59 protein-coding genes are annotated in these 57,671 nt (G+C 59.1%); 8 read left to right on the forward strand and 51 right to left on the reverse strand.

Annotated elements, in window-relative coordinates; genetic code table 11:
* Positions 1-422: 422 nt before the first annotated feature.
* The 4 genes from NR187_RS22360 to NR187_RS22375 all read right to left on the reverse strand — a co-directional run bounded on the left by NR187_RS22360 (position 423) and on the right by NR187_RS22375 (position 4,036).
* The gene (locus NR187_RS22360; protein ID WP_256807630.1) at positions 423-1,652 is read right to left on the reverse strand and encodes a hypothetical protein; all 1,230 of its coding nucleotides are present in this window, start codon (positions 1,650-1,652) and stop codon (positions 423-425) included.
* An 88-nt stretch (positions 1,653-1,740) separates the two neighbouring features.
* Complete coding sequence (locus NR187_RS22365; protein ID WP_256807633.1) at positions 1,741-2,232, reverse strand: hypothetical protein; 492 nt, start codon at positions 2,230-2,232, stop codon at positions 1,741-1,743.
* Between the two features lie 59 nt (positions 2,233-2,291).
* Positions 2,292-3,800, reverse strand: a complete 1,509-nt coding sequence (locus NR187_RS22370; protein WP_256807635.1) for a hypothetical protein — start codon at positions 3,798-3,800, stop codon at positions 2,292-2,294.
* Between the two features lie 14 nt (positions 3,801-3,814).
* Positions 3,815-4,036 (reverse strand): hypothetical protein, encoded by a 222-nt coding sequence (locus NR187_RS22375; protein ID WP_256807636.1) that lies wholly within the window; start codon positions 4,034-4,036, stop codon positions 3,815-3,817.
* Positions 4,037-4,159: 123 nt separating this feature from the next.
* Here NR187_RS22375 and NR187_RS22380 point away from each other — a divergent pair, with 123 nt between their 5' ends.
* Positions 4,160-5,071: a hypothetical protein gene (locus tag NR187_RS22380; protein ID WP_256807637.1), complete on the forward strand. Its 912-nt coding sequence runs from the start codon at positions 4,160-4,162 to the stop codon at positions 5,069-5,071.
* Between the two features lie 472 nt (positions 5,072-5,543).
* On the opposite strand, the gene NR187_RS22385 is transcribed toward NR187_RS22380, so the two are convergent.
* The 4 genes from NR187_RS22385 to NR187_RS22400 all read right to left on the reverse strand — a co-directional run bounded on the left by NR187_RS22385 (position 5,544) and on the right by NR187_RS22400 (position 9,769).
* A complete protein-coding gene (locus NR187_RS22385) occupies positions 5,544-7,718 on the reverse strand; it encodes an AAA family ATPase (RefSeq protein WP_256807638.1) in 2,175 nt (724 codons plus the stop codon).
* 612 nt (positions 7,719-8,330) lie between these two features.
* The gene (locus NR187_RS22390; protein ID WP_256807640.1) at positions 8,331-8,900 is read right to left on the reverse strand and encodes a hypothetical protein; all 570 of its coding nucleotides are present in this window, start codon (positions 8,898-8,900) and stop codon (positions 8,331-8,333) included.
* Positions 8,897-9,271, reverse strand: coding sequence for a hypothetical protein (locus NR187_RS22395; RefSeq protein WP_256807642.1), 375 nt, complete (start codon positions 9,269-9,271; stop codon positions 8,897-8,899). The genes NR187_RS22390 and NR187_RS22395 overlap by 4 nt, the downstream gene beginning before the upstream one ends.
* Before the next feature lie 27 nt (positions 9,272-9,298).
* The gene (locus tag NR187_RS22400; protein WP_256807643.1) at positions 9,299-9,769 is read right to left on the reverse strand and encodes a hypothetical protein; all 471 of its coding nucleotides are present in this window, start codon (positions 9,767-9,769) and stop codon (positions 9,299-9,301) included.
* Positions 9,770-10,094: 325 nt separating this feature from the next.
* On the opposite strand from NR187_RS22400, the gene NR187_RS22405 reads away from it, so the two are divergent.
* Positions 10,095-10,346 carry a helix-turn-helix transcriptional regulator gene (locus NR187_RS22405; protein WP_256807644.1) on the forward strand — a complete coding sequence of 84 codons (252 nt, stop codon included), beginning with the start codon at positions 10,095-10,097 and terminating at the stop codon, positions 10,344-10,346.
* A gap of 7 nt (positions 10,347-10,353) precedes the next feature.
* Here the strand turns inward: NR187_RS22405 and NR187_RS22410 are convergent, their stop codons facing one another.
* The 33 genes from NR187_RS22410 to NR187_RS22565 all read right to left on the reverse strand — a co-directional run bounded on the left by NR187_RS22410 (position 10,354) and on the right by NR187_RS22565 (position 40,454).
* Positions 10,354-10,614: a helix-turn-helix domain-containing protein gene (locus tag NR187_RS22410; protein WP_256807645.1), complete on the reverse strand. Its 261-nt coding sequence runs from the start codon at positions 10,612-10,614 to the stop codon at positions 10,354-10,356.
* Positions 10,615-10,692: 78 nt separating this feature from the next.
* On the reverse strand, positions 10,693-11,073 hold the full coding sequence (locus NR187_RS22415) for a hypothetical protein (RefSeq protein ID WP_256807646.1): 381 nt from the start codon (positions 11,071-11,073) through the stop codon (positions 10,693-10,695).
* A 714-nt stretch (positions 11,074-11,787) separates the two neighbouring features.
* The gene (locus NR187_RS35000; protein WP_372703272.1) at positions 11,788-11,940 is read right to left on the reverse strand and encodes a cupin domain-containing protein; all 153 of its coding nucleotides are present in this window, start codon (positions 11,938-11,940) and stop codon (positions 11,788-11,790) included.
* A gap of 44 nt (positions 11,941-11,984) precedes the next feature.
* Positions 11,985-12,986: a proline racemase family protein gene (locus NR187_RS22420; RefSeq protein ID WP_256807647.1), complete on the reverse strand. Its 1,002-nt coding sequence runs from the start codon at positions 12,984-12,986 to the stop codon at positions 11,985-11,987.
* Between the two features lie 269 nt (positions 12,987-13,255).
* Positions 13,256-14,638, reverse strand: coding sequence for an aminotransferase (locus NR187_RS22425; protein WP_256807648.1), 1,383 nt, complete (start codon positions 14,636-14,638; stop codon positions 13,256-13,258).
* 272 nt (positions 14,639-14,910) lie between these two features.
* Entirely contained in the window at positions 14,911-15,720 is an 810-nt protein-coding gene (locus NR187_RS22430) for an MBL fold metallo-hydrolase (RefSeq protein ID WP_256807649.1), read from the reverse strand.
* Between the two features lie 229 nt (positions 15,721-15,949).
* Positions 15,950-16,411 (reverse strand): RidA family protein, encoded by a 462-nt coding sequence (locus NR187_RS22435; protein WP_256807650.1) that lies wholly within the window; start codon positions 16,409-16,411, stop codon positions 15,950-15,952.
* Positions 16,412-16,525: 114 nt separating this feature from the next.
* On the reverse strand, positions 16,526-17,416 hold the full coding sequence (locus NR187_RS22440; protein ID WP_256807651.1) for a transporter substrate-binding domain-containing protein: 891 nt from the start codon (positions 17,414-17,416) through the stop codon (positions 16,526-16,528).
* Positions 17,400-18,092, reverse strand: coding sequence for a glutamate/aspartate ABC transporter permease GltK (gene gltK, locus NR187_RS22445; RefSeq protein WP_256807652.1), 693 nt, complete (start codon positions 18,090-18,092; stop codon positions 17,400-17,402). Before gltK ends, NR187_RS22440 begins: the two co-directional genes overlap by 17 nt.
* Positions 18,089-18,838, reverse strand: a complete 750-nt coding sequence (locus NR187_RS22450; protein WP_256807653.1) for an amino acid ABC transporter permease — start codon at positions 18,836-18,838, stop codon at positions 18,089-18,091. Before NR187_RS22450 ends, gltK begins: the two co-directional genes overlap by 4 nt.
* Before the next feature lie 38 nt (positions 18,839-18,876).
* Entirely contained in the window at positions 18,877-19,611 is a 735-nt protein-coding gene (locus tag NR187_RS22455; protein ID WP_256807654.1) for an amino acid ABC transporter ATP-binding protein, read from the reverse strand.
* Between the two features lie 76 nt (positions 19,612-19,687).
* On the reverse strand, positions 19,688-20,392 hold the full coding sequence (locus tag NR187_RS22460; RefSeq protein ID WP_256807655.1) for a ribonuclease activity regulator RraA: 705 nt from the start codon (positions 20,390-20,392) through the stop codon (positions 19,688-19,690).
* A 319-nt stretch (positions 20,393-20,711) separates the two neighbouring features.
* Entirely contained in the window at positions 20,712-21,689 is a 978-nt protein-coding gene (locus tag NR187_RS22465) for a dihydrodipicolinate synthase family protein (RefSeq protein ID WP_256807656.1), read from the reverse strand.
* A gap of 38 nt (positions 21,690-21,727) precedes the next feature.
* Positions 21,728-22,555 (reverse strand): PhzF family phenazine biosynthesis protein, encoded by an 828-nt coding sequence (locus tag NR187_RS22470; RefSeq protein WP_256807657.1) that lies wholly within the window; start codon positions 22,553-22,555, stop codon positions 21,728-21,730.
* A gap of 35 nt (positions 22,556-22,590) precedes the next feature.
* Positions 22,591-23,910, reverse strand: a complete 1,320-nt coding sequence (locus NR187_RS22475) for an MmgE/PrpD family protein (protein WP_256807658.1) — start codon at positions 23,908-23,910, stop codon at positions 22,591-22,593.
* A gap of 140 nt (positions 23,911-24,050) precedes the next feature.
* Positions 24,051-24,779 carry an amino acid ABC transporter ATP-binding protein gene (locus NR187_RS22480; RefSeq protein ID WP_256807659.1) on the reverse strand — a complete coding sequence of 243 codons (729 nt, stop codon included), beginning with the start codon at positions 24,777-24,779 and terminating at the stop codon, positions 24,051-24,053.
* Positions 24,776-25,513, reverse strand: a complete 738-nt coding sequence (locus tag NR187_RS22485) for an amino acid ABC transporter permease (protein ID WP_256807660.1) — start codon at positions 25,511-25,513, stop codon at positions 24,776-24,778. The genes NR187_RS22480 and NR187_RS22485 overlap by 4 nt, the downstream gene beginning before the upstream one ends.
* Positions 25,514-25,523: 10 nt before the next feature.
* On the reverse strand, positions 25,524-26,213 hold the full coding sequence (locus NR187_RS22490; protein WP_256807661.1) for an amino acid ABC transporter permease: 690 nt from the start codon (positions 26,211-26,213) through the stop codon (positions 25,524-25,526).
* Positions 26,214-26,251: 38 nt separating this feature from the next.
* The gene (locus NR187_RS22495) at positions 26,252-27,061 is read right to left on the reverse strand and encodes a transporter substrate-binding domain-containing protein (RefSeq protein ID WP_256807662.1); all 810 of its coding nucleotides are present in this window, start codon (positions 27,059-27,061) and stop codon (positions 26,252-26,254) included.
* Between the two features lie 230 nt (positions 27,062-27,291).
* Positions 27,292-28,077 (reverse strand): SDR family oxidoreductase, encoded by a 786-nt coding sequence (locus tag NR187_RS22500; protein WP_256807663.1) that lies wholly within the window; start codon positions 28,075-28,077, stop codon positions 27,292-27,294.
* 299 nt (positions 28,078-28,376) lie between these two features.
* The gene (locus NR187_RS22505) at positions 28,377-29,579 is read right to left on the reverse strand and encodes a pyridoxal phosphate-dependent aminotransferase (protein ID WP_256807664.1); all 1,203 of its coding nucleotides are present in this window, start codon (positions 29,577-29,579) and stop codon (positions 28,377-28,379) included.
* Between the two features lie 163 nt (positions 29,580-29,742).
* A complete protein-coding gene (locus NR187_RS22510) occupies positions 29,743-30,663 on the reverse strand; it encodes a LysR family transcriptional regulator (protein WP_256807665.1) in 921 nt (306 codons plus the stop codon).
* Positions 30,664-30,783: 120 nt separating this feature from the next.
* A complete protein-coding gene (locus NR187_RS22515; RefSeq protein ID WP_256807666.1) occupies positions 30,784-31,275 on the reverse strand; it encodes a RidA family protein in 492 nt (163 codons plus the stop codon).
* On the reverse strand, positions 31,272-32,093 hold the full coding sequence (locus NR187_RS22520) for a transporter substrate-binding domain-containing protein (protein WP_256807667.1): 822 nt from the start codon (positions 32,091-32,093) through the stop codon (positions 31,272-31,274). The genes NR187_RS22515 and NR187_RS22520 overlap by 4 nt, the downstream gene beginning before the upstream one ends.
* A 116-nt stretch (positions 32,094-32,209) precedes the next feature.
* Positions 32,210-33,664, reverse strand: a complete 1,455-nt coding sequence (locus NR187_RS22525; protein ID WP_256807668.1) for an aldehyde dehydrogenase family protein — start codon at positions 33,662-33,664, stop codon at positions 32,210-32,212.
* A gap of 39 nt (positions 33,665-33,703) precedes the next feature.
* Positions 33,704-34,423 carry an ABC transporter ATP-binding protein gene (locus NR187_RS22530; RefSeq protein ID WP_256807669.1) on the reverse strand — a complete coding sequence of 240 codons (720 nt, stop codon included), beginning with the start codon at positions 34,421-34,423 and terminating at the stop codon, positions 33,704-33,706.
* Positions 34,420-35,175, reverse strand: a complete 756-nt coding sequence (locus NR187_RS22535; RefSeq protein ID WP_256807844.1) for an ABC transporter ATP-binding protein — start codon at positions 35,173-35,175, stop codon at positions 34,420-34,422. The genes NR187_RS22530 and NR187_RS22535 overlap by 4 nt, the downstream gene beginning before the upstream one ends.
* Positions 35,172-36,110: a branched-chain amino acid ABC transporter permease gene (locus NR187_RS22540; protein ID WP_256807671.1), complete on the reverse strand. Its 939-nt coding sequence runs from the start codon at positions 36,108-36,110 to the stop codon at positions 35,172-35,174. Before NR187_RS22540 ends, NR187_RS22535 begins: the two co-directional genes overlap by 4 nt.
* A complete protein-coding gene (locus NR187_RS22545) occupies positions 36,107-36,973 on the reverse strand; it encodes a branched-chain amino acid ABC transporter permease (protein WP_256807672.1) in 867 nt (288 codons plus the stop codon). Before NR187_RS22545 ends, NR187_RS22540 begins: the two co-directional genes overlap by 4 nt.
* A gap of 18 nt (positions 36,974-36,991) precedes the next feature.
* Positions 36,992-38,188, reverse strand: coding sequence for an amino acid ABC transporter substrate-binding protein (locus NR187_RS22550; protein ID WP_256807673.1), 1,197 nt, complete (start codon positions 38,186-38,188; stop codon positions 36,992-36,994).
* Between the two features lie 120 nt (positions 38,189-38,308).
* A complete protein-coding gene (locus tag NR187_RS22555) occupies positions 38,309-39,211 on the reverse strand; it encodes a LysR family transcriptional regulator (protein WP_372703252.1) in 903 nt (300 codons plus the stop codon).
* Between the two features lie 4 nt (positions 39,212-39,215).
* A complete protein-coding gene (locus NR187_RS22560; protein WP_256807675.1) occupies positions 39,216-40,055 on the reverse strand; it encodes a fumarylacetoacetate hydrolase family protein in 840 nt (279 codons plus the stop codon).
* 15 nt (positions 40,056-40,070) lie between these two features.
* Positions 40,071-40,454, reverse strand: coding sequence for a RidA family protein (locus tag NR187_RS22565; RefSeq protein ID WP_256807676.1), 384 nt, complete (start codon positions 40,452-40,454; stop codon positions 40,071-40,073).
* 173 nt (positions 40,455-40,627) lie between these two features.
* Here NR187_RS22565 and NR187_RS22570 point away from each other — a divergent pair, with 173 nt between their 5' ends.
* A complete protein-coding gene (locus NR187_RS22570; RefSeq protein WP_256807845.1) occupies positions 40,628-41,401 on the forward strand; it encodes an AraC family transcriptional regulator in 774 nt (257 codons plus the stop codon).
* A gap of 129 nt (positions 41,402-41,530) precedes the next feature.
* The gene (locus tag NR187_RS22575) at positions 41,531-42,691 is read left to right on the forward strand and encodes a pyridoxal phosphate-dependent aminotransferase (RefSeq protein ID WP_256807678.1); all 1,161 of its coding nucleotides are present in this window, start codon (positions 41,531-41,533) and stop codon (positions 42,689-42,691) included.
* Positions 42,692-42,844: 153 nt separating this feature from the next.
* On the opposite strand, the gene NR187_RS22580 is transcribed toward NR187_RS22575, so the two are convergent.
* The 8 genes from NR187_RS22580 to NR187_RS22615 all read right to left on the reverse strand — a co-directional run bounded on the left by NR187_RS22580 (position 42,845) and on the right by NR187_RS22615 (position 50,147).
* Positions 42,845-43,720, reverse strand: a complete 876-nt coding sequence (locus tag NR187_RS22580; RefSeq protein WP_256807679.1) for a PhzF family phenazine biosynthesis protein — start codon at positions 43,718-43,720, stop codon at positions 42,845-42,847.
* Between the two features lie 274 nt (positions 43,721-43,994).
* Positions 43,995-44,393 (reverse strand): RidA family protein, encoded by a 399-nt coding sequence (locus NR187_RS22585; protein ID WP_256807680.1) that lies wholly within the window; start codon positions 44,391-44,393, stop codon positions 43,995-43,997.
* A 27-nt stretch (positions 44,394-44,420) separates the two neighbouring features.
* Entirely contained in the window at positions 44,421-45,092 is a 672-nt protein-coding gene (locus NR187_RS22590; protein WP_256807681.1) for an amino acid ABC transporter permease, read from the reverse strand.
* Positions 45,093-45,118: 26 nt separating this feature from the next.
* A complete protein-coding gene (locus NR187_RS22595; RefSeq protein WP_256807683.1) occupies positions 45,119-45,922 on the reverse strand; it encodes an ABC transporter substrate-binding protein in 804 nt (267 codons plus the stop codon).
* 23 nt (positions 45,923-45,945) lie between these two features.
* Positions 45,946-46,686, reverse strand: a complete 741-nt coding sequence (locus NR187_RS22600; protein WP_256807846.1) for an amino acid ABC transporter ATP-binding protein — start codon at positions 46,684-46,686, stop codon at positions 45,946-45,948.
* Between the two features lie 162 nt (positions 46,687-46,848).
* The gene (locus NR187_RS22605; RefSeq protein ID WP_256807684.1) at positions 46,849-47,583 is read right to left on the reverse strand and encodes an aspartate/glutamate racemase family protein; all 735 of its coding nucleotides are present in this window, start codon (positions 47,581-47,583) and stop codon (positions 46,849-46,851) included.
* Positions 47,584-47,641: 58 nt separating this feature from the next.
* Positions 47,642-48,955, reverse strand: coding sequence for an MFS transporter (locus tag NR187_RS22610; protein ID WP_256807685.1), 1,314 nt, complete (start codon positions 48,953-48,955; stop codon positions 47,642-47,644).
* Positions 48,956-49,235: 280 nt separating this feature from the next.
* Positions 49,236-50,147, reverse strand: coding sequence for a LysR family transcriptional regulator (locus NR187_RS22615; protein WP_256807686.1), 912 nt, complete (start codon positions 50,145-50,147; stop codon positions 49,236-49,238).
* Between the two features lie 128 nt (positions 50,148-50,275).
* Between NR187_RS22615 and NR187_RS22620 the strand changes: the two genes are divergently transcribed.
* From NR187_RS22620 to NR187_RS22635, 4 genes are read left to right on the forward strand one after another with little or no spacing between them, the layout of a single operon-like run.
* Positions 50,276-50,794, forward strand: a complete 519-nt coding sequence (locus tag NR187_RS22620; RefSeq protein ID WP_256807687.1) for a hypothetical protein — start codon at positions 50,276-50,278, stop codon at positions 50,792-50,794.
* The gene (locus NR187_RS22625; protein WP_256807688.1) at positions 50,760-51,989 is read left to right on the forward strand and encodes an efflux RND transporter periplasmic adaptor subunit; all 1,230 of its coding nucleotides are present in this window, start codon (positions 50,760-50,762) and stop codon (positions 51,987-51,989) included. The genes NR187_RS22620 and NR187_RS22625 overlap by 35 nt, the downstream gene beginning before the upstream one ends.
* A complete protein-coding gene (locus tag NR187_RS22630) occupies positions 51,986-55,105 on the forward strand; it encodes an efflux RND transporter permease subunit (RefSeq protein WP_256807690.1) in 3,120 nt (1,039 codons plus the stop codon). The genes NR187_RS22625 and NR187_RS22630 overlap by 4 nt, the downstream gene beginning before the upstream one ends.
* A complete protein-coding gene (locus NR187_RS22635; protein ID WP_256807691.1) occupies positions 55,102-55,905 on the forward strand; it encodes a hypothetical protein in 804 nt (267 codons plus the stop codon). The genes NR187_RS22630 and NR187_RS22635 overlap by 4 nt, the downstream gene beginning before the upstream one ends.
* Positions 55,906-56,063: 158 nt before the next feature.
* Here the strand turns inward: NR187_RS22635 and NR187_RS22640 are convergent, their stop codons facing one another.
* Positions 56,064-56,312 carry a hypothetical protein gene (locus tag NR187_RS22640; RefSeq protein WP_256807692.1) on the reverse strand — a complete coding sequence of 83 codons (249 nt, stop codon included), beginning with the start codon at positions 56,310-56,312 and terminating at the stop codon, positions 56,064-56,066.
* A 181-nt stretch (positions 56,313-56,493) separates the two neighbouring features.
* Entirely contained in the window at positions 56,494-56,817 is a 324-nt protein-coding gene (locus tag NR187_RS22645) for a hypothetical protein (RefSeq protein ID WP_256807694.1), read from the reverse strand.
* Positions 56,818-57,671 lie beyond the last annotated feature (854 nt).

Genomic DNA, 57,671 nt, shown 5'->3' on the forward strand with positions numbered 1-57,671 from the left:
CGCAGACTCGCAGATCACCCCATCATCCGGTAGGTGGCCGCTGAACAGCGCTTACGCTTTGACGAGCGCGGCGCCGATGAGGCAACACGCTGGCCCCTACATTGCTCGCTGCATGGGCGATCGGTATTACCGCGGGTCGCAAAGACGCGCGTAAAATATACATTGGATAGTTGGCGATCCGGCAGCTCAACCTTCTAAAAGGTCGCGTCGTTGCCATCTTGTCGCTGGACTAAAACTCTTCGTCGCAACGAACGATCTGATTTTCACGTGCCGATTTCCAGTGTTGGCAGTCGCCACCTAAGCTGGTCGGCTCTCCATCAGAGGCGGGCTTCTGTATGCAGATCACCGGCGGGACACCACGCTAAGGCCGGCCGCCGCGGGCTTCGGTTGACTCCCGCGATGGCTCACGCCCTTGGAACCCATCACCAAATCGAGGCCCCTCGCACTTCTTCGCTTGCAATCGCAAGCGGGCGGCTCGCCCGCAGTCGGAGATTGATGCGGAACGTCCGGAGCGCCTTCTCTCCCCCTACGTACCCGTGGCTTACCTTCATTCTGACAAAGAAGGGCAGATCGGCTTCATCGGGCGTTCTTTTATGCTCGCGCTCCACAATAGCCCAGATTCCGGCTGATACCGGCCTCGCGGCTGCGGTTGCGGCGTCCACCGTCAATCCGGCAGCAAGCGCAAGGCTTAAATATCGAAACCTTTGGTAAGTTACATGAAGCAGACTTGAGGCTCGACTGGCGTTGATCTTGTCGGCTTGCACCATCGCGTCCACATCCAAGAAGTACCTGCGAACCATCACAAGACGCTGAACCCGCAAGGTCTCCGTGTCGGTCGACCAAGTGATGTTCGAAAGAGCGTTAATGATATCGCGATCTCTCTCGGTCAGTTCGGCCGAAGGAGCCTTGGCGCGCAGGTGTTTCCAAATGTACATAGAGAAGGTCTTGCGAGCGCCGGGAAATCCTGCTGCGACCACTCTGCAGAAGAGCTCGATTCCTGTATCGGTTGGCCACTCTGCGTGAGCTTCCCTAACCTTGAACCACCAATCGTCCGGCACCGACACAGTCGTCCGCCCGAGAAGCTGATCGGCAGATAGTCCATACCGCCGGCCGACTCTCACGAGCCTCAAATCTTCGCGGGCCACATTCAGCAAATCGGCTGCCTTCCGCGGCGCGAGGACCTTCCGGGCAATCATGTCTTCGATGTGCTCAATATGGCTATCGACACGATTGAAAATAACGCGAGATCGCTCGGCCGGGTCAGACGGCAAGTCTGTTCGTTCGATCGTCTTGATCGTCGCGCGGTCCACCGCCGTGGGCTGTACCTTCGTCGGCTTGGGCTTGTACAACCTGATTGGCGCCTTATGTTCGGCGACGTAGTGAAAATGGATATATGCTCTGACAGCACGCTCTCTCGTCTGCAGCAGACGCGCCAAGAGCGGAGCGCTTAATACACGTTTCTGCATGAGTGCACGAATTTCGTCGCCATGTTCATCCCAAATCTGGGATCTCAGGATACGGCAATCATGCTTCGCTCTCGGCCATTGGACCGCAAGCAACTTGGCTACGAGCGGCTCCGTCACGGGCATGGTCTGCGCCTTGATGGTTATCTGCAGTGGCACAACGAAATCCTTGCCTGCCAGCCACTTCATGGCCGCGGCCTCGTCGTGTATCTGCCGATCAAGCATCTTGAAAGGATTCGTGGCCTTCACTAATCGTTTAATCCGTTCTTTTGGAATTTCAGGGAGAAAAGTTATGGTTGTCTCCGAGCGGCTTTCCGATTCCGCGATACCGTCTTGAAGCGACCTCGTCGTCACCCTTAGCCAGTTGGCGAACGCAGAAATTCTTCAGCAATCGCGGAATCGTCGCCCGGCAACCTAGTCTCTTCCGGAGCCGCTTGAAGCCGTGGCCAATATCATTGTGGTGACACTGAGCTCCACTCTTACTGACGAACAGAAACTCGCTCTGCCATCCTTTTTCCCGAGCAATCCGATTACGCTCCCTGATGTAGCGGCTCACGACAAACACCACCTGCGGCGTAAGATACACTGTCTGCCATTGGTGATGGCGCCAGATGCGCACCACGTCCTGGTCGCCGGGTCTCCAGTTCACCAAACGAATGCTCCGGGCATGGCCCGGCAAAATGTGACAGCTTGCAACAAGAGCAGTCACGGCGCAAAAGCGAAATGCACTCATGTCATCCGACGAGTGCCAAAAGGATGGCTGCATCATAGCTAGAACATCCTGCACCTGCAGGACGAGGGAACCACTTCTATCGGCTGAGGACCGGCTCATGCTTCTGATCCGAGCTCCGTCACAGCAAACGATGATGAGTGGGACTGGCTCTTCCCGATCGGGCTTTCACTTCGCGCCGATTTCTCGGACGCCCGCTTGGCTTTCGTCGCCTCGGCCAGGGCGATCCTAGCCGCGATCGCGCGGTTCGTGTTTTCCATCCACTTCTCACTGCTCTTCGGCGACGTCTTTTCGAGCGCCGCCAAAGAAAGATCGAGGTCGACCGAGGTCGTCGTTTTGGGTTTCATCCAGATGAACTGAAGGTGCTCGTACTCCTTCTCCAGCGTTGTCGGCAGGGTCGACATGGTCGTCGCCAACACGCGGATGTCCAGTCCCGCATGAGTCAGAAACGTAACGCCGGTATGCTTCAGATCATGCGCTCGAGTCCACGGGAGCCCTGCCCTGCACTTCACTTCGTCGAACCGCGACTTCATGCGCGTAATTTCGCCACCGGTCGTATCGTGAAGTGCATGAATCCAGCCTTTCTCCATGTCCTCGCGCTCCCACTTTTTGACTTCTTCTTTGAGGTCGCCCAAGAGATAGGCTGGCGTAGCCCGCTTGTGTGTGCTGGTCGTGCCGTTTGCCTTGCGGTAGATGATCCCCTCTGCTGCGTTGATCGAGCCGCCCTCGAGATCCATACCCCACTTCAACGGCAGAATGGTCTTGTCGCGCGTTCCGCTATAGAAGTAGATCAGGATGTATCGACGGACGACGAAGAGATTTGGGTCGGGGTCCCAGATCCACTCACGCGTCCTCTCATCGCGCCTCCATCCCTCGGCCGCCTTCAAGAGATCCATCAATTGGTCGTAGGTCAGGAATATCTCGGATTTGCGCTTAAACCGCGTCGGGATCTCGTACGACTTTCTCCGGTCCGGAGCGTACGTCAGTTTGTTGTAGTAGTACTCGATGGCGGTCAGTTGCATATGAAGCTTTTCGACCGCGCTGTTGTGCAACGTTTTGCGCTTACCTTCGTCGGTAACGCCTTCCAGGAGCTTATTGATGTACACGTTGCCCGAATCCCAGAGCACATCGCCCAACCTGCTCGCGGGAAAGCCTGCCTCAAGCTGATCCGCCCACAGCCGGCGTGTCCGGCTTAGTATGGGCGACGCCTTAGAGGCGTGGTCGTTGATCCATTTCATGTTGATCGTTCGCAGATCGACGTCCTCGCAGGAAATCTCGTCCCGATCGCGAGCAGCGCGATCTTGCTTAAAATCATCCAGGGCGACGTCTGCAGCGAGTTCGGCGTCTGCCGCAATCATCCCAGGCTGCAACACCACGCCGGTCGTCTTGATTCTATCACCGTCGTATTTGATCTTGATCGCGCCTGACTTGATAATGAGCCTGGGCCCCAAAAACTTTCGACCAGCCTTAGAGCTTTTGCCATTTTCTTCATTGCGCTTGCGAGCAGCAATCAAACCTTCAAGCGTGGGCCCGGTGGCCCCCAACACTTCACCTTTCTCGCGAAGGACCCGCTGAATCTGCTGCGTAAGTTTGGAGGATCGCGACATGAGCACCGTTCTCCTCAGGAATCGCTGATGCGGCGACACATCGAGAAAAAGCGGAGCCCCGAGCTCATACGATGCCCCATAGGAGTGCGCCAGCCGGCGATCCGTGTGGTGTGAGCCGCACGCAAGGTTTTGCCCCTCGTAGTCGTCGACAAATAAAGAGAGAGGAAGCGGCGTGTGTTGGGATCGGCTGCTTTGAGCAATCCCATGATCTCGTCGGTGGAAAGACTCTTACTCATCGTTAATCTCCTATTTACCTGCGCCCTCCAGATTGGAGGGCAGTGTCAGTGCTGGTCGCACACTCTGGCGCTTTATAGCAGTTAGTATTGACACTAGTCATTGAACGGCGAAGGATAGGGTTAATGACTCCTGAACGGCTCCACGCGCTTGAGAACGCAATCCTGGAAGCGCGTACGTCACGCGCTCCTTGGTACGTTCACGCCAAATTTCTCATCTCGGCTCTTGATGCGGCTGACGATCAGGACGAAGAAGCCGAACTATTGGCAGCTTCTAGGCGGGCGTCGGGCCTCTCTATTCAAATTCTAAAGCGCTACATTTCTGTGCTGCGACGAACACGCGACGCTGCTGCTGTCGCCGCACTAAAAGTCGAAAACCTCCTCTCGCCTGTCTTCAATGCGCAGGAAGTTGCGATCCGCCTCTTTGAGCGCGCTCCCGAACAAGGCCTACAGTCCCTTAAAGATCTCGCGGAACGTCGCGTGACGCTTGTAACATTGCGTGAACGTCTGGCTGATGCTCCGTCCATCGGTTCTCCAGGCGAGAGATCAAGGCTAGTGATGCAACAGGCAAAGAGCTTGAAGCGCGACCTCATGGAAAGCGCTCTGTCGGCATCGGCGGAGCTAATTTGGGGTAGCGGCGCCAAAGCGCAGCTCAGAGTTCGTTTATTGTACTTCGGCATAAAGGGCCTTGAAGTCATCGGCGCGGACGGATCGATCGTGGCAGGCGTTGATCTGCTGACGCCCGATATCCGCCAGAACCGCGATTACCTGGCCAATTCGATTTCGCGGCCGCTTACGATTGCTCCGTTCTTCCAAAAATTCTATCTCGCCTTCGCTCCGGTAGCTTCTGAGGACATCGTCGGTCGTTCGATCGACCTCCTAAAGTGGTTACAGTACGACTGGATCGGTGTGTTGACCGTCGACCGAGACGGGAGGGTTACTGTCGCTCGCGAACCGAGCGGCGATCCAACACCCAACCTCGTAAATCGATATGAGGCCCTTAAGCGCAAATTCGCAGCAACTAGACGTCCAGGATGAGCACACTGAAGACGTGTCCTCCCGGTCCTTGTCGCAGCGCTCGCTCAGCATCAAGATTTCTCCGATGATTCGTTGGCCTGCCTCGTGACAATTGCTTCAATTCGAGCACGCAGCGGCGTACGTGGCTTCGGTGCCGCCGGCTTGATCTCCGATCGTGGTTTATAATCAGAGCAGAGCACACGAAGACTACGGTTTGTCATTTCTTCGATCGAGCGCTTTGTGGTCAGAAACTTCCCTGCGATCTCTGCGACCGCGAGTTGACCATTGCGGTGTGCGGTCCGAAGTGAAGCTACACCCAATGGTCCATCTGGCCAGAAGAGTGATGCCGCTTCCCGCAAGCTCATCAATTCGTTATCCTCCCATTCAGCAGGATCTGGCCGACTAACGATACGCGGCGTAGATGCAACCGCATTTCTCTCGTGGGTTCGCTTTCTCATTTCATGACCAATGATCGCGCGAGTAGGACGCTAGTTTAACTCTTGCCCGCATTCGAGCCTGAATGCACATCTACGTTCTCCTCCAGTGATCGGGAGAGCTTGAACAATACTTCCGCGGCCTCGTCACCACTCACGCGACCACGCGTCAAAAGGCGCCGCGCGATAATCTCAATTGCGGGACGTCTGAGTTCGAGCAATAGTCTAGTCGCGGCAGATGCTGCCGCGAGTTCGCGAGCAACCGCGTGACGTACTTCCGCAAACAACAACAACGCTTGAGTATCGTCACGCGCACCGAAGTAGGTGATGTGGTCTTCCCCGACCAGCCCGAGCGAACCGACCACGGCTGCGGCGAGTGAGGTCGCATGCTCGAGATCGGATCCTCGCTCCCCGCCGGCGGCGTGAGAAGCAGCGCCGAGCAGCAGTTCCTCCCCTAACATTCCGGCCAAACGGACCTGCAGATGCTTCCTATAATCGTCCAGAATACCCGCAACTGGCGCAGGCCGGGCACGCCATGTCATACCGCCACGTGATCCAACCCGCACGGCACTTGCAAAAATATCTTGGGGCCCAAAATGGATAATGTCCGCGATAAGGTGAGCGGCCTCGTGGACGCAAACCCTCCAGCGCTCCTCGAGCGGCAATTGATCTTCTCCCGCTAGTGCCTTGCGCAGGTCACAAATTCTGAGCGCTCTGCCTCCATCCTGACGGGCGGCGCGGCGAGCGTCCTTGACCACGCGCTCCACGTCAGCGCCCACCATGCCGATAGCTGCCTCTGCAATGGAGGACACGTCTTCTTCTTGTAGGTCATTTTGAAGTCGAACCCTGAACATCTGCTCGAGTTCAGTCGGGCCGGGCCGACGAATGCTGACAACCTTCTCCAAACGGCCCGCACGCAGCAACGCCGGCTCACACCGACCAATCTCGTTGCTGGCACCGATGACAAAGACGCCGTCTCGCCCTTTAATACCATCAACCTCTGCGAGTAATGCATTAACCACCTCAACCACATAGTCACGCCACCTGTGTGTGACTCCGGCGCGCTCGGGAAAAGAATCAATCTCATCGATAAAGATGCATGATGGAATATTTGCGCGAGCCTCCTCGAAGTCTTGCCGCATGCAACGGAGCAAATGACCGAGGTGCGCCTCACCTGAGCTTTGCCATTTGGCCAGTGTCGCTGAGACCAAGTGCAGCCCTGCCTCATGGCAGAACACAGACGCAAGTGTGGTCTTGCCGCAGCCGCTCGGGCCAGTGAGGGCAATTCCCGACGAGACCTGAGACCAAGGAATGCGTCCCTCTTTCCACGCCTTGATATCGGCGATTGCACCTTGGGCCCAAGCGCGTGCTTCACCAAGGCCGTGCAGATCCGCGAGCGTCAGGTCGCGCGATGCGCGCATGCTTTCCTTTCCGGCACTTAAGCGCTTGAGCTCGGCGATACATTGCGCCGCCGCTCGATCGAACCGCACCGCGATCACTAGATCGTCCAAGGTGATCCGTTCGGCGAGGTTGGCATCGACGGGCTCACGGACCAGCTTCCCGGTCACAACTCGAATCACACGTACGATCGTCTCCGCATCGAGCTTGGGAAATTCGATCTTGGCGGTGGCCGCGCGGCCTAGGACCTCCGGCAAATGGCTCCGAGCCATGGGGGACATTGCAATGAGTGGCCGTGCTGCGCGGATGGCGTTGAGCGCGATGTTCGCGTTCTGATCTTTGTCCGTTGCTCTTGGTAATTCCTTCACAAACAACTCGACCACATCTAGCTGTGAGCGCGCAGTCTGTGCGTGGACAATCTTGCGCCGATCGCTCTCGGGGAACAGGATGCGGCCCCAAACGTGCTTCAACTGGTCGAGCATTCCGCGGTCGGCCACATCGATCAGGATAATCGGCGATGCCTCGTGAATAGAGCGCAGCAGCTCAGGATGTTCGTCAAAAATGCGAGCGAACAGTAACGATGCCGCTACCTCGTCAGGTGGCACGCAAAATGCTGGCCAGACGCCTCGTGCCGCTGAACCGCCTCTCTGGGTAGCTTCTCGCAGCGGCACCCATCGATCGGTCTGATGATCGTTCAGATCCGGGTCGATCGGCTTTATCGAATCTTCCGCTGCAGCTTTCGAGGCCGCTAGGTCGCTCCGGAAACGCCTAGATGAGCGCCAAAGCCGCCGATAGATGACTGTTTCAAGCGGACCCATCAGGTTCGGTTGGTTCATGACGCCCTCCGCCGAGCTTTGGGCGCCAGAGGCAGGCGCGATCCGCTGGCGCTCATCCGTGCAAGCCTTGAATGGTGCAGCGACCAAGACGCGGCCAGAAGCGTCCGCTTGCCATGCGCAAGCGAGGACCTTCTCAAGGTAGCCGAGAGGACGCTTCCCGCCGCGGCATTGTCGAACGCGCAAGCGAGCAGAATGGTCATCACGGTGTCCACCAGGCGGCAGACAGACGGAGACGACCAAAGATGCAAGGCTATTCGGATTGCTGCGGCCGCATCACCCCCGATTGCGGCGCGCCATTCCGGAGAGGTGGACGACAGTGAACCGAGCCAGCTCTCAATTTCCGCGCGTCTGCAGGCATCGAATGAATGAGCTGGCCGAGTTCGCCAGTACGATAGCACCCTGTACTCTGTTCGGTCGTCTTCTGCGTTCCGGTGTTCTGGAGGGACTCTGGATTGCATTTTCAATACCTCACCGTTCGCGCCGACCAGCGCGCTATAGCCTCATTGATTTTAGGGAACTCGGCTCCTGGCTTACAAAGCCGGGCCGTGCCATGGCTCGCCGGGCCACGCCCCGCCCTGCGTCTGGTGGCAAACCACCAGACGGGTCATTTGCTTAGGTGACGTCTTCGACCAGGAAGCGTCCAAATTCCGGCCTATGGTCACCGAGTCCGTATGGGCCGGCGATTCTGAAATACTCGACGACCTCGGCACGGTTCAACATCGAGGGAAGATAGGTGGCCCGGACCTCTGCACTCCATCCGGAAAAGCAAGGACGGGTACGAGGTGTAAGCGCGTCGTGGACGCGCACGATCTCCCGGTGCTGAAACTTTTGATCCGCCCAGAGTTCAGACACGGACGCTGGGCCGTCGTAGCTCAGGATTGCGGGTCCGTCAGGTCGAAAGCCAGCCTTCGCAACCGGACCTTTTCTGCGCTGTTTTGCGCCGTCGACGAAAACGCGCTTCAGGGTGTGCGGAGGGAGACAAGGCCTGCCATTGAACAACCAAAGGGATCCGTGCCACTCAAGTTCGGCAATTCTTTTGTGATCGGCATCAGTTTTGGCCCTCTTGGAGGTGATCGCCGAGATCGCCTTCACAGTTGGGTGCAGCGGATCGGCTAAGATGCTGCTATGCATGAGCATCGGCCCGACACCCACAAGACGCAGCGCTATACGATCTACGCTCATTGTTCCGCTCCTGGTATTGATGGATCGAAAAGTGCAGAGGTTTCGAACTTGAAGTAGTCTTGAACTCGAGCTGGGCTGAGTTCGGCGTAACGACGTGCGCGCAACATCGACGTGACACCCTTGTGGCAGTCGCGACAAAGCGCAGTAAGATCACCATCTGTCTCGCAACCGATACGGCTGTAGGTCCTGTGATGCGCTTCCAGCACGTGCCCGCTTGCGACCGAATTGGGGCAGAGACGACATTGAAAACCAGCCGCCTCGAGCTCACGAAGCCTGACCGGATTATTCCGCCACGTGTTGCTGGTGATGTAGTTTATGTAGTCCATCAGATCAGTCCAATGGCTCAGCACAACTCGAGCGTTTTTGTTCACCGCCGGATCCTTGAGCGGCTCGGCTCTTCACGCCCACGGCGCAATGAAATCCAACCAACGATCAGATAAGTCGACCGCTACTTGGTCGAATGTCGAACGCTGACTGAGAATGGCCGCGAGAAATAGTTTGGCCTGAATGTTGCCCTCAAGCGCAACACAAAGAACGGCAGTCATGGCAACATCCAAGGAAACCAGGGATGCTCCGCGACGTTTATTGGCACGACGAGCAACGTTTATCGCGACCGCAGGATTGCCCGCAGCGCCAAGATGCCAATGGGCTTCGCCGATGATCGCGGATTTGGAAAGAACGTAGCGAGCGATGTAGATGTCGACTTGCTTGAATTGGTCCGGCCGTCGGGTTCTCCACCAAGTGAGCGGATGCGGAAAATGGATCTCGACGGGGACGTCTTTGCGAGCGCGCTCCACGAGATTGAGCTGGCCGCTCGATCGGTACCCGCGACTATATCTCTCAGCGGTATTTGAGTCCTTGCAGCGCATCGACAAAACTCCTTTTATATGATATCTCATATGAACACACGCAAGCAAAGGCTTCGCGGGTGAGCGATATCGGTAGCCACGGACTGGTCTGGTTCAAAGAAGGCAAGACGCGACGCTACGTGCTTCTTCGTCGCTTTCTGAAGCGACGCTGGTCATTTCGTCTGATATGAATCCTTCGATCCTGTCGCGACTAAATCCCGTTCAAGGATTAGCATGCGCTTGAAGAAGGCTGGCCGACCGCACCGGCCGGCCTAGCTTACAGGTCCTCTACGAGAGGCACGATGAAAGATGACCAAAATGTACCATAAGACCTGAAAGCCGTCTCGTGCCAAGCAAACTGATGGTTAACAATCTGCTCACTCCCGCTCAGGCTCGCGCGGCGCGGGCCTGGCTCAACTGGAGTAAGCGAGAACTGGCCGAGAGAGCCGCGGTCTCCGAGAAGACGATTGTTCGTTTCGAGCAGGAGAAATCACTCCCCTACCCCGTCACGCTTGGAAAACTTCGAACGGCCTTTGAAGGCGCTGGCGTCTGCTTTCTCTTCGACGGGGTGATCGCAAAGGGAATTCGCGTCTTTTAAACGAGAGCTATTTGGAAGATCGCGTCTCAAACAACTCGACAAACCGAACGCCGAAACATGCTGCGATGGCCTCCAACGTTTCAAGTGTTGGGTTCGAGCGTGCGTTTTCAATCAGGCTGACGGCCATCTGCTCAATACCCAACCTCGCCGCCAGTTCGTCTTGCGACCAGCCCCTATCCTTCCGCAACCGAAGGACGTTGCGAGCGAGCAATTTTGCAATTTGCGAATTTCGCGTTGGAAATCGCTCATCGAATCCTGACCGAGCCATTCCCGCACGGTCCGGAACCTGCGACGGTCAGTCTATATGACATATCATATCGCATCATTGCCCGCAGCCACAGCGCGCTTAAAATACGCTTTGGCGTGTCCTGTTCACCATTTTCCACCTCATTTCGATCCGCGCTGGGCGGCACGGAAGCCGGGCTCGGCCCTGAAGGGCCAGCGGCCGGGTCCTAGATTCAAGCGCTACGACACGTCTGAACTTCATCGCGAAAGTCACCCAAACCGCATGATTTTGTACCACTACACCTCCGTCGCGGGTCTTCACGGCATCGTTGCCAGCAAATCCCTCTGGACGTCCCATTACCGCTTTCTCAAACACTTCGCCCGTATAGGAAAAGACCGGCGCCACTATCACGTCCACAATAACCTCGCCGGTGCCCTGCACAGGTTCCTGTGCAGTGATTTCGAGCGGAGTGCCAAATTCCTTCAAGATCGCCGCTTTCATAGGCCGTCTTGCCGCCTTGGGCATCGCACGGAGAGTCCTTCCGGGGCGGCCCGAGCGCGAATCCTTGCCGGTCGCAGAAACGGTGTTTCGAAGCTGTGGAGAGATCTCAAAGATTGACGATCACCGTTTCTCGTGACCCACGTGTAACCCACGACCGCGGTCGCAACCGATGTTGCTCCACAGATCCTACAAACCATTGATTGCGGGGAGATTTGATGGGCGCACCAAGGGCTCGAACCTGGGACCCGCTGATTAAGAGTCTACTCTTTTATCAGTGAATTCAGAACCTTACGTGTAAAATGCACCCTCCGTGATCCTTTATAGATCAATAGGATACAGCGGGGATGTAAATTGGCCGGGTGCATTTTCTCGCACCTGCGGCCCCTGCGTCCCGAACGCAAGTAGCAAACGAAAAGATCAATAAAAGCAATGAAGTTTGCTCGCGATTGACCACTTTTATCGCCGTTTGTTCACGGGGTTTCGGTGGTCAATCGGTGGTCAGCTTCTGACCTGCTCACACTGATGAAAAGCCGAAGATCTGCTGATTAAGAGTCAGCTACGGGTTGAGTACTATCAATGACTTACTGGTCGCACCACTGGGCTTATCTGGCCGAAACTGGGCATTCGTCGCACGATCATGTCGTTGCACTACCGCACTGGTTTCACATTAGAAACGACGTCGTCGGAACAAGACGAACACGTTCGAGGCAGCAGCTAAATCCCGCGTACGACGAATGCCTTCCTCAGAGGAGACGCAACTTCCCACGTCCCCTGGAGGCCGGGTTCACACACGAAAGTGTCTCCACTTTTGAAGGGCTTAGCAGCGCCGGCATGAAGGGTAATCTTGCAGCTACTGGCATCCGCCAGTTACAAGTGGCCCAGAGACGTCTCCTTTTAGACCTCGATGCCGATCAATACTTCAATCCCCTTGGAAATGTATCCGACGGGTCTAGCGTGAATTCAGCCCCACCGATGATCCAGGCGCGCCCCGTGATCTGTGGGACGACCGCGGGAATGCCGTCGACATCAGTGCGGCTGACCAACCGCCCTTCAAAGCGTGTGCCGAACATCGACTCGCAGACGAGCGGTTGGTTCAGTCCGATTTCACCACGGGAGTGAGCCAAGGCCATTCGCACTGAGGTGCCCGTACCGCAAGGAGAGCGGTCAAAATAGCGCGGCTCCTTGACCATGAAGTTGCGCGCCGGTGCGCCTTGTTCCGGCTCTTCTGTAAAGAGCGACGAGCTAAGCCGCCCGAGATCAATTCCTGCCGGCTGCCTGTATCGAACTTGCTCGCGCGTTGCTTTGACGACTTCCAGTCCTAGGTCAACAAGCGTGTGAAGATCCTCCTGACGAACCCGCAACCCTAGTTGCTTGACATCAATCATCGCGTACACGTTCCCGCCGTACGCCACATCGACCACAATTTTGTCAAAACCGGGCACCTCGATACGAGCATTTGGCGCAAGAACGTAGGAGGGCACGTTCGTGAAAGTCACGTTGACAGCCTTTCGAGACTCCACCCGGACGCTTGTGACAATCAAGCCGGCAGCCGTATCTAGTCGAACTTCGGTAACCGGCTCTTTGACCCGAACCAGTCCACGCTCGACAAGCATCGTGACAAGGCCAATTGTTCCGTGCCCACACATCGGCCAGAAGCCGCCCCCGCTCATGTAGATCACACCCCAATCGGAGTCAGGGAGCACGGGTGGCGTGAGGATAGCGAACATCATGGGCCCGTGGCCCCTGGGTTCGTTGACGAGTAGATCTCGTACCCACTCCAGATTCGTCCTGGCCCACGCCAGCCGTTCGTGCATCGAGTTGCCACGAATGGGCGGCAACCCCTCGACGATGACGCGCAGCGGCATCCCCTCCGCATGCGTGTCGACAGTCCGAATGAGCACCGGTGCATTCATTGCGACTTCTCCAGGGTCTATCGATTAAGCGTTCAGCGTGGGAGCGCATTGGTGGACATTAGAAACCACGCCGAAATTGCACAAGGGAACGCTTTTTGAAAGTGATTCAACCAAAAGGAATGAAAGAGAAACCTGGCCAAGCTCGCGCGCCTTTGCCTTCGCTCTAGCGAAAGTGCCCTTTCCACGCTCGGCCTGCCCCGTGGGATTCTCTCTTGTCCGAAGAGGCACACTATCGGCCCACCCCACCGATCCAGGTGGCTACCGGAGATTTATCTAGCCAATTCGTCGACGACTTGCATGGTCGCCGCATAAGCAATTTCCACGATCTCTTCGATCTCAGATTCAGAAACGACCAGAGGCGGCGCGAACCCGAGAATATCGCCATGTGGCATTCCCCTCGCAATTAGACCGCGATCACGAGCAGCTTTAACAATCCTGGCGGCGACCTTAAGATTAGGATCAAATCGGCGCTTGGTTGTGCGATCGGCCACAAACTCAACTGCACCGAGCAGACCTACACCTCGCACATCGCCGACCACCTCCATTTGGGCAAAGCGCTCTTTGAGCCGCCTTTGAAAATGCGCACCCACGATGCGGGCTCTATCGCTAAGCCTTTCTTTTTCGAAGATATCGAGAACGGCGTTGGCTGCAGCAACCGAAATCGGATGACCGGAATAAGTATACCCATGCGAGAATACACCGACCCGATCTGCCGCCTCCTCCATGACATCGTAGATCTTTTTGCTAATGATGGCGCCAGAAAGAGGAGCATATCCGGATGTCAGCCCCTTCGCGATTGTAGTGAGATCAGGTTCTATGTCGTACAGAAAGCTGCCGAAGTTTGACCCGGTTCGTCCAAACCCGCAGATCACTTCGTCGGCGATCAAAAGGACATCGTATCGCCGAAGCACGGCTTGCACCTCGCGCCAATAGCCCCGCGGAGGCGGCACGATGCCTCCCGTTCCCAGAACAGGCTCAGCAATAAAGGCACCGACCGTTTCCGCTCCCTCTCTCACGATGAGCCCCTCGAGCTCGGCTGCGCGACGACGGGAAAATTCCTCCTCCGTCTCGCCTGGTTCGGACTCCAGGTAAAAGTGGGGCGCTCCGGTGTGCAGTACGCCGGCGACTGGAAGGTCCATGTTATCGTGGAAGAAAGATAGTCCCGTCATGGAGCTCGAGAATACCGAACAGCCGTGGTAGCCAAGCCTGCGAGAAATGATTTTTCTCTTTCGAGGCTGCCCACGAAGGTGGTTGTAGTACCAAACGAGCTTGACTTGTGTCTCGTTCGCATCTGATCCGGACAACCCGAAGAAGACCTTGCTAGGGGTGCCTGGCGCCATTCGGATCACGCGATCAGACAGAATGGCCAGCTGTTCGGTCGTATGAGCTGCATAGTTGTGGTAGTATGCGAGATTGTAGGCTTGCCGCGCGATTGCTGCGGCAACATCGGTTCGGCCATATCCTACGTTGACGCAGTAGAGGCCGGCAAAGCCATCTATGTAACTACGACCTTCCGCATCCTCGATACGAATTCCTTTGCCGCCAGTAACTATCGTCGTTCCGACTTTGCCGAGGACGTATCCCTTAAGATCTGTCAGTGGGTGCAGCGTACTTGCCCGGTCCAGCTTTGCGATGGCCTCTATATCGATCATCTTTGCTTCTCCAAGACTGTAAGGCTTGCCCGTACACGCGACAGACGCGACATTTCAAACCCCGGCATTCGCTCCCCGCGCTTCCCTTCCTGGCGAAAAATGGCGGGGTCTCTTAAGAGACCCCGCCAAGTCATGGGAGGAAACGCCCTAGAGAGGCGCATTGCCGTCTTTTGTCGCCCAACGGCGGCTCCGCAAACGGCTGCGGATCACCAAGAACCTTCGAATTCGAGCACGACCAGCGTTGCAGCCAGTCAGAATTGCCTTCGAACCTTTCACAGGGATCTGAAATGGAACGTGCCGCCACCGCCGGACACCATCCCAATGCCGGGAAAGTCCAGATGAGCGCCCGCGACAGCCACGTTTGCCTGTGCGGCGCGATGAAGCAATTTCTGCCGGGTAGCACGGGCCTCATTCTGATCCGCATCGAACTCCCAGCTCAGCTCGGGTCTGGCAAATTGAATCGAGGGCACGTGGACGGTATCTCCCCAAACCAACAACGTTTCGCCGTTGCTCAAAACCTCGAACCCTGTGTGACCGACCTCGTGCCCATGAGCTTGCATGGACGTGATGCAGTCGCTCAGCTTGCACCCGTCATCCAATGGTAAACGGCGCGACCGGAATCGAGCGAGCCTTTCGTTTCCGTCGAACATCGAGAGTTCCTCACGGGGGACAAATAGTCGACGAAGACTGGGAAATGCGTCGGCCCCGTCGGCGGCCACAAGCCCGTTTGCATGATCGGAATGCGTGTGCGTCAAAGCGACCGTATCAATCGCCCCGCGGACCACGCCCGCCTCGCTCAGAGCACTCAACAGGAGGCCCATCGTTGGCTCCCACGAGTTTGATGCTCCGGTGTCGATGAGCGTGTGCTGATAACCGTCAATGATGAGAAAGGCATTGACCGACAAACGAAGCCGACCTTCGACCAAGTCGACTTGTTGCGGAAGCTCGGCCCCAAATGGCCGCCCGTCCGTCTGACGCAATCTGCTGGGCGGCATGTCAACGTGACCATCACGCAGAGCAACGACGCGGAGCTCGCCCATCGCGTACTCGACGTGATTGATCCCGAAACCAACCTTTTGCATGATAGTGCGCTCCAATCAGCAGCTTGCAAGTTGCAACGATACGACCTTGTCATGGGCTGTGACCGGCCGGTCTCGAGGATGACGCTTTTTGGCGCGCCTCAACTGCCTTCTCATCCGAGCAACCTCGTCGAGTATGGCAGCGCATACTTCGGCCCGATAGTATGGGGACGCGCTCGCGGCGTTCTCTTAATCAGAACACCCGCTCCCTACGCTCCAGCGGCGCGTACCGTCATGTGGCAATGTGCACGATCGCCTCGATCTCGACGGTCATACCGTTTGGAAGCGAAGATACCCCAACTGCCGCACGAGCGTGACGACCTGCGTCGCCGAGGACCTCGACCAACAGATCCGAGCAACCGTCAATAATTTTCGGGTGCTTCGTAAACGTCGGTTCAGCGTTCACCATGCCGATCACTCTCGCGACCGCCACGATCCGGCTAAGCTCGCCAACCGCGCTCTTCAAGGTCGCGAGCATGTTCAGGCCAGTCAGCTGTGCATCGGCATAGGCCCGTGGAATATCCGCCTCCGAAGTGACCTTCCCAAGGCGATATGTGTTGTCTGCCAGTCGAGGCCCATGACCGGCCAAGAACAAGACGTCTCCAACTCGGCGATAAGAAACGTAGTTGCCTCTCGGCGGCAACGCCGCTGGCAACGTCAATCCCATCGCCACGATCTTCTCTTCTGGTGACATTATTCAATCTCGCTTGCTTAGCTGGACGGGTGGCCGAGTTTGGACGGCCCCTCAGCAAGTGAGACCGTCAGCCATGACGCACTCTAGGATACGGCTCGGAACGCAGTGTGCCCGCTACTGAAAAGCCTTATCATTCGGCTTCTCAAATGCCTCGCGAAGCTGCTCGGACATCGGGAAGTTCAAGTTGATAGCCTTGGGCGGAATCGGAGACATGAACCATTTCTTGTAGAGTTCGCTCGCCCCGCCGGACTTCATGAACGCGACGAGCGTTTCATCGACAAGCGCCTTGAAATCCGGATCATCCTTGCGCAGGACGAGCGCATAGGCTTCGAACGATTGGGGTTGTCCGACGATCTCGTAGTCCTTGGCATCCGGCGATTTTGCCATCTGGCCGTAAAGGAGCGCGTCATCCATGAAGAGAGCGGCCGCGCGACCGGTTTGCAGCGTCAAGAATGATTCAGCATGATCCTTCGCGCTGATGATGCTCATCTTCAGATTATTCTTGTTATTTACCTCACGAAGGATCTGCTCCGGGGTCGTGCCCGCTATGGTGACGACGTTCTTCCCGGCAACGTCGGCGAACTCCTTGATACCTGCGCTCTTCTTCACGAGCATCCGTGTACCGATGACGAATGTCGTATCGGAAAAAGCAACTTGCTTTTGCCGGGTCGTATTGTTGGTCGTTGAGCCGCACTCCAGGTCAATCGTGCCGTTGATGATCAGCGGGATACGGCTCAAAGGCGTGGTGGTCACCTCCTTCACCGCAAGATCTGGCAGGTTCAGTTTCTGTTTGAGCGCCGTGACGACAAGTCCGCAAAGTTCTCTGGAATAGCCGATCACCTGTTGGTCATTGTCGAGATACGAGAACGGGACGGCAGAGTCCCGAACCCCGAGCGTGATGACGCCGTTTGCCTTGACCTTTGCCAAAGTGCCTCCTTCCTGACCAAACGCAGGCGAACCGACTAACAGGGCACCGAGCATCAGCGAATTAGCCCACTTTGACATATCGTCCTCCTCTTTGAAGAATCTGCACACCGGCGGACGCAAGCAGCGAAATGACGAGATACACGCTGCCTGCAAAAAGGATCATTTCGACCGTGTTCCCGTCGCGATCGGCGATGTTTTTCGCCGACCGGAAGAAATCAGCGAGGCCGATGACGTAGACGAGGGACGTGTCCTGGAAGAGGACGATGCCCTGCGTCAGGAGCGCGGGAACCGTGGCGCGCAAGGCCTGAGGAAGCACGATCAGCCGCATCGCCATCAGATACGGCATACCCAATGCATTGGCCGCGCTCATCTGGCCCCGCGACACGGCCTGAATCCCCGCGCGGATGATCTCGGAGTAGTAGGCAGCCTCGAACAGGGAAAATGCCACCATCGCCGAGACCAAACGAATGTCGGTGCGCGGCGACACGCCAAACAGGTTCTGGATGAGCTGTGGCACCATCAGGAAGAACCAGAGCAGCACCATGATCAAGGGAATGGAACGGAGGAGCATCACGTACCCTTGCGCGAACAGCGCAAAGGGTCTGAAAGAAGACAGGCGCATGACCGCGAGAATCGCGCCCCAGACGATGCCGAAGACGACCGCTATAGCGGTGATCTTCAGGCTCGTGACCATACCTGCCGCAAGAGAGGGGAGTGAGTTCGTGATATCCGACAACAAGTCGATAGCGGTCATGACTTGCCCCCGATATAGCCAGGCAAACGTACCGACACTTCAACCTGACGCATGATCAAAACGACGATCACGTTGATCAAGATGTACACTGCCGTGGCCACCGCGAAAGACTCGTAAGGGTGAGCCGTGTAATCAACAAGCTGCTGCGCTTGAGCCGAGAGCTCCAATAGACCGATCGTCGAGGCCACGGCCGAATTCTTGAACACGTTGATCATTTCGGAGGTCAACGGGGGAATTGCGACACGGAAAGCGACGGGAAGCAGAACGTACCGGTAGGCTTGAGGCAGCGTCAGCCCCAATGCGAGAGCCGCGGATCGTTGTCCCTTGGGCAGCGTCTCGATGCCGGAGCGGATCAGTTCACACACGCGTGCACCCATATACAGGCCCAGGCAGAGCACTGCGGATGTCATCATCTGGGTTGAAGCGGGAAGCTGCTTGAACCAGGTCCCCATACCGGATGGCAGCAGTTCGGGGAGCACGAAGTACCAGGCGAACAGCTGAACGATCACCGGGATATTTCGGAATATGCCGACATAGGTCGTTCCCAATGCCGCAAGCCACCGGTTTGGGGCCGTGCGGAGCACGCCCATCACCACTCCGACCGCGAATGCGATCAGGCTTGCTGAAAGCGCCAGAACGACCGTGTTGTACAATCCGGCAAGCAGCCACCCCAGATAATTCGTGGGCTCTCCGGTCGACACGGGCTGCAGAAACACGCCCCAGTCCCAGGAATAATTCTTGAACATACGTTGTCTGTTCCTTCGGTCCTGGCCAGCGACAACGTTTAATGTTGGAGAATTCGAGAGAGAAACTGCTTCGCGCGGTCTGTTCGCGCCTCGATATTCCCAAAAAATTCGGCTTTCGAGGTGTCCTCGATGATCCTACCCGCATCCATGAAGATCACGCGATCCGCCACCTTTCGCGCAAAACCCATTTCGTGAGTGACACACATCATCGTGGTGCCCTCTCCCGCGAGCTGGACCATGACGTCCAGAACCTCGCTGACCATTTCCGGATCGAGAGCCGACGTCGGCTCGTCGAACAGCATGCAGATCGGATCCATGCAGAGTGCCCGGGCTATCGCAGCACGCTGCTGCTGTCCGCCCGAGAGTTGAGCTGGATACTTCGCCGCCTGATCCTTCAGACCCACACGGTCCAGATACGTCCGTCCCTTGTCCTCGGCCTCGTTCCGCTTTCGGCCCAAGACCTTGATTTGTGCGATCGTCAGGTTCTCGATGATCGACAAATGCGGGAAAAGTTCGAAATTCTGAAACACCATGCCCACCTTCGACCGAAGCTGGGAAAGATTGGTCTTCGGAGAGCACACGGATATTCCGTTGACTCTGATGTCGCCCTCATTGATCGGTTCAAGGCCATTGATCGTCTTGATCAGGGTAGACTTGCCCGATCCGGACGGTCCGCAAACCACCACGACCTCTCCCTTGGCAACTTCGGTGCTGCAGTCCGTCAGGACATGGAACGTCCCGTACTGCTTGGACACGTTGTTGATCTCGATCATGAGAAAGCCCCTTCGAAAGGCTTGGCGCGATCTGCCAAACAGATAGCGCGTGACAAATGATTTCGCCGGCCGGACATCAATTGCGACCCGTTTCGCGCTGATATCTGGCCTCGTTCTCTGCGTTCAGCGGATAGAGCCCGGTGAGCGGATGACCATTGCGCACTTCGCGAAGGATCCACGTCTCGAGATCCTCCTGCTCGGCGGCGATAGAAGCGACGTCCTCAGCCATGGCGACGGGGATGACGATTGCGCCATCATCGTCTGCCACGATGATATCTCCCGGGAAGACGGCCACTCCGCCACACGAGATTGGCTGCTCCCAGCCGGCGAAGGCCAATTGTGCGACGGCGGGCGGGGCAGCAATTCCGTTGCACCAGGTTGGCAATTCGCTCGCGATAATGCCCGCACGATCGCGGACGACACCATCGCTGACGAGACCGTTGACGCCGCGAGCGTGCATGCGCGCGCATAGGATATCCCCGAATATCCCCGCGTCAGTCGTCCCCAATGCATCGGCGACCGCGACGCAGCCTGGTGGCATAGCCTCGACGGCGGCGCGGGTCGAAACAGGCGAAGACCACGCAGCCGGGGTGTTGATGTCCTCACGCCCTGCGATAAACCGCAGCGTGAATGCCGGCCCCACGATCTTGGGTTGGCCATGTAATAGCGGCGCAGTACCCCGGATCCAGACGTTTCGTACACCCTTCTTGAAGAGGACGGTCGTCAAGGTCGCAGTGGTCGCCCGCGCGAGGTTGGACATTACCTGATTATTTGTCGTCATCTCGCCACACCCTTTAAACGCCCATGCCCTTTCAAACGCCGGGGATCACCGACGCCGAACAATCGAGCCTGGGACATAGAAAGCCTGAGCGCTGGCGAGGAAGGCGAAGACATCCGCACTCGGATCTGAACGCCTCGTCGGTTTCCTCTTTGCGCTAAATTTAGTGTAGCGACGGAATTAAATTCCTCAATGGAATTATTTTTGACAAATTGACGAACAAATGGAATGTATTCAGGGGCTGCGCGATACCGCGATCAGGCGTTGTCAAGAACCGGCAACACGCCAAGGTCGAACTTTGGCATGAGGCTGCGTGTCATCGTCAGTTCGCCGCGCTCACGCGATAAGATCGAATCACGCTACTTTCGCCTGCTTCTACCAGGCGACGATCAAGACGTGCCAAGAGACGTGACAGCTCGGCGTGATCGTCTCGATCGAGCGACGGTCCTGGTGCTCTTGTGGCAGCTGACGCGATCAGGCCGCGACGGCGGAAGATTTCCTTCCGAATTGCGAGGCCAACGCCGACCTGCCACTCATGGCGGATGAGCGGTAGAAAGATATCGTAGAGGTCCTCAGCTCCTTCAGCGTGTCCGGCGAAGAACCGGTCACATATCTCAACCAGAATCTCCGGAAAGGCCACGCCGGTGTTGGCCCCATCCGCGCCTCGCGCGAGCTCCTGAGGCAGATGCAAGCCGCTGTTACCGACGAGGATTGACACTCGGCGACGTCCGCCACGTTCTTCTTGCGCGCGCATCTTTGTGATCTTGCGGAGCGCCGAACCCTCTTCGTGCTTCAATATCTGAATATTCGGTACGCGCTCTATGATGCGACCAAGCGTATCCGCGGAGATGTATACTCCCGTGCTCTGCGGATAGTCCTGCAACGCGATTGGCACGTGTTCGCCGATCCGAGCGGAAATCGCTTCGAAGAATGCAAGCACTTGGTCTTCGGACTTCAGCGAGGACGCCGGTGCCACCATGATGCCGGAGGCTCCTTCGCCCATCATCGCCTCGGTAAAGGAAGTAAACTCGTTAAACCCTGCTTGTGAGACGCCGGTGATCACCTGGGCCCGACCGTCGAGGCGACGAACCACGCGCCTGACCAGATCGATGGATTCTTCTTTCGACAGCTTGGTCGCTTCGCCCATGAGGCCCAGCAAGGTAATGCCGGGCACGCCGATCTCCAGAAAGAAGTCGACGAGTCGGTCCATGCTCGCAAAATCGATCGCGCCATTGTCCAGAAATGGCGTCACCGAGATCGGGTAAAGCCCGCGCGCCGTGGTGCTGATGAGGTTCGTCATGTTCTCGTTCTCGCGTAAGGGTTCTTGAATGGCGGCGGCTAATGATTGGCGGGCCTGACGGGTACCGTTATCGAACCCCGAAGATAAAATCTGCATGCACCCGAGAGCCGAACGCGATCTTGGTGGATTGAACACTCGATCTGCCCTTCTCGCGTTGAGAGCTGCCGGGCATGCAGCGTGGCCTTGCCGAGACGCTGGCCCCAGAATGGTGCCAGGGTGCAGTGTGAGGTTCCCGTGACGGGGTCCTCCGGAACGCCCTTGGCTGGCGCAAAATATCTGGACACGAAGTCGCAGGCGTCGCCGGGTGCGGTGACGATGAGCCCTGGCAGCCGCAGGTCTGAGACCGAAGGCATATCCGGCGCTACCGCGCGGACAGCGGCTTCGTCGTTCAGGACGCATACGTAGCGATCCACGCTCTCGTAGATTTCGCTGATGCGAGCCCTCAGCGCAGTCTCGAACTCGCATTTTGATATGGATGTCGGCACAGTCGGTCTTGCCGGAAAGTCCAGAACGTAATCGCTTTCGCGTATGTGAACGTAGAGCGGCCCACTTGCCGTCGCCAACTCCACGACGGATCCCGTCTGTGCAAGCCCGAGTGCCTGGTGCATGACGGCGACGGCGGCCAGGGTTGCATGGCCGCAAAGGGGAACTTCCTGGGCCGGAGTAAACCAGCGCAGAGGGACCGGATGCTCGCTGGGGCGCATGAATGCGGTTTCGGATAGATTGTTTTCGGCGGCGATGGCCTGAAGAATATCGTCCGGAAGCCAGGAGTCGGTAATGGCAACAACGGCGGCAGGATTTCCTCCAAAGACGACCGAAGAAAAGGCGTCGACCTGCCAGATCGGAAGAGTTATTTCATCACTCATGAACTTGCCGTTTGCTTCGTCCGTTTTGCGGATGTCTATTTGCGCAGCGCGGCTTCGAAATGCCCTGCGCTCGGGATGCTGTCACTTAGCTCGGCAGCAATGGCAGCAAGTCGTTCCTCCGAAACTTTGCGGTGCCCCAGTGTTTTCAGCTTCTTCAACAACTGCGCGTCTGTGAAAGGCCGACCAGGATCCCCGTCGGCAGTGTCCCTCTGCTCTTCGTATCTCTTGCCGTTGCGCGTATCGATCTGAACCGTCGTCGGTGTGGTCGACGGATAAAGTGCATCAAGCATTGGATCATGCTCCAGGACCACCCGCTCTGCGAGAGCCGTCACGTCGGCGCTCGCAAGAGTCCGGGTCGACAGTGGAAGCAACGCGTCGGCGCCTTTGACGAGCGCCACCGCGATTGCAAACGGCAGGCTGAACTGGGCCGACTCGAACGAGGTCGGCTGCGCTTCATTCGGCAGCTCGATCGTCGTGCGGAACGTGCGTACCGTGATGCGGTCGATGTCCTCGACCGCCAGCCGCTCGCGTGCCGCGATCGCCATTGCGGCGTCAATTGGCGCATGCGCCAGCCGGCAACACGTGTAGCGCTTGAAGTACGTTCTCTGGAACGCGAACGCATCCGGTGACTTGGGAGAAATCCGGCTAGTGTCGAAAATGCCGACACTCTCGACAGCATCCGGATCTCCTTGATAGCCCAGTTCGGCCAGGAGCGCCGAAGCGATGCCGGACAGGAGGCCGAAGGGGACGCCTTCTTTGATATGGCCCGTCATTTTTTTCCGGACACCGGCCGCGGCGACCAGCGGCGCGGCGTGGACCGAAAGAGAAATGGCATTCGCGAGCTTCTCCTTATCGAATCCGAGACAGATGCCGGTGGCAACCGCGACCCCAACTCCTGCCCAGCGACCTGATGCAAAAAACGCCGGCGACTCTGCCGCCCCGAGCCGTCCGCCAATCTCGCAACCGGCGAGGATCGCATGCGCGAAAGTGTCCGCGGACACATCGTTAAGCGAGCCAAAAACGGATGCCGCCGGCACGACGGCGGCGCCGAGGTGGCCGCGAGCCGCGCGGTTGCCATCATCGATATCCAGCGATGACATCGCGGACGAGTTGACGAATGCGGCCCCGATCGGGGTCACATTGGCGGCACTAGAGAACCACGGAGCCACGTATCCCGAACCGAAACCTCGTACGGCACATTTCGTCGCGATGTTCGCGGCCGGGGAGTCGTATCCTGCAATGGCGGCGGCTGCGGCGTCGATGAGGCACTGCTTGAGCAGCGCGCGGTTGGCGGCGACTTCCGACCCCAGCTGCAATGCAAGAGCGGCGAGATCGTAGGAAAGCTCGTTCTTCATTATACCAGCTCAATAGTCCGATCGAGGCGTCTGCTATCCAGGAACAATTCGGATGGCACGCGCAGGCGGGGTGGCATTGCCATCCAAGGGCGGGCGCAATCCGGCTGCGTTCGTCCACTTCTCATCTGCCGAGGACAACGTCAGTGGGCGCGGATGTCCGCAACGAACTTTTGAGCCCGGGGATGACGTGGCGTGGCAAAAAACTCCGAAGGCGTGGTGCTCTCCAGAACTTCTCCGTCCGCGATGAACCAGACACGGTTCGCCACGTCGCGCGCGAATCCCATCTCGTGCGTCACGCAAATCATGGTCATGCCATCGCTCGCGAGCCGCTTCATCACCTGAAGCACCTCGCCGACCATCTCAGGATCGAGCGCACTCGTCGGTTCGTCGAACAACATGACGGGGGGATCCATGGCCAAGGCGCGTGCAATCGCCACTCGCTGCTGTTGGCCGCCCGAGAGCTGACCGGGAAACGCATCTGCCTTGCTCTTTAATCCAACCTTGTCGAGCAATTCCATGGCTCGATCGTGAGCCTCGCTCTTCTTGAAGCCGCGGACTGTGATCGGCGCCAGGGCAACGTTGTCCTTGGCGCTGAGATGCGGAAAAAGGTTGAACTGCTGGAAGACGAAGCCTATCCCGCTCCGCAGCCGATTGACGGACGTCTTGCGATCATTAACGTCGGTTTCGCCAACGATGATCTGTCCCTTATTGATCGGTTCGAGCCGATTAATGGTGCGAATGAGCGTCGATTTCCCTGATCCCGACGGCCCGCAGATTACAACGACTTCGCCACGTTCAACGCGCCCATTAACGTCGTTGAGAACCCGATGTGATCCATACCACTTACTGACGTTGATGAACTCGATCATGACGGCACTCGCGCGAGGGAGGAATTCTCGGGGATTGGTTGACTTGTCAATCTCGACCGCTTCCGCAGCACGCGACTTTCGACAACGCGCGAAAGGCAGCTCAGCGAATAGCACAGGATGAAATAGATCGCGGCTAGAATGAAATAGACTTCAAATGGACGCGTCAGCAACTGAGCATTGATGCTGTTCGCGGAGAACGTCACTTCCTGAGCGCCGATGATATAGGCCAATGACGTGTTCTTCACGATCAGCACGAACTGGTTCATCATGCTTGGCAGGCAGTTGAACAGGGCTTGGGGCAGGATCACCTTGCGAAGCGTCGCCGGGTAGCTCATCCCCAGGGAGCGTGACGCGTCCGTCTGCCCTTTTGGAAGTGCCTCGAGCGCCGCGCGAATTGCTTCGCCAAGATATGCGCCCTCGTAGGCCACCAGCGCGCAGATCACCGTGACCTCCGGTGAACTCGTTACACCGGTCACCAGCGGCAACACGAAGAAACCCCAGAAGATGATGAGCAGGAGCGGAATCCCGCGAACCGCCGTGACGTAAACGGCCGCGGCCCGTCGAATTCCGTGGACGGGACTGGTACGCGCAACAGCGACCCCCACGGCCACCGGGAACGCAAGCAAGAGCGCGGCGATAGACATCAACAGCGTTAGAGCCAGACCTCCCAGCGGGCCATCCGGATATTGGCCCACGAGCAGCAGCAGACCGTATTGTGAGAGTATTTCTGTCATGGACCCACAATCACCGTGTGAAGCGCGCCGACTGCTGTAGGCGACTTCCGATCGCCATCAGCGTCAGTGTGCACGCGAGATAGATGAGCGTTGGCGTGAGGTAGGCTGGGAATGTCGCGTAGGTCTCGCCGTCGAGCTGCCGAGCGACATACATGAGTTCCTTGACCCCGATGGCCAAGGCGAGACTCGTGGTCTTCAGCAACCCGAGTGCCTGGCTGACTAGCGCGGGAGCCGCCCCGCGTACGGCCTGGGACACCACCACCCAGCGCATCGCCTTCAGGTAGCTCATGCCAAGTGCGCGTGCGGCCTCCATCTGACCGGGCGGAACAGCACGAATTCCGCTTCGCAGGTCTTCGGAAATGTATGCCGCAGCGTTCAGCGAAAGAGCGACGACGGCAAAGAAGAACGCGCTGAGATGGGCATTTGCGAAGGCGTGCCACGATTGCGGAAGGATCTGTGGCACGCCAAAATACCAGACAAAGATCTGGACGATGCTCGGTACGTTTCGATGGTATTCCACAAACGCCCCGACGGCCGCAGACGGAAGCCAACCGGACATCCGTATCACGACCAGCAGGGCGCCAAGCGCGTAGGCGGCGATCGCTGAAGCAACGAACAGCTCGAGCGTTGTCAAGGTGCCGCGCAGGAACAAGAGCTGGACATCAGGATCAGCGAGCACCGCAAGCGAATGAAAGTTCATGATCGTCGATCTCGCTGCTGCACGGTTGGAGTGTCGACCTATTCGAACTCTGAGGCCGGTGTGACCTTTTTCTCCCGTGCGAGCTGGTACTCGTTCGATTGGCCATACCAGCGATCCCAGATCGTTTGCAGGCGGCCGGAGCTCTCGAGCTTGTCGAGAGCGGTATTGACTGCCGCAAGGAGGGCGGGCTCACCCTTCTTTACGCCGACGCAGTCGTGCTCCCAGAAAAGCGCTTCATCGAGGAACACGGTTTGCCCGCTCGAGCGGTTATGAAATCCAACCGCTGCGCTCTTGACCATGGCCATGCCCTGCACCTTGTCTTGCGCAAGTGCCAGGTAGGATGACGGACCATTGTCGAAGCTGACCACCTCGCTGTTTGTCAGCTTTTGCCGCGCAAACACTTCCGACGTCGACCCTCTATTGGCGCTAACCTTCTTTCCCGCCAAATCGGCAAAGCTCTTGATGCCGGAGTCTTTCTTTACAAGCACGGAAACCGGAACGTTCATATAGGCGGAGGAGAAGTCGATCTGCTTGGCCCGAACTGGAGTATAGGCCAGGGACGCCGTCATGACATCGATGCGCCCTGTCTCAAGAGAGGGAACGCGCGCATCGACGGAGACGGTCTTGAGATCCAGCTTCACACCGAGGTCTTCTGCGATGGCTGCACAGACATCGACGTCAAGCCCGACGATACTGCGGGTCTTCGCATCCTGGTATCCGAGCGGGACCAGATCCCCAAAGACGCCGCACGTCAGAACGCCCCGCGATTTGATATCAGCGAGCTGATCGGACCAGGCTGCCGAAGCGCAAAACGTGATTCCGAGAACTACGAGCGCTGCTCTTTTCATACGTATGTCTTCCCCTGAACGACACGACAAAAGACGATTGCGAAAGACTTGAGGTAACTCGCCTTGCTCTGCCTTACCTGCCCGCTTCAAGCATCGGTCCAATTGAACGACGCGCACGCTGCGCAACCGCCGGAACTACCGGTGGAGCTCGTCAAACCGACCGCATTGCAGCCGCGGCGTGCTCGGAAAAAGATCGGCGGCACACCCTGCTCGTCATCCCGCCATGTCCTTCAAACACTGGGAATCAGGCCGCCGTCGACGCGAACAGTCGAGCCCGTGACATAAGAGGCCTGCGCGCTGGCGAGGAAGGCAATGACATCCGCATATTCTTCCGGCCTGCCGTATCGGCCGAGCGGAATGCTTGCGGTGCTCTCGGCGGCGACCTGGTCAACCGGCCTCCCCTCACGCTTCGCTTTTTCGGCGTCCAGGAACTGAATGCGATCGGTGGCAATTCGTCCTGGAACGACAACGTTCACCGTTATCCCATCTCGCGCGACTTCACGAGCGAGGGTTTTGGACCAGCCCACAAGCGCGCTGCGTAGCGTGTTCGACACACCGAGGTTGGGGATAGGTGCAATCACGCCGGACGAAGCGCTTGTGATCACGCGGCCCCAGCGCTTGGCTCTCATTCCTTCGAGCACACGATCCGTGATCGCGATCACGGGTTGGACCATCTTCTTAAAGTTGGCTGCCCAAACGGTGGCGTCGATGCCCGACACTGGAGAGGGCGGCGGCCCGCCGGTGTTGTTGATCAGGATGTCTACCGGTCCGACTTGCTTGGCGACCAACTCAAGGTTCGCCTGGATGATCGACAGGTCAGAGATATCCCAAACGATCGGCAGGGCTGACACGTCCTTGGTGCGAAGACGCTGAGCCACGGCGTTCAATCCATCGCCGTTGATATCAGCAATCGCCACCTGACATCCTTCGCGCCCCAGTGCAAGCGCAATGGAGGAGCCGAGACCACCGGCGCCGCCGAACACCAACGCTGTCTTTCCTTTGATCTGAAGATCCATCGGGCCGCCTCATTGCGCTTCGTTTACTGTAACCGTCGAATTAAATTCCTCAATGGAATTAATTTTGATCTATAAATGAATATAAGGAATGTTTTGACGTAGACGACCGGCGGCACTCGCCAGCGATCGGCCGGCCCACGCAGCGACGCGTCTCACCAAAGTTTGGCATGTTGCGGATATCGACAGGACGACCAGTTTGGTGTCCTACGAGGCACGCTGGCCTCACCGTCTTTTATGGTCGGAGTTGGAGACGATCGGAATGCTTTGTTGTTTGCCGATCACGCAAGTCGAGTGCTGGGCTATTGAAGAGCAGCGCAAGCAGCCAATACGCGGCGACACGCCTCTTCGATGACATTCATCGAGGTCGCGAAGGAGATCCGAAACGACGGCGACAACCCATAGGCGGCGCCCTGTACTGTTGCGACTTTGTACTCGTTCAGAAGGTAAAGAACGAAGTCGGTGTCAGTCTCGATACGCTTGCCGCCTGGCGTTGTCTTTCCAATATGCGCTGCGCACGAAGGATAGACGTAAAATGCGCCTGCCGGTTTCGCGCAGGATAGGCCTTCCCGACCATCCAACTGACCGACGATATAGTCACGTCGACGCTGAAACTCACGACGCCATTCGCCAAAGAACTCCATCGAGCCTTTGAGTGCAGCCAAAGCTGCGGCTTGACTGACGGACGCGGGATTGCCGCTCGTCTGCGACTGCAGCTTCTCCATGGCTTTGATCAAAGGTTGCGGACCCGCGCCATAGCCGAGCCGCCAGCCCGTCATCGAGAAAGACTTCGAGACCCCGTTGATCGTCAATGTTCGCTCAGAGAGACTGGGATTGACTGCCGCGAATGATGCATAGGGCAAATCGTCATAGATCAAATGTTCGTAGATCTCGTCAGTTAGTACGTAGAGATTGGGATGCCGGGCCACGACCTCGCCGATTTGCTGGAGCTCGGCACTTGAAAACGTCGCGCCACTCGGATTGTTCGGCGAATTCAGAACCAGCCATTTCGAACGGGGCGTGATCACCGATTGCAGCTGCTCGGCGGTCATCTTGAACTCTTGCGAAGCCGGGGCGACAACGAACACGGGCTTGCCGCCGTTGAATTGCACGATGTCGGGATAGGAAACCCAGTACGGAGCGGGGATGATAACCTCGTCCCCCTCGTCCACCGAGCAGGCGAATGCGTTGAAGATCACCTGCTTTGCGCCGGCACCCACGGAGATCTGGTCAGGCCTATAAGTAAGTCCGTTCTCGCGGCGGAATTTTTCGCAGATCGCTTCCTTGAGCGCCCGCGTCCCATCGACCGCCGTATATTTCGTCTCGCCGGCCAAAAGCGCTTGATAGGCGGAATCAATGATCGGACGCGGTGTCGCGAAGTCCGGCTCGCCTGCGGCCATGTTGCAGATGTCCTGGCCGGCGGCGATCAGTTCCTTTGCGCGGCTCATCGCCATCACACTTGGTGAAGGCTGTATCAGGTCTACTCGCCTGGCCAGCAATTGCATTTCGGCACCCGATCCCACTCACGATGGGAGTCGCGTTTTGAAAACGTTGCGTCTCTCATCCTTGCCTACAGGTGCCGAGCGTTACGATTACGGTCAATGGAATAGTTTACGACTCAAGATGTCGCAAATTTCATGAGAAGCGGTGAATCAATTTCCGGCTTCGTCATCGCGCTGCGAAGTACCACGGAACAGACCGGGAGAACTCACAACAGTCCGAAGCGAGCGAGGCCAGGATCCGGAGAAACTCGTCGCTCTTCGACTTCTTGTAGATCATCACGTACGGAATACGTGGCAACGCCGGCCGCGTCCGCAAGATTCTCAGCTGGCCAGACGCAATCAGATAGTCGAACACCTTCCGCGGTAGATAGCTGATTCCCAAACCCGACAACGTCAGCGATGACAAAGCCGTCAGGCTACTACTGGACAGCGTGTTGTCGAAGGCGATGTGCTTGTCTGCCAGCCACTGCGATATGAGGTCGCCAAGACCGGACGACGCCTGCTGCTGGACGATGATCGTGTGACTGGACAAGCTCGCGAGTGGCAGCTCGGCCGCATCGTCGAAATAAGCGGGACTACACATCCAGGCATATTCTACGGAATCGAGAGGCACGATTTCGAAAGACGGCTCTCGAAAGGCATCCGGAACGACGACGGCATCGAGTTCATCAGCCTTGAGCTTTTCGATGAGCTCCACGCTTGCGTCGACGACCGGTTCCAGCGCTAAAGTCGGATAGCTTCCACGAAGACGATGGATCAAATTCGGCAGCCACGTCATGGCGGTGAGTTCGGTCACGCCAAACCGAAGGCTGCGCGGCGATTGGTCCAGCGACGACCTGAAATCCATCATCCGATCGCGGAGCGCCAGCATGTCACGCGTCAGCACCATCAGCTTCTCGCCCTGCGGCGTGATCTGAACCCGTCGTTTAGACCGGTCGAACAATGCAATGTTCAAAATCGCCTCAAGCTCTTGCACGCGTTTGGAAATCGCCGACTGCGTCGCATTCAGCCTTTGCGCCGCTTCATCGAGCCCCCCAAGTTCCGCAACCCAGTAAAATCCCTCCAGTTGCTTCAGCGTAATCATCATTCGTCCTCTCAATTGAGACTCCGATGATAGATCGCTTTTGTTCTCGAATGCGAATAGTTTCAGTCGCTCAGGGAATGACGATACCCAACCGATTCGACATCCTCGGCCGGGTCCGTCACCTCATTCGAACTCCAGGATCGTTTCGATTTCGACGCAGTTGCCGCGCGGCAAGGAGTGCATACCGACGGCCGACCGCGCATGCAATGCGACGTCCCTGCCGAACACCTCGTCGAGAAGGTCCGACGCGCCGTTGATCACTTCGGGCTGCTGAACGAAGTCGGCGACGCAGTTGACCATCCCCAACAGTTTGATAAAGCGCTTGACCCGATTCAGATTGCCGATATTTGCCTTGATTGTCCCGAGGCTGTTGATCATTGCAACCCGCGCGGCGCGATAGCCATCCTCCACGGACACCTCGCGACCGAGCTTGCCCATGAATTGAGGAACGCCGGCTGAATCCGGGAGGTGTCCGGCCAGGTACAGGACATTCTCCGTCGAACGCGCACGGGCATAGTTGCCGGCCGGCGGAACGGACGCCGGAAGCTCGATCTTGAGCTTGGCAAGCACAAGCTCCGGATCCAACGTCCTGATATCGGTCGACAGCGCGCTCATTTGCACAACTCCTCACTTTTCGCGGTCAGCGCCGGCGCAATCTCTTCGTTTCCCAGCCCGTATTTGGCGACGATGGCGCGATGGTCCTCCGAGCCTAGGAACCTCGCCAGCTCTGCGTTGAAACGGGCAATGAAGGCTCCGCTCGCCTGGTTGAACGAGAATGCGCCGAAGCCGGCCTTCGGGCGGCCGTTCTCCATGGGCGGCTCGAACGGCTGCGCGAGCGCCAGATCCGCATCCTTCAGTGAAGCAAGCAGCGCGCGGTGCCCAAGCGCCGTATTCGGATAGGCATCGACGCGCCCGGCCTTGATCGCAGCAATGATCTCCTCCTGGGCGCCGAACTCGACGATCCGCTCAGCCGGCACACCTGCCGCCTTCGCGCTTCCAACCTGCACGGTGCCTTTGACGACGCCAAGCCGCGCGTCGGACGCTGCCACCGACGCATAGCTGGAGATGCGTTTTGGATTGCCAGCGCGAACGATCATGCCGTCAACCAACGCCCAGATTGGATTCGAGTAGGCAACCGTCTTGCAGCGCTCCGGCGTGACAAACAGCGCCGTATTCATCGTCCAGCGGCCGGCAGCCACGCCTGGAAGGAGTTCGGCGAACTCCACCTTCTTCAACTCGATGTCCTTGACGCCCATTCTCGCCAGCACCGCCTTGGCGAGATCGACGTCCGAACCCGCTGGTTGACCGTTGATCGTCGCGGCAAATGGAGGTTCTTCGATATACGCCAGGACGGTCTTCTCCTGCGCTTTTGATGGCTGCGCAAGGAGCAGCGCCATCGCAGCAGCGGCCGGAATTAGGTATGTCGTTTTCATTGTCTATCCCTCCCTCGAGGACTCGGCGTCCTCCAGGCGACTATGATGGTGACCGCGGCATCGGGAATAGACAGCTCACGCGCTCGCGGCGTTCTGCATTTCAGAACACTCGCAGGTCATGCGTAGTTGATGACGAGATGTTTGATATCGGTCATGTCGTCCATCGCGAATACTGTTCCTTCGCGACCGATTCCGGATTCCTTCCAGCCGCCGAACGGCATGTTGTCCAACCGGTAGATCGGCACGTCGTTGATCATCAGGCCACCGACATCCCATTCCTCGATTGCCGAGAACGCGCGCTTGAGGTCGCGGGTGAACATCCCCCCTTGCAAACCATAGCGAGTCGCGTTCGCGCGTCGGACCGCATCCTCGAACTCGTTGAACGGATTTACGGTCAGGACGGGGCCGAAGACCTCTTCGTCCTCGATCTTCATCCCACTCTTCGTTCCTGCCATGACCGTCGGCTCCACGACCGCTCGCTCGCGCTTTCCGCCGACGAGGATCTTGGCTCCGGCCGCACTCGCCTCGTCGATCCAGCTTGCGATGCGCTTCGCCGATCCTTCGTCGATGACCGGACCAACATCCACGCCTTCCTGCATGGGATCACCGACCTTGCAGGCCCGGACCTTGCTTGTCAGCTTCTCCACGAACTCGTCGTGAATCTTGCGTTCGACGAGAATACGCTGGACGCCGATGCAATACTGGCCGCCGTAGACGACGCCGCCCCGGACGCATCTTGCAGCCGCGAGGTCCAGGTCTGCGTCCGCGCAGACAATGACGGCAGCGTTTCCACCGAGCTCAAGCGCGACCTTCTTCTTGCCAGCGATTGACTTGATGTGCCAACCGACCTTGGCCGACCCTGTGAACGTAACCATTGCGAAGCGGTCATCCCGAACCATCTGCTCCGCGAGCGGCACGCTGCAATGAACGACCGAAAGCGCCCCTTTGGGAAGGCCGGCCTCGGTCAGCACCTCTGCAAGCAGCAGCGACGTCAACGGAGTCTGCGGCGCAGGCTTCAGCACGACCGAATTACCAACCGCAAGCGCCGGCGCAACCTTGTGCAGAACGAGGTTGAGCGGAAAATTGAACGGTGCGATCGCGAGAATCGGCCCGATCGGAAAGCGCCGCGCGATACCGATGCGCCGCCGAATTGAGGCGAGTTGCTCGAAATCCGCGTTGGCCAGATCGAGCGGAGCGCCGTCGGCCGTCGTGGTCTGGTACTCGTAGACACCGGCATCCATGTCGAGCGGGATTTCATGCCCGCCATACCGCCGCGCTTCGGCCGCCGCATTGGTCAGGTTGAAGATCGAGCGGGCCACCTCTCCCCGGGCATCATAGAGAGGTTTGCCGGCTTCGGCGGCGATCGTGCTGACGAACTCGTTGCGTCTCGCCTTCATGATCTCGGCCGCCCGCGCGAGAATGTCAGCGCGAGCGAAGCGAGGCAGCCTTCGCATGACCTGAAAGGCACTCTCGGCGGCATTGATGGCTGCTTCCACCACTGCCGCGTCCGCTATGGGCATTTGACCGACCGGGGACCCGTCAAAAGGAGAGCGAATGATGTCGAATTGCATGGCGTTCATGTCCTTGATCCCGGTTTTGGTGAGAGAAGCCTAATCGACGCCGAGATAGGCGGCGCGAATTGCACGATCTTGGGCAATGTCACTGCTCGATCCGGCCTTCGAGACCCGACCGCGATCCATCACAACCACATGCCTGGCCAGGTCGAGCGCCACAGCGACGTCCTGTTCCACGACGACGATGCCGACCCCATCGATGCTGATCGTCTTCAGCGCTTCCACGAGGAAATCGACGGCGACCGGCGACAGACCGAGTGACAGCTCGTCGATCATCAGGATGCGCGGACGCGACATCAGCCCGCGCCCGATCGCGCACATCTGTTGCTCACCTCCGGACATGGATACGGCGTCTTGACGTCGTCGTTCGGCGAGCTTCGGGAACGTGGCGTAGATCCGATCAAGATCGCGCCTAAGCTCCGCGGATGCGGCAGCGCGCGCAAACGCGCCCATCAGCAAATTGTCCTCGACGGTCATGCCGGCGAACAGGCGCCGGCCTTCCGGAACATGCGCGATGCCGGCATTGACAAAATCGAGAGCCTTGGAGCCGGAGAGTTCGGCCTCGCCGATCCGAATGCTGCCTTGGCGCGGCTTCAGCAATCCCGATAAACTGCGCAGCAATGTTGTCTTCCCGGCACCATTTGAACCGATCACCGCGGTGATCACCCCGACCTCGGCCGAGATGGAGACGTCCGTGAGTACGGAGACATCACCGTAGCCGGCGCTAAGGTTCGAAACGACGAGACCTGGGGTCATGGCTTTTCTCCGAGCATCGCAGCCGCGCCGCGTGTTCCGAGATAGGCCTCTATGACCAACGGATTGCGAACGACCTCGTCCGTCGGACCACTTGCAAGCAGCTGACCGCGATGCAGCACGATCAACCGCGGGCAAAGCCCTTTCACAACTTTCATCAGGTGCTCGATGATCACGATCGCCACGCCTTCAGCAGCAATCTTCCGGATCATGCCGAGAACGCCTTCGATTTCGCCGGTGTTTAAACCCGCGTTGACCTCGTCAAGGAACAGCAATTTTGGCTTGGCGACCCAGGCCCGCGCGAGTTCCAAACGCTTGCGTTCAGCCAACGTCATGCGGACCGGCAGGTGATCGCGACAATGACTGATACCGAGATTGCTCAACGCGGCATCTGCCTGCTCCCGGGCGCTGGACAGCGATCGCGCGCCCCCTGCGAACATCGCGGCGGCCGCGACATTGTCGAGCGCGGTCAGCGCGTTGAACGGCTGGACGATCTGGAACGTCCGCATCAACCCTCTCGATGCGAGATCGTGGGGCTTCCGGCCGGTGATCCTTTGCCCGCGAAACGAGATCTCGCCCTGGGAGGGCCTGAGATGACCCGTGACCAGATTGACGAGCGTGGTCTTGCCGGCACCGTTCGAGCCGATGAGGCCGACGATCTCGCCTTCGTTCAGTCGGAACGAAACGTCGTCAATCGCCCTCAGTCCGCCAAATCGACGGCTGACATGTCTGACGTCGAGCAATGCGACCGTCATGGGCGGGTCTTCCTGGAGACAAGCGAGGGCAACACACCGGCTGGCAGGACCAGAAGCAGCAGGACGATCAAGACGCCGAGTCCTCCCGCGCTGAAGCTCAGAACGTTGCGCCAAACGATTTCCTCGAGTGCGACGAAGATGGCGGCACCGATGACCGGCCCGAGGATCGTGCCCACCCCTCCGAGCAGCACCGCGACGATCGGCTTCACGGACCACATCACGTCGTACACGTCCGTCGGATCGATGTAGCCGATCCATCCGGCATAGACCGCGCCGGCAACCGCCGACGGAACGGACGACAGGATGAAGGCGTAAGTCTTGAGCTTCTGGGCATCGACGCCGATGCCGGCCGCCGCAGTCTCGTTCATGCGGATGCAATCCAGCCCAAATCCGAGGCGGCTCCATTTGATCGCTGCGCCCAACAGAACGGTGAGCACGGCCAGCGCCAGCGAGACTCTCAGCGCGAAACTCGCCAGCACTTCCGGGTCGCCGCCAGCGCCGGCAATCGTCAGGCCCATGCCTCCACCGGTCAGACCGGACCATCCGGTTGTCAGCTCCTTGAGGATGGTGCCCAGCATGAGGCTCGCGACCGCGAAATAGTGACCGCGCAACCTGAGAACGCAGTAGCCGACCGGCGCGGCGAGAACGCCGCCAGCGAGTCCCGCGGCGATCAGGGCTAATCGCCAGTCCATTCCATTTGCTTGCAGAATCGCGGCGACATACGCGCCGAGTCCAAAAAAGGCGCCCGTTGCAAACGACGGGTAACCCGTGAAGCCACCGACGATATTCCAGGACGCGGCCAAGACCAGCAGAAGGCTGAACATCGTGACGAGGCGCATGAGATAGGGCTCGCCAGCAAGGATCAGCGGAAGCCCTGCGCAGGCGAGCGCGCCGATGACGATAATTGCAATTGTAAGTCGGCCACGAGAGGTCATTCGTAGCCTGCCCGGCCCAGGAGGCCCTGTGGTCGCGTGAACAGCATCAGAAGGAGGACGACGGCGGCAACCGTGGTGCCGTACTCGGCTCCGACAAAAAGAGCGCCCAGGCTTTCAACGACGCCAAGCAACAGCCCGCCGGCCACCGCCCCCAGGACGCTCCCAAGTCCGCCCAGCACGCAGGCGACGAACGCGATGTGCAGATAGTAGGTGCTGTTCAGGGGCGACGTCGGGAAGATGGCTGCGAGCAGGCAGCCCGCCACCCCCGCCATGGCTAATCCGAGTCCGAACGTCGTTGCATAGATGATCTCGACACGCACGCCCATCAACTCGGCGGTCTGCCGGTCCATCCTGACTGCGACGATCGCACGGCCGAGACGAGATCTGTGGAGATAGACGTGCAGGGCGAAGGCCACGCCGATACCCGCAGCCGCAGCAAGAAGACGATCGACAGGGAGCGTCAGCGCGCCAAAGTGAAGCGGCACGGTCGGAAAGACCCCTTCGATCTTGCGATAGTCCGCCGTGAACAGACTGATCATCGTGTTGTTCAGGATCAGGTCCATCCCAAAGGTGAACACCAGAGTAATCAGCACGGGAGCAGCGATCACCCGCTGGATCAGAAATCGCTGAAGCACCCAACCCGCGCCGAACAGCAGAGGACCTGCAAGAGCAACAGCCAGCAGAGGATTGAGACCGGCATATCTCCAGGCGAAATACGCAACATAGGAGCCGAGGACGACAGCGGACCCCTGCGCTATGTTGATGATGTTGAGCACGCCCCAGACCAGCGAGAAGCCTGCTGCCATCGCTGCATAGAGGCCACCGAGCAGAAGCCCGTTCAGAATAACCTGCGCTAGTTGCACGGCTGCACCGCGGTTTGATCAGGTAATGCCAAGGCGAAAGTCGCCCTGCGCGATCGACGTAGGCGCCAGAACGATCGGCCTGCCCCCCTGGATCTGGAACACAGGCGGCACCAGCTTTTCGATCTGTCCGGTCGGACCGAAAGAGATCGGACCGTAGAACGTCATGGCATCCAGGCTCGCCAACGCATCGCGCAGGGCCGGCCCTTCAAGCGACCCGGATTTGCGCGCTGCCAGTTGCAGAATCGCGCCCGCTGCTGCAGCCGACGCTTCGATGTAGTCGGGCAGCGCCGAATATGTGGCGAGGAATTTCTGGACGAAGTTCTCCGTCTTCCCGAAAATGTCCACGCCCTCGTAGCGCACGGCAGGATGCCACCAGGCCGCACTCGAGATGTTCTCGGCCGCACGGTGCAGGGCCTGCGTGAACTCTTCGTAGGCGGGTCCGGCGATCATGGTGAGAACCTGCGGCTTCAAGCCCAGATCGCGCATCTGCGTACGAACCTGCACAAGATCGTTCACGTATCCGCCGACAAAGACCCACTCCGGATCGGCGCTGCGCATCTGAGTCAGTGCGGAGGCGAAGTCCAGGCTGCCTATGGCGAACTTTTCGTCGAACACTATCTGGAGGCCGCGCTTGACGGCCGACTTCCTCATTTCGGCGCTCAAGGCCAGCGGCAGAAGATCGTTGCGCGAAAAGATCGCCACACGCTTGATGTCCGGCGCCGCCGCCATGACCATGTCCCCGAGGGGCTCAGTCAGCGTCTCGTTGGGCGTGAACGTTCCAAAGAGGTATTTGAAGCCCTGATCGTAGACTTCCCGCGACGACGCCGTCGGTGCAATCATCGGCACGCGATAGCGTTCGGCGATGGAGCTGGATGCTTTTGCGGCGCCGGAACCGAATGGACTGAACAGCGCATGCACGCGCTGTTGCGTCACGAGTTGGTCGCAGGCCTGTACGGCCCGCGGCGTGGCGGATTGATAGTCGCTGTAGATGATCCGCACCGGGACGCGGCGGCCGCCAATCTCGAATCCGCCCGCGCCTTCGACCTCCTTGACCCACAGATCGTAGCCGCGCTTCTGCTTTTGGCCCTCCGGAGCAAGCGGTCCCGTCAACGGCAGTGGAGCACCAATCCTTAGCTCGTCGCTGCCCTGGGCCCGAACGATCGCGGGTGCCACGACGGCAGCCGCCATTCCCATCAAGACCGTTCTGCGCTGCATCAGATCCTCCCCAGAACCCACCTTGCTCTGGGGAGCAATGATCACAGATTGCAAGCCCGTGACGATATAGCCGACACGCGTAGGCGGCGTACTCGGATTTAGAACACCCGGCAGCCCGCACTAGGCCTTGTGATCGGCAATGCTTTGGCGGACGAAGCGCAGGAGGGTCTCAGCGGCCTTGGACAGCGGCTTGGTGCGCAGGGTCATCACGTCTATAGTGGCCTTGACCAGAAGCGGATCGTCAATTCCAAGCGTAACAAGAGAGCCTGCCGCCAATTCGCGAAACAGGGCCTCGGGCGGCAGGACCGTGAGAGCATTGGTCGAAATCGCAATCGTCTTCGCGACGTCCAGCGAGTTCGTCTCCAGGAACGGCCTCGTTACCGCGCCCACCTTGTTGGCAGCCCGCTCAATCAAAGAGCGAATGCCAAAGCTGCGATCGGGCAGAATGTGCGGCCACTCCAGCACCTCCTTCAACCGCAGGCTGCCAGAGCGCTGTGTCAGTTCATGGCCGGGTTGCATGACCGCCTGAAGCGGCTGGGGCCAACGCATCCTCAACAGCAGTTCGTTCCGTAACGGGGGATCAAGGGCGATCCCGATGTCGGCCTCCTCCTTGAGAAGGGTTTCCGAGACCTGGTGCGTCCCCAGGATCCGAACCTCGAGATCCACCCCCGGAAATTTGGCCCGGAATGCCGAGATGCACTCCGGCAAAACGCGCCCTTGTGTCGCCTCGACCGTTGCGAGCACCACGCGGCCGCGGCGCAAGCCGCTGAGATCATCGATCGAAGACTTCAGCCGATCAAGATCGCGCTTGGCGCATTGCACATAGCGGGCAACGAGCTTGCCCTGCTCAGTGGCCTCGATCCCCGTCCGACTTCGCAGAAGAAGCGGCGCGCCAAACCGGTGCTCGAGCACTTGAATCTGACGGCTAATGGCGCTCGGTGCAATCTGTAGGCGATCCGCCGCCAAACGTATGGATCCGCAATCGACCACTTCCATGAAGTATCGGAGCGCTGGATCCAACATGCCGCTAAAGCACGATTTCAGTGCGTTGTTCGCCCAACCCGTCAATGCCGCAACGAAGCAGATCCCCCGGTCGAAGATAATCCGGATCGGACTTGTTGTAGGCCACGCCGCGCGGCGTACCGGTCAGGATCACGTCACCCGGCACGAGGCGCATGAACTCGCTGAGATGGGCAATAATTCGCGGCACCGAGAAGATCATGCGAGACAGCAACGAGTCCTGTCGCACCACGTCGTTCTTCTGCAGCCAGATACGTCGAGATCCAAGGTCTCCCACCTCGTCGGGAGTAACCAGCCAGGGGCCGAGGGGTGCAAAGGTGTCGGCGCTCTTAGCCTTGCTCCACTGCCCGCCCCGTTGGAACTGCCAATTTCGCTCGGTGACGTCATTCGCAACCCCAAACCCCGCGACGGCGGCCATCGCTTCCTTCTCGCTCACGCCAGTCGTCGGTCGACCGATCACACAGGCAAGCTCGACTTCCCAATCGACAGCTTCCGCCGTCCTTGGAATGATGATCGGATCGGTTGGCCCGCAAATCGCGGTCGGGGACTTGAAGAAGACGAGTGGCTCGCTGGGCAATTCGAAACCGGTCTCCTCCGCATGATCGGCGTAGTTGAGCCCAACGCAGACGACCTTGCCCGGAGTGGGCACCGGCGGCCCGAGCCGTACGCCCGCTGGAACGATTGGACAGGAAGCGATGTCCATTGCAGAAAGCGCGGCGAGCGAGGCAGGAGCAATGGCCTCGCCTACCCAATCGGAGATGCGACCTGAGACGTCTCTAACGCAGCCTTGTTGATCAACAATACCCGGTCGTTCTTGTCCCGCGTTACCAAATCGCACGAGTTTCATGTTACGGTCGCCGCCTCAGGTCCGCCGCGCGACGAAGTCGATCTCGACACGCGCACCCAGCGCCAGCTTCGCAACTTCGACCGTTGTGCGCGCCGGGAACGGCGCGGCAAAAATGCCTCCGTAAATTGCGTTCATCGCCGCGAAATCGCTTATGTCCACAAGGAACACGTGTGTCTTGATAACATGCTCGAATCCGAGGCCAGCCGCAGCCAGGACGCGCCGGAGGTTCTCGAATGCCTGGCGCGTTTCTGCCTCGATGCCGCCCGTGACCATCGCGCCGGTGACCGGATCTTGCCCAACCTGGCCCGACGCATAGAGCAGATCGCCGGCCCAGACACCTTGCGCAAATGGCCCCACAGGCGGCGTGAGGTCCGGAGCAGTTACTATCTTCCTGGTCATTCTAGGGTTCCTCAGTCCAATTGGGGACAGCGCCACGGTCCGCGTCGGAGGTCGCAGCCAGTTTACAGAAAGCAGGAACCGATCTATCGTTCTTGTCGGATATTGACCTCAGGACCATGGCTACTTTTCAATTCGAAAGCCCTCTCGACAGAGCGACCTTTCGTAGCTCGCCGATGTTTGGCGGCATCGATTTGATGTCAGCACGATTTGTGCGGCATAGTTTCGCACCACATTCACACGATGAGCTGATGATCGGCGTCATGCACGCTGGCGTGAAGTCGTTTCGATGTGGAAGCGCACGCGCGTATGCAGCGCCGGGTGACCTGGTGGTGGTCAATCCCGGTGAAATGCATACCGGGGAACGCGAGCGTGGCCGGGAGTTGGCCTACGCTGCGCTCTATGTGCCAGCCTCCGCCGTTGCGTCGATGTTGGCGCGCTCGCGCGGCGATGGCCCCATCATCGAGAAGACTGTCATCGACGATCCCGACCTCTGGCATTGGTTTGACCAGGCGCAGGGACTCGCGATGGCCGGCCTCGACACGGCTGGCGCCGAAGAGGCGATGATTTGTGGCATTTCACTGCTGTTCGAGCGCTATGGATCCAGCCAACTGATCCAAACCGAGGCAAGCTGTCCGAAAGCGGTCGATCGTGCCGTTGAGTTCCTGCACGCACGTGCGTGCGACCACATCAGTCTCGAGGATGCCTCAAGAGCCTCTGGCGTCGGCCTGTTTCACCTGATCAGGCTCTTCCAAAAGCATCTTGGCTTGACGCCGTACTCGTATCTGACCCAGGTACGAATTGCGAAGTCGCGGCAGCTCTTGAGGCTTGGCGAGCCAGTGGCACAGGTGGCATTGGACGTCGGCTTTGCCGACCAGGCACACTTCACAAAGCGTTTCAAACAATTCACCGGCACGACGCCGGCACTTTATGCAAGGTCGATGCAATAAGAGCGCTGGTCGGCGTCCAGGCCTTTGGATGCCCTATCGGACGTCCCGCCGGATTGCCGGAGCAACTTTCGACAAGACGTCTTGTGGTCGCGGCCTCCAATAGCCGCTGCACAATGACCTGAGGATGATGTGACACACAAGCCAGACTGGCCGGGACGCTTTCCCCGGAACGAGATCATTTCGCTGTTGGATGTCAATCGGCGATACAATCTGGCCGAGAGCACGGCCCAGGATTTGACGTTCGGCGAGATCGTGAACCTGGCCGGCGGGCTGACTGCGCTAGGCGACCTCAAGATGGGCTATGGTTCATCCGCGGGTGTGCCGCGTCTCCGCGCCGCGATTGCGGCTCTGACGGGGGTTCAACCGACAGAAATCATTACCACACAGGGAACGGCCCTCGGTCTTTTCCTGCTGGCGTTCGAGCTCTGTCGCCCCGGCGATGAAGCAGTCATTGCGACACCGTGTTTCCCGCCATCTCGCGACTCGCTCGTCGGAGCAGGCGTGACCTTGCGCGAATGCCGCCTGACCTTTGATCGCGGCTATCAATTGACAGCCGAAGCGCTCGAACCGCTCCTCAACGAGAGAACAAAGCTCGTTAGCATCGCCAGCCCGCACAACCCGAGCGGTGTCCGCGCAAGCCTTGCTGAACTACGGACAATCCTGGAAGTGATACGCGTGAAAGCGCCCGCTGCACGTTTGTTCGTTGATGAGGTGTACCGCGATGCGACGTACGGGGATGAACTCCCCCCTCAAAGCGCAGCGGCGCTCGATGAGACGATCATAACCGGGGCATCCGTCTCCAAGGCTCACGGCGCGCCCGGACTCCGCGTTGGATGGTTGACCGTTCGCGATCCCAAGCTTCGAGAGCGATTGATGACCGCGAAGATGAACCTCGTTCTCTCTGGCTCTCCGCTCGACGAGACCCTTGCCGCGGCCGTCCTCGACAACCGTGAGACGATCCTGCGCCAACGTCGCAGTTTGCTTGCAACCGGGCTTTCGACGGTCGCGGCCTGGGTCAACGACCAAGCCGGCTTTGTCGAGTGGGTGAAGCCGGATGGCGGCGCTCTCTGCTGCCTCCGATTGAACCCAGCCGCGTTTGATCAGGCTGGAATTGATCGCTTCTGGTCGGCACTTCCGAATGCGGATCTCCAGATCGGGGACGGCGCCTGGTTTGGCGAGTCGTCCGCAGTTCTGCGCCTTGGCTTTGGCTACCTTCCAATCGACGTTCTCCCGGCCGCACTGGCCGCGTTGTCGGCAACAATTCGGGCCACGGCCCGACCGCCTCGATAGTCAACGCGCTCGACGGATACGGCAAAAGGAAGCACCGAGGCGATGCCGCCTCGGTGGTGAACCGTTCGCGCTTCCAGCCAGGGGCGCGCCTTACGCGCGATTCTTCTTGTAGGGACCGTACGGCGAGCCGCTGCAATCGCGCCAGCGCGATTTCTATATGGCGAGTGAGCCTTCCACACAGGTCACGCATGCCCCGCCGATGCGGACCTTTCCGTTCGCGTCCACCGTCGCCTTCACGCGTCCAGCTCGACCGACGCACTGCCCCTGCGACGCGATATAGGATTGTCCGCTCGGTGCCAAAAGTCCTCGTGCCCATTGGAACGCAGCGACGCTACCGTTGCCGCTTCCGCAGACCGGATCTTCCATCACCCCACAGGAGGGCGCGAAAGTGCGCACCTCAATGGCAACGTCCCCTTTTTCGTAAGCGCCGAACACGGTCAGGCCTGTGACGCCAAGACGGCGCTCGAACTTTGCCAGCCGCGCCAAATCGGGACGTAACTTTAATACAGATGCAGCGTCGGCAATTTGCGCCACAACCCATACAGGACCGACATTTACAATGCCTGGTGCGGATTTTGCCGTCACTGCGCAGCCGAGAATGAGCTTCAGCTCGTCGATATCTGCGTCGCCCAGAGGATCAAGCTTTGCCGACGGTAGAGCGAAGGTCAGTTGCTGGTTGCCACCTTGTTCCTCGAGCGTGACCTCGACGAGGCCGACTTTGCATTCTTGAACTAACCGCCCATCTTGCCGGAGTTTCGTGCGTCCGCTTTCCAGGATTGCGTGAGCGCTACCCAGCGTCGGATGCCCGGCGAAAGGAAGCTCGCTGCGCAGTGTGAAAATCCGCAAGCTGTAATCTGCATCGGCGGACGTAGCCGGAAGAACAAAGGTCGTTTCGGAAAGATTGGTCCAGCTGGCAATAGCTTGCATTGCGTCTGTGTCGAGACCGTCGGCATCGAGTATCACCGCAACCGGATTGCCGAGGAGCGGTCGGGATGTAAAGACGTCAACGACTTTGTAGGATCGCTTCATATTTGGTTCCGAGGAATTGCAGGCGGCAATTTCCGTACGTTATAGCAAGCTGCAAGCGTTGTTGAAAGCGAGCAACCCTCAATCGCTCGCCTACCGGTCCACTTCGTGATGTCCTTAGCGATAGAAAGACTTTTCGCCACGCTTGTTCTCGACCTCGACACTGACAACCATGAGCCGCGACAGCTCGCCGGTAATACAGCTTCACGGTGATGGCGTCGCCGACGAACACCTGCCTTGAGAGAACAGATCAATCTATCGGCCGTGGACGCCGAAGCTAATCTTTGCTCCGGCCCTCCTTATAAGCGATCATCTCGATCTTCATATTCTCGTTCTTCGACGGAAGAGCCGACACGCCCACGCAGCACCGAGCTGGCTTGTGGCCGCCCATCGCGTTCAGATACACCTCGTTGACCGCGTCGTAATCGCCGACGTTCACGAGGTAGACATTGACCTTGACGACATCCGCAAACGTCGCGTCACACTCCTTGAGAATGTTGGCGAGGTTCTTCATGCATTGTGCCGTCTGCTCGCGAATGTCCAACGGGAATTCACCCGTCTCCGGGTTATAGCCGGCCGTTCCCTTGGTGAAGATCCAAGGACCAACAATCGATGCATGCGAGAATGGCCGATTGTGAGCGTGAGAATCTACTAACCGCACGTTTTCACTTGACACGAAAGACCTCCATTTTGTTGCCGAGTATCACTTTCTGAGCCGCATAGTCCTTCGCTCAAGCCACCTTATCGTCAGCGTCAGCGGCCAACATATGATGAAATACACCACGGCTACCGCAGTGAAGATTTCCAATGGCCTGAAGGTCGCGGACGACAATTCGGTCGCCCTGCGAGTGATCTCCGGCACCGACAAGACGGACGCGAGTGACGAGTACTTGATGAGCATGACGAAATTTGACGCCAGCGGTGGGAGGCTGGCCCAAAACGCTTGAGGCAGCACGATCCGCATGAACGTCTGCAGCTTGCTCAGTCCGAGCACGTTTGCCGCTTCAACATGCCCCTTCGGGACGCCTTGGATTCCGGCGCGATACACTTCGCCGATAAAGGCCGACGAATATATCGAAAGCCCCAGAATTGCGGCAAACATCGCTGGAATATCAATCCCGAATGATATCGGCAGCACATAGTAGTACCACAGCAACTGGATCAGGATCGGGGTGTTGCGAACCAATTCCCCGAACGTGATGCTGACAGATCTGACTGCTCGCCATTTTGAGAGATCGAGAGACACCAGCACCAACCCACCCAACATCGCCATCACCAGCGTGGCGGCGGATATGGTCAGCGTGCCCTTGAGGCCCGAAAGCAAGAAGGGCAGGTTGGACCACACAACGTCCCATCTGAACGTGTACGTGCTCATGTCTCGGCTCGTGCCGCTCTAACAGATTATTTGGCGACCATCGGACTAAGATTATGCTTCTCCGCATACTTCTTGAGTCGACCATCATTGTGAATCGTTCGCACGAACAGGTTGATGTAATTCAGCCAAACCTGATCCCCTGGAGCGACCACATACGAATAGGGCGTAACCGCAATCGGCTCGGACGGTGCAATCAACCTCGCCCAGTCGAATTCGCGCTTGATCCTGACACTGGCCGGATAGTCACTGACGTATACGTCAGCCTTGTTCGCGGCGATTTCGCTTAGCATGTCCGCGGGCGGCACGACGCTGCGCTGGGTTGCACTTTTCAGGTAGCCCTTCATGATATCATCCATGAAGCTTCCTAGCCCCGTAACGACCCGCACGCCGGGCTGGTCAACGTCTTCCCACTTCTGAATCTTGCTGCCATCCTTCACGATGGCATACAGTCCGGACTCGAGATACGGATTTGAAAACTCAACCGCCTGAGCTCGCTTGAGGGTGGCGGCGACGGCAAACATTCCGATATCGCACTTGTCAGCCTGAAGATCGGCAATGAAGGTTGAGAACTGTGTCTCAACAATTTCGAGCTGAACATTGAGCTCTTTCGCGAGCTCCTTCGAGAGGTCGACATCGATCCCTTCGAGCTCTCCGGTCTTCGGATTTCGAAATGAAATGGCGTAATAGCTGGGAACTTGGCAGACGCGAAGTTTTCCCTTCTGCGGAATCAGGGTTAGCTTGGAGATCTTTTGCTGCGCGTAAACCGTTGCCGATCCGAAGATTGCGCAGAAACCAATCATACCAGCAGCAAGGATAGACAGCTTTTTCATTTCGGTTGCCCCTCGTTCGTCGATCAGAACATCATTTCAAGGAATTGCTTGGCTCTCTCGGTCTTAGGCGACCTGAAGAAATCCTCGGATCCGCCTTCTTCGACCAGCTTTCCGCCATCGAGAAATGCGACGCGCGTGCTGACGCTTCTGGCGAACCCCATCTCATGGGTGACCACCACCATGGTCTGGCCATCCTCGGCGAGCTTTTTGAGTACGGCCAAAACTTCGTGACGAAGCTCGGGGTCGAGGGCCGACGTCGGCTCGTCAAATAGAATTACTTTTGGATTCATTGCCAGGGCGCGCGATATCGCTACTCGCTGCTGTTGACCACCCGACAGTTGGGCTGGATATGCGTCGCGCTTGTCAGCAATACCGACCTTGGTCAAGATTTCGATGGCCGATGCGATCGCCGCGTCCCGCGAAATTCCACGAACACGAATGGGCGCTTCGATGACGTTCTGAAGGACGGTCATGTGCGGCCACAAATTGAACTGCTGGAACACCATTCCGATGTCCCGCCTCATCAACTTGGCGGCCTGTCGCGAATGCCGGGCGGACGCCGCTCCCGCGACGATCGCGCCGTTGACGCGGATCTCTCCGGACGAGATATCCTCGAGCAGCGCCAGGCACCTCAGGAACGTCGTCTTGCCCGAGCCCGACGGACCAATGAGGCTGACGATTTCGCCTTCCGCGACGTTGAGCGAAACATCGTTGAGCACCGAAAGTGCGCCAAAGCTCTTCTTGATCTGGCGGGCTTCGAGAATCGTCTTCCTGGATGCCAACACTATGAAGTTCCGCGCCTTCTGCCGGTAGCCCTGATCCGGCAGATTAGAGTGGACGCGAGTAGGAGCGGAAAGCAGTAACTTGCGAGCGCGGTGTTGCCCGAATTAGATCACCACGGCGGCGGATCGGAGAATGGAGCCTCCTTACTCGTCGGAACCCTCGATGGCGAACAATCGACCAAAGCCGCCGGGATTCATGTCGATACCGTTTGATCGCAACAATTGCCACACCATGCATTGATTGCTGGTCAACACCGGAATCCCCCCACGCTGCTCGAGCCGCGAAATGACGGGAGCCGATCTGATGGCGGTGCAACTGATGAAGCATGCGTCCGCGCGCGGGCTGATGTTGTCACCTGCCCACTCGGCTATCGCATCGGGGGTAATCCGGGCCATCTCGGAATTCGTGTTGATTCCGAGGTGGGCACTTCCTTCCACCGCAAAGCCGTTGGACTCTAGGAACGATATTTCGCGCTCGTGAACCTCGCTGATGTAGGGACTTAGCAGCGTTACGCGCTTGGCGCTGAGCCTCCTCAACGCTTTGATGATCGCATCCGCGGTGGTGAAGCATTTTACATTCGATGCAGCCTCCACCCGCTGGCGAATCTCGCTCGCCAGGTCCGGCGCAAACGTCGAAACCGCCGTACAGTGAAATACGATGACGTCGACGCCGGCATCGGCAAGAAGACTGGATGCCGGCTCGAGTTGCTCGAGCATCCCCAGGAGCTCCGGCTTCGAGCTGCCGCGCAGCGCCAACCTGGTCACGAGCGGGGAGACGCCCGCTGGCAGCATGGCTCGGATCTCGGGTTCTGCGATCGGGTTGCCCGACGGCATCAAAAGGCCGACACGAAGGCGACTACCGTAGTCAATGTCTGCCATGCTCATCAACCCTTTGCATCCCCGTGCCAAGCATTTGGCGACCGCCTTGACACGCCCCCTATGCTTCGGAAGCGGCACAGGCCCTTTCGGCGGGGATTTCCGCTTCATCCGAAACGGAAATTGGCGTCCTGGCACCGAACGTGATGACGATTGCTCCACCGAGTAGCAGCACGCCGGCAATCAAGAACGCACCGGAGAAGCCGCCGGTCGCCGCGACCACGTAACCCGTTGCGATCGGGGCAGCCGTTCCAAACAGATTGCCCCCCATGATGAGAAGGCTGGTAGCAACGCCGTTGTAGCGGCCGTCAGACATCAGATCTGCGGTCAGGGCAATGTTCATTGCCATTGCCGTGGCGACGCATGCGAGCGATATGCTGATGAGGGCCTCGATGAGCCAGATGGATTCGACGAATGGGGCAGCGAGGATGATCGAAGACAAAAGCAGCATCGTCGCGATCAACTTGCGCCGGTCGCTGTTGCTGGACTCGGCCCCTTTCAACAATCGATCGCTCAACCAGCCCAGGCCGAGGCCAAGAAGTGCGGCCGTGCCGTATGGGATCGCGGAGAACAGACTAGACTTCAGGACATCCATGCCGCGCGATGCCACGAGATAGCTCGGCAACCAAGTCATGAACAGATAGAGTGTGTATCCGGCACACCCTTGAGTCAGGGCAAGCGACCACATCGTAGGACTGCGCAAGAGCTCTTTCAGCGCAGCGATCTGATTCAGCTTCGCGGTCGCGCCCGATGCGATCTCGCCGCGGCTTTCGCGAATAAACTCGCGCTCCGCGGCGCCGAGCCAGGCGGCATCTTCCGGCCGGCGATACAGCAGATACCACGCCGCGGCGATCACAAGTCCAGCCACGCCAGTGATATAGAAGGACTCGCGCCATCCGAATTCTACGATCAGCGAGCCCACCACCACGGAGCCGAAGCAAAGACCGGCATGTGCTCCGCAGTTGAGAAAGGCCGCGGCAATGCCGCGCTCGCTTGCAGGCGCCCATTCGCGAATGATCTTGCCGCCGGATGGATAGCTCGCGGACTCGCCTATTCCGAGCACGAGACGCGATGCAACGAGCGATGAATAAGTTGCCGCCAGACCGGTCCAGATTCCGGCCAGCGACCAGATGCCGAGCGTCGTGTAGGTGACCGCACGTCCCCCGAACCGGTCGGCGAGCATCCCCATGGGAATCAGGCAGAGCAGATAGGTCCACAGGAAGGCTGAAAAGATGTACCCCATGTCGATCGGCGACAGGCCGTAGCTTTCCGCCAGCGGCTTGGCGGCAACAGAAAGATTGACCCGGTCGAGGTAGTTGATGAACATCAACACGAAGAGACCGGTATACACGAAGTATCGCTTCTTGATGCCCATCTTCCTACCCCCAATTATCGATCACGAAAAATCTGCAGGGCAGATAGAGCCGTCCCCGATCGACAGCTATCCCTACCGCGCCTAACTGGGTTTAAACCCGCCATAGTACGCTTCGCCCTCTGCTGGTACTGGCCCAGTGGCTGAAAAAACCGGGCTGCAGGACGGCGTCTTCAATGTCGTGGGCCGCCGGCGCAGCGAAGGATTGTGCAATTCTACTTCTTGCCAAGCACGTTCGAGTTCAGCCTGACCTTTTCTCCACCATCGACAGTGCTTCCGCCGCTCATAACGTGGCGAAGGTTCCGACAATTGTACTACGTAACCATCGGTGAGCGGGCACATCGTCAAAGCGCCGATGCCAGCTCATCACGCTATGCAGAACTGGAGCTTTGAAGGGCAGCTCCCTGATCTCGATCGGATAGGCGCGGCGGAACTCCATCGCGAGCTTGCGTCCGAGGATGGCGACGAGATTTGATTGCACGAGAACCGCGCCCGCGGAGAGATAGGGCACGTCGGAGGCGACAAAGCGGGCACTCTTTCGCGCCTTCAGGAACGAATCCGCGAACTCCAAATTCTCGCCACTTGAGCTGATCCCCAGATGCTGCAACTCGGCAAGCGAGGTCGCCGTCAGCTTCTTTCGTAGCGCAGGATGGCCGCTCCTTAGCACCGCCACGAAGCGGTCCTCGATGAGTTGCTCGGAGGCGAATCGCTCCCCCGCGATGGCACTCCCCGACATTGCAAGATCGAGCTCGCCGCGATCCAGGCGGTCGCCCAGATTAAGGGTGCCGCTGGGCACGAGTGACAGCCGTACATTTGGAGCCTGTGCGCGTACCGCGGCCAAGATCGGCGCCACAGCGACCACAGCCGCATAGTTGTTCACCGCGATCGTGAACCGTCGGTCGGCGGTTGACGGTTCGAACGTGTCGCCCTCGACCGCGAGCTGCAGCTCGTTGAGCGCCTTGCGGACCGGAAGCGCGAGCTGCTCGGCCCTCGGAGTCGGGCTCATTCCGTCAGGCGTACGGACAAACAGCTTGTCCTTCAATGTATGGCGCAGCCGGTTGAGCGCGTGACTGACAGCCGGCTGGCTGATGGCGAGGCTGTCTGCGGCGCGCACCACGCTGCGCTCGCGCAGCACCGCGTCGAACACCAGCAGCAGATTGAGATCGAGGTTGCGGAGTCTCATGGCCCAATGCACGATGTGAATTTGAAGATTATATCAATTCATTTGAATAATAGGGCCGCCGCGCCCAACTTCAAGCCATGTCAACACGCTCGCCATACAGGATCGCCGCGCGGCCCTCGCGCAATGCCGGACGGGTCACAGTGGCCGTCATTGCTGAGCCGAACTTCGCGCTGGTTGCGAAACCGGAACAACTTGGCCGCTGGTGGTGTCTGACGCCACCAGCTCTATGGTCCACCGTTTCTGTACGCGGCACTGATCCTGAAGAGCTTTTGCACGGCGTTTCCTCCGTGCTCGCACGACAAAAGGTGGATGCGCGCCGGCTGATCCTGATTGCGGAGGGCCAAGCGGCCCGTGCCGCGCTCGAACTCGTGCTGCAAGGAGCCATCGACTGTGCGGGCCTCCTTGCGATCGCCGTCCCCTGCGCGGCGCTGTCCTTTCGCATCGTGGCCACCGCCACTGCCATCCGGCTTGTCGTGCGGCGCGAGGATAGTTCGGCCGATCTTATTGCCGCGCTACGCGCCGCCGATATCGACACGCGGATCATCGGGTTCGATTCGACCACAGCGAACGGCGCACGAGCCGCGGCGAGCGCGGCCGAAACCTTCGTCCTGGAGCTGGTCGCGAATGCCAACCGCCAAAACCGCCATCATGGAGCGTGAAGCGATGCTGTCCGGAAAGACCTTTGTCCTCATTGGCGCGGCTCTCCTGATTGGCGCCGGGGCCAGCGCGTATGTCCTGCACGCGCATGCGCCAAGTCATGCGGCTGAGCCCAAGGCCCCATCGACGGCCGTGCCGGCCGTTCCGGTGACGGCCGCGCACGCGCGTAAGGGCGATGTTCCCATCGTACTCGAGGGCCTCGGCACCGTGACGCCGATCAACACCGCAACCATCCGCACTCAGGTCCAGGGCACGCTCGACAGCGTCGATTTCATCGAGGGGCAGAACGTGAAGCGCGGCGATGTGCTGGCGAAGATCGATCCGCGCGTATTCGAGGCGCAGGTCGACCAGGCGGAGGCCGCCCTCGCCCGCGATCAGGCGAGCTTGAAGAATGCGCAAGTCAACCTCGCGCGGACGCAGCCGCTCGCCGCCCGCGGATTTGCCACCCAGCAATTGCTCGATACCCAGGATTCCCAGGTGGCGCAGGGCCAGGGCACGGTCGCGCTCGACAAGGCGGCGCTGGAGGCCGCGCAAACGCAGTTGAGCTACACCACGATTACTGCGCCCTTCGACGGGGTCACCGGCATCCGTCACATCGATCCCGGGAACATCGTGCACCCGACCGACACGACCGGACTTGTGATCCTCACGCAACTTGAGCCGATCTCGATCATCTTCACCCTACCCTCGACCGACATTCCCGACGTGCAGAAAGCGATCGCGTCCGGCGAGGCGTCAGTCGACGCGTATGACGCGGCCAACACGCACAAGCTCGACCATGGCAGCCTGATGCTGATCGACAATCAGGTGGACGCGTCCACCGGCACGGTGCAGCTGAAGGCTTCCTTTCCGAATGAAAAGAAGAACCTCTGGCCGGGATCGTTCGTCAACATCCACCTCACGATCGCGATCCGCCGTGACGCCGTGACAGTGCCGCTCACCGCCGTTCAGCAGGGGCCACACGGCGCCTTCGTCTACGTCGTCGATGCGAAGCATATCGTGAGCGCACGCGACATCAAGGCCGGCCAGTCGCGCGAAGACAAGGTGCTGGTCGACCAGGGCCTGTCCGGAGATGAAACCGTCGTCTCCGCCGGCCAGTACCGGCTGAAGCCGGGGACATCGGTCGAAATCGTCCCGGACAATCGCAAGGAAGTGGTCCAGAACGCTACCACCGCAAGCGCAGGCATGCTGCCATGAGCATCTCCCAAGGCTTCATTCGCAAACCCGTCGCCACTGCCTTCCTCGCGATCGGCATCACGCTGATCGGCCTGGTTGCCTTTGTCCGGTTGCCTGTTTCGGCTCTGCCGTCCGTGGACACGCCGACGATCCAGGTCACCGCGCAACTGCCCGGCGCCGACCCGCAGACCATGGGATCGTCGGTCGCCACGCCATTGGAGCGACAGTTCGGGCAGATCGCGGGCCTGGCCGCCATGACCTCGTCAAGCGGCTTCGGCAACACCGAGATCACCCTGCAATTCGCGCTGAACCGCAGCACCGACGCGGCCGCGCAGGACGTGCAGGCCGCGATCAACGCGGCGGCCGGTCAATTGCCGAAGACCATGCCGTCGCCGCCGATCTTCCGCAAGGTCAATCCGGCCGACGTGCCGGTGCTCCTGATCGCATTGACGTCGGACACCGAGCCGCTCACCAAGGTCGACGACTACGCCGACAGCATTTTGGCGCAAAAGCTGTCGCAGGTTCCGGGCGTGTCGCTGGTCACGATCGGTGGCATGCAAAAGCCCTCGATCCGAGTCCAGGTCAATCCGGCAAAGCTTGCGGCGGCAGGCCTCGACCTCGAGCAATTGCGCGCGACGCTCGGCAACGTCAGCGTCAACCAGCCCAAGGGCGTGCTCTACGGCAATGAACAAGCCTACACGCTCGCGACCAACGATCAGGTGCTCACTGCCAAGGGCTATGAGGATCTGATCATCGCCTATCGGAACGGCGCGCCGGTGCGGCTGCGCGACATCGGCCATGCCGAAGTCGCGGCGGAGGATTTGACGCTGCACGGCTGGTACAACGACAAGCCCGCGGTGGTCCTCGCCATTCAGCGCCAGCCGGGCGCCAACGTGATCAACACGGTGGACGGCATCAAGAAGCTGCTGCCGCAGCTTGAGGCGGGCCTGCCCTCGGATATCCAGGTCACGATCGCATCGGACCGCACGCAGACCATCCGCGCCAGTGTCGCCGACGTGCAATTCACGCTGCTCCTGACCATCGCGCTCGTGGTCGGCGTCATCTTCCTGTTCCTGCGCAATTTCTGGGCGACCGTCATTCCCGCGATTTCAGTGCCGATCTCGCTGATCGGCACGTTCGGCGTGATGTATCTGTTGAACTACAGCCTCGACAATCTGTCGCTGATGGGTCTTTCGATCGCCGTCGGCTTCGTCGTCGACGATGCCATCGTCATGATCGAGAACATCTCGCGGCATATCGAGGAGGGGCTGCCACCGCTGCAGGCCGCACTGAAGGGTGCCGGCGAGATCGGGTTCACCATCATCTCGATCTCGGTGTCGTTGGTTGCGGTGTTCATTCCCCTGCTCCTGATGGGCGGTGTGATCGGACGGATGTTCCAGGAATTTGCGGTCACCGTGTGCGTTGCGATCGCGGTCTCCGTTATCGTCTCCGTGACGTTGACGCCGATGATGTGCGCTTACCTGCTCTCGAGCCACGGCGCAGGCGCGGGCGTGGTTTCGCGGACGCTGGAGTGCGGATTCGTGGCGATCCAGCGCGGCTATGAGGCTATCCTATCCGTTGCGTTGCGCTTCAAGCCTGCGACGCTGGCGGTCATGCTTGCGAGCGTCGTGGCAACGGGCGTGCTGTTCGCCGGCATTCCCAAGGGATTCTTTCCCCAGCAGGACACCGGCATGATCACCGGCATCACGGAAGCTTCGGCCGACGTCTCGCCGACACAGATGGCGGAGCTGCAGCGGAGCGTGATCGACGTGATCGCGAAGGATCCTTCGGTCGCCAATGCCACCGGTTACATCGGCCCGGGCGGACCGACCGTGACGGAGAATAACGGCCGCCTGTTCGTACTGTTGAAGCCGCGGAACGAGCGCCAGTTCAGCGCCGACGAGGTGATCCGACAGCTCGATACCAAGCTCGCCAAGCTCCAGGGGATCGCCGTGTTCATGCAGGCGACGCAGGACATCAATCTCGCCAGCCGCCTCTCCAAGACCCAGTATCAGTTCACGCTCACGGATGTGAACCAGGACGAGCTGAACAGCTGGGCCGGCAAGCTGTTCGAGAAACTGAGAAAGCGGCCGGAGCTCGCCGACGTCGCCAGCGACCAGGCCAACGCCGCGCGTCAGCTCAAGCTCAAGATCGACCGCGATGCCGCCTCCCGCCTCGGCATCGATCCGTCGGCGGTGGACAATACGCTCTATGATGCATTCGGCCAGCGTCACGTCGCCCAGCTCTTCACCACGCTGAACACCTATTACGTCATCCTCGAGGTGGATCCGTCGTTCCAGTCCGGCCCCTATGCGCTGAATCGCATTTACGTCCGCTCGTCGAACGGATCGGTGGTGCCGCTCAGTCAGTTCACGACCGTCGAATATGGCTCGGCGGCACTGGCGGTGAACCATCAGAACCAGTTTCCGTCGGTCACGCTGAGCTTCAATCTGGCGCCCGGCACAGCTGTCGGCACCGCGGTCGCCGCCGTGCAGCAGGAGACGGCCGCGCTGCATATGCCTTCGACCATTGCGACGAGCTTCCAGGGCAACGCCCAGGCTTTCCAGTCTGCGCTCGCCTCCACGCCCGTCCTGATCCTGGCTGCGATTGTCGCGGTCTATCTCATCCTCGGCATGCTCTATGAAAGCACGATCCATCCGATCACGATCCTGTCGACGCTACCGTCGGCCGGACTCGGTGCGCTCATGGCGCTCTGGACTTTCGGCCTCGGGCTCGACGTCATCGGGCTGATCGGGATCATTCTCCTGATCGGCCTCGTGCAAAAGAACGGCATCATGCTGATCGATTTCGCGCTTCAAGCCGAGCGCCATCGGGGACTTTCGGCCGAACAATCCGCGCTGGAAGCCTGCAAGGCCAGATTCCGTCCGATCCTGATGACCACCATGTGCGCGATGCTCGGAGGGGTTCCGCTGATGATCGGCACGGGGACCGGATCGGAATTGCGGCAACCGCTCGGCTTCGCGATCGTCGGCGGCCTGATCGTTTCCCAGCTCTTGACGCTGTTCACGACTCCAGTCGTCTACATCTACCTCCAGAACGTCAGCGACTGGTTCGCGCGTAAGCGCACGGCGCATCGCTCTCCCCGTCCCGCGGTCAATCCGGAGCTTGCAGGATGAGCGCTGAGACGAAGGATGGCATGAGGGCCCGGAATGGCACGCCGTCGGTCCGCACGCGTATCGTCCCAGAGTTCACGGCCGCGTTCTGGAGTTACTGGCTCCTCGCAGCCACAGCTGGCGAGATCGCGGGCCACGCACTCAATCATATCTACCTTCACCGCTCGGGAAGAGTGATCGTCGTACTAATGCTGTGCTTTGTTGCGATGTCGATATTGCAGGGCGCGAGCCGGCGGTTTCCTCGGATGATCTTTTGGTTTGCCGCATTCCTGCTAAGTCTATTGGGGGCAGTGCTGGCACGGACAACCGACATCTCGATGGGAGGCGGCGACATCGGTGCGATTCTGCTCATCGCCATTTTGCTCATCTTCTCATTCGTGATCTGCTATCGCCTCACAGGAAACCTACCGGGTCCGATGGATGGCTCCAACGTCCGCGGCTTCTTCTGGACCACGGCCCTGCTCGCCCAAACGGCCGCCAACGCATGTGCGGACTGGATCCTCGATACTGGTGTTCCATCGGAGCACATGGCGATCGGCCTGATCACGCTTGGCATTGCAGCAACCGTCGGGCTCTATTCATGTACGCGCATGCCGCGCTCGGTACTGTTTTGGCCCGCTTTCCTTCTTTGGGGGACGGCGGCCGCGCTGGCAGGACACGTTGCTATAAAATCGATCGAATGCAGCACGCAAAATGCGGCAGCGAACTGCCGGTTGAGCGCAATATTCCCGCCTTCTTCGTTGAAAACCGCAGATCGATTTATCGAGCTTTGCGGTGACCGACAACACGTGCGGCAAGGTTGAGCTGTTCAGATCACGTTGCCGCCCAATGACATTTGACAGATCGCTCATCTGCTGCGCCGCGCAAGCTCGCCAATTCCAAATCTCCCCTTACATTCTAATCCAACTCTGACGCCAGGCTCGAAGCCCTTCAATCCAGAGTGAGTATCTGCCGTTGCCCTTCAGAACCGGAAGCGTAACCCGATGGTCGGAGCGATCGAGGCCCGATTGAGGAAGCCATTGGCGAGGCCCCCGCTGATCTGGGACCACATCACACCAGCATACGCGACGTATTTCTTCGCAAACTGCCAGTCGACTGCGACCGAGCCCGCATTCAGCGTGCCACGGCAGTTCGCAAACGCTGCGGGGTTGGTATAGTTGACGGGCGCACCAAAGGCCGGCTGGTCGTTGTAATAATAGGCGCCGATCACGTGGAGGTCGTCGGTGCGGCTATTTCACGCCCGTCCAGGCCACATGGAACAATTTGTTGCCGGCGCTGAACGCCGCGTTGTTGATGTTCGTGTTGTTGATGGCCACGAAGCTCGCGCAGACGAAGTCTCCGCCGACATCGGTGAAGCCGGTTCCGGGAGCGAGGGGATTGCTGGGCGGCGCCTAGCGGATGAATTGATATCCGCCGAACAACTGCCAGGGCCCGCGCGTGTATTTGCCGACCAGCATCACGGCCGAATTGACGGAGACGGTGGCGGTGAGAACCTGCGGCAGCACCGCCGGCAGCGTATTGCCTGCAAGCCCAATCGCCACGGCGTTCTGCGCGTAGCTGCCGATCGCGTCGAGCGAAAGCTTGCCGCCTGCGAGGTTGATATTGCCGCCAATCTGGAGCTGGTAGGTGCTGGTCGCGGCATTGTTGAGTTCGTAGCCGCCGAATTGCCAGAGCACCGCCAGCCTGAACTGGTCGATGTCGACACGGTTCTTCATCGCCGTGCTGTGGCGGCAGGTCTCAGTGTTGCCCGCGCCGCAGGTCAGGCCTTGCCAGCCGAGCGGCGAGCGGTCTCGGCAGCAACGATGGCCCACCTGGCGCTGTCACCGACAGCAGACGCCGCCTTCTTGCTGCCTGTATCGCGCCCGGCAAGCAGCCCAATGTTAAAGGCGTCCCGGGCTTCAGCCAGCGACGACGAGCCGTTGGCCTAATCCACGTTGCCGATCCGCGGCATGGCACAGGGCTTGTCTGCACCAACCACTCACCCACAAAGAATTCGTAATCGCTGCTGAGCTGCGCCAAGGGTCCGATGCACCGCACAATCCCGCCCGAACACAAAGACCGACTGATCCAGCTAGGATATATAATGGAATTGCCGGGCGAACTTCGACTAACGAACGCTGGCAGGCGGATTGCGGAAGGCGTTGACAGACAGGCACCCCAAACACCCCCGCCTACACGCGCGCCCGCGTGGTCGATTACGTGTGACTTGCGGCGATGCGGACGCTAGGTGGGCGCACGGAACCGAGCAACGGTAGTCCAAAAGAAAACGGTTGCGTATATTATATAGAGGGGCCGGGCAACCAGGTAGCCAGCGTTGTTGCGCACATGTGCTCGGATCTGGTCTGTGAGGACGTCATCCAACAACGACCGCTGCAATGCCGTCGCCGCATGCACGCATGACCACGCTTGAGGCCCGGCCGGGCATTTCAATAACGAGATCGGCCGTAATTTGGATCCGCGTACGCGGAGCCGCTATAGTTCGGGTGCCAGCTGTCAATGCGGTGGCATTGGCCGACGCCGGCCATCAACTGGCCGCCGCTCATCGCGGGTCCGGCCTCGCCTACGGCAA

The organism is Bradyrhizobium sp. Bra64, from assembly GCF_024519875.1.
Lineage (GTDB): Bacteria > Pseudomonadota > Alphaproteobacteria > Rhizobiales > Xanthobacteraceae > Bradyrhizobium > Bradyrhizobium japonicum_G.

Coding starts and splice junctions, on each gene's coding strand:
- NR187_RS22360 (WP_256807630.1), bottom strand. CDS start 1,652: ATGAAGTGGCTGGCAGGCAAGGATTTCGTTGTGCCACTGCAGATAACC.
- NR187_RS22365 (WP_256807633.1), bottom strand. CDS start 2,232: ATGATGCAGCCATCCTTTTGGCACTCGTCGGATGACATGAGTGCATTT.
- NR187_RS22370 (WP_256807635.1), bottom strand. CDS start 3,800: ATGTCGCGATCCTCCAAACTTACGCAGCAGATTCAGCGGGTCCTTCGC.
- NR187_RS22375 (WP_256807636.1), bottom strand. CDS start 4,036: ATGAGTAAGAGTCTTTCCACCGACGAGATCATGGGATTGCTCAAAGCA.
- NR187_RS22380 (WP_256807637.1), top strand. CDS start 4,160: ATGACTCCTGAACGGCTCCACGCGCTTGAGAACGCAATCCTGGAAGCG.
- NR187_RS22385 (WP_256807638.1), bottom strand. CDS start 7,718: ATGAACCAACCGAACCTGATGGGTCCGCTTGAAACAGTCATCTATCGG.
- NR187_RS22390 (WP_256807640.1), bottom strand. CDS start 8,900: ATGAGCGTAGATCGTATAGCGCTGCGTCTTGTGGGTGTCGGGCCGATG.
- NR187_RS22400 (WP_256807643.1), bottom strand. CDS start 9,769: ATGCGCTGCAAGGACTCAAATACCGCTGAGAGATATAGTCGCGGGTAC.
- NR187_RS22410 (WP_256807645.1), bottom strand. CDS start 10,614: ATGGCTCGGTCAGGATTCGATGAGCGATTTCCAACGCGAAATTCGCAA.
- NR187_RS22415 (WP_256807646.1), bottom strand. CDS start 11,073: ATGAAAGCGGCGATCTTGAAGGAATTTGGCACTCCGCTCGAAATCACT.
- NR187_RS22420 (WP_256807647.1), bottom strand. CDS start 12,986: ATGAATGCACCGGTGCTCATTCGGACTGTCGACACGCATGCGGAGGGG.
- NR187_RS22425 (WP_256807648.1), bottom strand. CDS start 14,638: ATGATCGATATAGAGGCCATCGCAAAGCTGGACCGGGCAAGTACGCTG.
- NR187_RS22430 (WP_256807649.1), bottom strand. CDS start 15,720: ATGCAAAAGGTTGGTTTCGGGATCAATCACGTCGAGTACGCGATGGGC.
- NR187_RS22435 (WP_256807650.1), bottom strand. CDS start 16,411: ATGTCACCAGAAGAGAAGATCGTGGCGATGGGATTGACGTTGCCAGCG.
- NR187_RS22440 (WP_256807651.1), bottom strand. CDS start 17,416: ATGTCAAAGTGGGCTAATTCGCTGATGCTCGGTGCCCTGTTAGTCGGT.
- gltK (WP_256807652.1), bottom strand. CDS start 18,092: ATGACCGCTATCGACTTGTTGTCGGATATCACGAACTCACTCCCCTCT.
- NR187_RS22450 (WP_256807653.1), bottom strand. CDS start 18,838: ATGTTCAAGAATTATTCCTGGGACTGGGGCGTGTTTCTGCAGCCCGTG.
- NR187_RS22455 (WP_256807654.1), bottom strand. CDS start 19,611: ATGATCGAGATCAACAACGTGTCCAAGCAGTACGGGACGTTCCATGTC.
- NR187_RS22460 (WP_256807655.1), bottom strand. CDS start 20,392: ATGACGACAAATAATCAGGTAATGTCCAACCTCGCGCGGGCGACCACT.
- NR187_RS22465 (WP_256807656.1), bottom strand. CDS start 21,689: ATGACGAACCTCATCAGCACCACGGCGCGCGGGCTTTACCCGATCTCG.
- NR187_RS22470 (WP_256807657.1), bottom strand. CDS start 22,555: ATGAGTGATGAAATAACTCTTCCGATCTGGCAGGTCGACGCCTTTTCT.
- NR187_RS22475 (WP_256807658.1), bottom strand. CDS start 23,910: ATGAAGAACGAGCTTTCCTACGATCTCGCCGCTCTTGCATTGCAGCTG.
- NR187_RS22480 (WP_256807659.1), bottom strand. CDS start 24,779: ATGATCGAGTTCATCAACGTCAGTAAGTGGTATGGATCACATCGGGTT.
- NR187_RS22485 (WP_256807660.1), bottom strand. CDS start 25,513: ATGACAGAAATACTCTCACAATACGGTCTGCTGCTGCTCGTGGGCCAA.
- NR187_RS22490 (WP_256807661.1), bottom strand. CDS start 26,213: ATGAACTTTCATTCGCTTGCGGTGCTCGCTGATCCTGATGTCCAGCTC.
- NR187_RS22495 (WP_256807662.1), bottom strand. CDS start 27,061: ATGAAAAGAGCAGCGCTCGTAGTTCTCGGAATCACGTTTTGCGCTTCG.
- NR187_RS22500 (WP_256807663.1), bottom strand. CDS start 28,077: ATGGATCTTCAGATCAAAGGAAAGACAGCGTTGGTGTTCGGCGGCGCC.
- NR187_RS22505 (WP_256807664.1), bottom strand. CDS start 29,579: ATGCAATTGCTGGCCAGGCGAGTAGACCTGATACAGCCTTCACCAAGT.
- NR187_RS22510 (WP_256807665.1), bottom strand. CDS start 30,663: ATGATGATTACGCTGAAGCAACTGGAGGGATTTTACTGGGTTGCGGAA.
- NR187_RS22515 (WP_256807666.1), bottom strand. CDS start 31,275: ATGAGCGCGCTGTCGACCGATATCAGGACGTTGGATCCGGAGCTTGTG.
- NR187_RS22520 (WP_256807667.1), bottom strand. CDS start 32,093: ATGAAAACGACATACCTAATTCCGGCCGCTGCTGCGATGGCGCTGCTC.
- NR187_RS22525 (WP_256807668.1), bottom strand. CDS start 33,664: ATGCAATTCGACATCATTCGCTCTCCTTTTGACGGGTCCCCGGTCGGT.
- NR187_RS22530 (WP_256807669.1), bottom strand. CDS start 34,423: ATGACCCCAGGTCTCGTCGTTTCGAACCTTAGCGCCGGCTACGGTGAT.
- NR187_RS22535 (WP_256807844.1), bottom strand. CDS start 35,175: ATGACGGTCGCATTGCTCGACGTCAGACATGTCAGCCGTCGATTTGGC.
- NR187_RS22540 (WP_256807671.1), bottom strand. CDS start 36,110: ATGACCTCTCGTGGCCGACTTACAATTGCAATTATCGTCATCGGCGCG.
- NR187_RS22550 (WP_256807673.1), bottom strand. CDS start 38,188: ATGCAGCGCAGAACGGTCTTGATGGGAATGGCGGCTGCCGTCGTGGCA.
- NR187_RS22555 (WP_372703252.1), bottom strand. CDS start 39,211: ATGTTGGATCCAGCGCTCCGATACTTCATGGAAGTGGTCGATTGCGGA.
- NR187_RS22560 (WP_256807675.1), bottom strand. CDS start 40,055: ATGAAACTCGTGCGATTTGGTAACGCGGGACAAGAACGACCGGGTATT.
- NR187_RS22565 (WP_256807676.1), bottom strand. CDS start 40,454: ATGACCAGGAAGATAGTAACTGCTCCGGACCTCACGCCGCCTGTGGGG.
- NR187_RS22570 (WP_256807845.1), top strand. CDS start 40,628: ATGTTTGGCGGCATCGATTTGATGTCAGCACGATTTGTGCGGCATAGT.
- NR187_RS22580 (WP_256807679.1), bottom strand. CDS start 43,720: ATGAAGCGATCCTACAAAGTCGTTGACGTCTTTACATCCCGACCGCTC.
- NR187_RS22590 (WP_256807681.1), bottom strand. CDS start 45,092: ATGAGCACGTACACGTTCAGATGGGACGTTGTGTGGTCCAACCTGCCC.
- NR187_RS22595 (WP_256807683.1), bottom strand. CDS start 45,922: ATGAAAAAGCTGTCTATCCTTGCTGCTGGTATGATTGGTTTCTGCGCA.
- NR187_RS22605 (WP_256807684.1), bottom strand. CDS start 47,583: ATGGCAGACATTGACTACGGTAGTCGCCTTCGTGTCGGCCTTTTGATG.
- NR187_RS22610 (WP_256807685.1), bottom strand. CDS start 48,955: ATGGGCATCAAGAAGCGATACTTCGTGTATACCGGTCTCTTCGTGTTG.
- NR187_RS22625 (WP_256807688.1), top strand. CDS start 50,760: ATGCCAACCGCCAAAACCGCCATCATGGAGCGTGAAGCGATGCTGTCC.
- NR187_RS22630 (WP_256807690.1), top strand. CDS start 51,986: ATGAGCATCTCCCAAGGCTTCATTCGCAAACCCGTCGCCACTGCCTTC.
- NR187_RS22635 (WP_256807691.1), top strand. CDS start 55,102: ATGAGCGCTGAGACGAAGGATGGCATGAGGGCCCGGAATGGCACGCCG.
- NR187_RS22645 (WP_256807694.1), bottom strand. CDS start 56,817: ATGAAGAACCGTGTCGACATCGACCAGTTCAGGCTGGCGGTGCTCTGG.